The sequence below is a fragment of the Bacillus sp. C1 genome (assembly GCF_054570475.1).
The window spans coordinates 57,672-108,133 of sequence record NZ_JBTMZT010000013.1; the positions used below are offsets into that span (position 1 = coordinate 57,672).

A 50,462-nucleotide genomic window follows, 5' to 3' on the forward strand; every position below is an offset into this window, starting at 1 on the left:
TGTATGAATCCATCTTGCGTTTCTTCTTGCCCGTCTGGTGCGATGTATAAACGTGAAGAAGATGGCATTGTTCTTGTTGACCAAAATGCATGCCGTGCTTGGCGATTCTGCGTCTCTTCTTGCCCATATAAAAAAGTGTATTTTAACTGGCAAACAAATAAAGCGGAGAAATGTACAATGTGCTTCCCGCGTATTGAAGCTGGTATGCCAACGATTTGCTCTGAAACATGCGTAGGACGTATTCGCTATATCGGAGTTATGTTATATGACGCTGACAAAGTAAAAGAAGCGGCTTCAGTAGAAAACGAAAAAGATTTATATGAATCTCAGCTGACTGTCTTTTTAGATCCAAACGATCCAGAAGTAGCAGCCGAAGCAAAAAAACAAGGAATTCCTGAAGAATGGATTAAATCCGCTCAAGAGTCACCGATTTATAAAATGATTATCGATTGGAAAATCGCCCTTCCTCTTCACCCTGAGTACCGGACAATGCCGATGGTTTGGTATATCCCACCGCTTAGCCCAATTATGAATATGGTGGAAGGCAAGGGAAGCAACTGGCAAGCAGAAGAAATTTTTCCGGCTATTGATAACATGCGGATTCCAATTCAATATTTAGCCAACTTACTAACAGCAGGTGATGAATCTCACATTCGTCTCACATTGAAAAAAATGGCTGTTATGCGAACTCATATGAGAGCACTGCAAATTAATAAAGACCCAAATACATCTGTCTTAAAAGAAATTGGCTTAACGAAAGAGGATGTGGAAGATATGTATCGGCTTCTTGCCATCGCAAAATATAAAGATCGCTTTGTCATCCCTACGTCTCACCGTGAACAAGTCGCAGATTTATATAGTGAGCAAGGGAGTTGTGGCCTTTCCTTTGCAGGTGGCCCAGGTTCTTGTATGACAATCTCTTAAACGAAGGAGGAAACAATTATGAAACAGAGTTTACAAATCGCCTTTTCTTGTTCTTCCTTTCTTCTCTCCTATCCTGAACCAGGCTTAAGAGAAGCTTTACTAGAATTACAGAAAGAGATTCAAGTGATTGAACAAGAAGAAATCCGAGCATTACTTATGACATTTATAAAACAAGCGCTAGAAAAAACAAACGATCAGCTAATTGATTCTTACGTATATACATTCGACTTTGGAAAGAAGACAAATATGTATCTTACCTACATGAACACAGGTGAACAAAGAGAGCGCGGTATTGAATTATTAGAGTTAAAACAGCATTACCAAAAAGCTGGTTTTGCCGTAACAGATAAAGAACTACCTGATTACTTACCACTTCTACTTGAGTTTCTTGCAAACGCAAATGAAGAAGATATTGAACCAATTATGAGTAAATACAAGAAAAACATACAAACATTACACGGGCAGTTAAAAGAAGCAAAGTGTATGTACGAACCAATTCTTGCTGCCATTCTCCTCGCTATCGATGCCTGGGGAGTGCAAGCGAATTAGAAAGGAGTGCCTTACAAATGATGGATCAATTTTTATGGGTGCTGTTTCCCTATATCATTTTCGCAATTTTTATCGGTGGACACATTTTCAGATACAACTATGATCAATTTGGCTGGACATCAAAATCTAGCGAACTGTTAGAGAAAAAAATGCTTCGAATCGGCAGTTTGCTTTTCCACTTTGGCATTATGTTCGTAATTGGCGGACACGTAATGGGAATATTAATACCAGAATCAGTGTATACCTCTTTCGGTATTTCTGAGCATATGTATCATACCGTCGCTATTGGCTTCGGTCTTCCAGCAGGGATTGCTTCAATTGTTGGATTAGTAATTTTAATGTATCGTCGCTTTACAGTAAAACGCATTATCGCAACAAGTACAAAAGGAGACTATGTCGCCCTCATCCTCTTGTTCATCGTAATGTTAGCAGGTCTATCTTCTACATTTTTAAATATAGACGCAAAAGGATTTGATTATCGCACAACAATTGGCCCATGGTTCCGCAGTCTCTTCATTTTCCAGCCAAAAGCAGAGTACATGGCGGATATCCCTCTCTCGTTTAAAATTCATATCATTGCAGCGATGGGACTCTTTGCAACATGGCCATTTACAAGACTTGTTCATGTCTTTAGCGTTCCTGTGAAATATTTACGGCGCAGTTATGTGATTTATCGAAAAAGGCAGCCGCTTGGATCTAACAAAGTAAAAATGTAATAGGACATGGTAAGGCGATCTGCCAAAAATCTCCCGGTTTTTGTTTCCCGATAGCTTGAAATAACTCTCTGCCTCAGTAGAGAGTTATTCTCAGGATGCAGAGAAAGGAAAATGCTACAAAATTATAAAAAGAAACATGCTGGGTTGTTTGTATAAAATGGTGAATGAAATTTTATCAGCGATTTTTCCAATATATCGATCGTTTCTCATCATATATCGACGAACCAACAAAAAACGACAAAAAACAAGATCCCCCCTAGCTCCTGTTTCCCAACAAACTGGAAATAACTCTCTGCCTCAGCAGAGAGTTATTCTATAATCCAGGCGCTGAATCAAAATCATCCGTATTCGGAGCAGCTTGCATTGTATCAACTTGCCTTGCACTTGCACTTGAACTAGCATTTGCATTCGTTCTTGCTTGTGTCCCACTCGTATATGTCGTAGTTACCGTATCCCCTGGCTTTAAGCAAAGCTTCGTTGTTGTTCCTATAACTGTCACAATATCAATACAAGTTGGTCCTGTTGAACCGCTATACGTTTTAGAGGCAGTAAATGACGTATCCCTCAAATTATCTCCTGTAAATAAATTCCCATAATTATTCACAATTACAAACTCTTTAATATTAGCAGGCATTTCTCTTCAACCTTTCTATTAGGAACCTAATGTTAATTCACTTGTCTCTAACGGAGGAATAAATACGCTCCCTCTTGGCATGGCGGCTGGTGCACGTTTTCCATTTAAAAAAGTTGCAATACTTGAACCTCCAGCGCCAGCGTATATTTTGGCCACAGTTAACGGCGCGATTGTATTACAGTCGCCTACGTTAACAGCTCCCCGATTATTTATAATTTTAATTTTTCGAAGAAATGCACTCATATCCTTCCTCCTCCCTAAACAATTCTTTTGTACACTGTATGCAAAAGAAAAAAACTTGAAACAGACACGTTTCAAGTTTTCAAACAAATTATTGAATCTCCCCTTCATATTGCAGCATACCGCCGACCATATTTACCGTCTTAAATCCAAGATCATTTAAATAGTGGCATACATTCTCACTGCGCATCCCAGATCGACAAATAAAAATATATTCATTTTCTTTATCGAAAAATTCTACTTTATTAGGAATATCACCCATTTTAATATGTACAGCTTCTGGAATTTTCCCTTGTGCTACTTCCTCATCTTCACGTACATCTACTAAAAATAACGTTTCCCCATTTTCTAAACGTTCTTGTACTTCTTCTGTTGTAATTGTTTTTACTTCAGTCATATATTGTTCCTCCTTATATAAAATGAACCTTCTCATTATACATTTTTTCTTTACTCATCACTTCATAACCAATTTTAGCATGCAAAAGTACGAACGCAAACATCTCGATGCTTCTTACCTTTTTATTTTTTCTCATAACAATTGCAAATGAATCTATTTACAAATATAGTTGTTACATTGTATCCTCAATATACTTGTGTTACGAAAGGAGTCGCTTGAAATGACACTTGTTCTTTTCATTATAGGTCTCATTTTTTTTACTCTTGCAATCATTTCACTTGGTATATTTAACAAAAGAAAACCTACACGCTCTTCCCAAGAACGGTCATTCCTTTATTTATTAATTGGTATTGCCTTTTTTGGAATATGCATTGCAACATACATTTTCCGTTTGAAAATCTTCTAAAAAGGTGCAAGTCGCTTAGCGACTTGCACCTTTTCTTTTATACATTTCTAGGCACTAACCGCTTCTATCCACAACAGGATGCTCTCTCCCTCCCCTTAAAAATTCGATTTTTCATTTCACTTTACAACTCCATTTTGCTTTACCAGCACCTATATTGCGACTATAAAAATAAAAAAGACTCACACTCGTCTTCTCCTTTTGGTTTCACTCAGCATGGGGCTAAAACAGGCACTAACCGCTTCTATCCACGGCCGGATGCTCTCTTCCCCTTAAAGATTCAGTTTTTCATTCTCACTTTTCTCCTTAAAAACTCGTCCACTTTCTTTTCAAATAAATGAACATCAAATACACCAGCCATATGACCATTTATACTTTCAATCTCATATACTTCTGCATACTTTCCTTGTTTCTTAAGCATCTCTACCATTTGATAATTATAACGAGAAGGTTGTAATACATCTTGTTTACATGGGATCATAAGTACGTCTGCCTCTATTTGAGAAAGTGCCGCTTCTAAAGAAGAAAAACCATAGGCAAGATCATGTAGTAGCGTCGCTTTCGCTGTATACATCCATGAATTCGCATCAATAAAAGCGATGTTTTGAAGTGTCAATGCGTTTATATTTTGTTCAAATGACGTTAATGCTAAAGAATTTTCATAAGGCGCTGTTTCTGCACAAGTACGCGGAAATGTCGTTTCATAATAATGAGCATCAAACGCATTTATAAACATCATTTTTCCCGCTAAATGTAACCCTTTTGTCGGCTGTTCTTCCCCGTAGTTTCCACCATTCCACTTCGGATCTAATTGAATCGCTTCAATCGCATTTTGCAATACATTCACTGATGTCACAACTGGATTTTGCGGATTTGTAATGACACCAATGATTCGCTCTACCATATGCGGATAATGAACAGCCCATTGCTGCGCAATCATCCCACCAGCTGACGGTCCTATAACAGCATGTAGCCTTGTAATTCCCAGCGCCTTCATTAATTCGTGTTGGACACGTACTACATCTAAAAACGTAAATACCGGAAAATCCATTCCGTATTCAAATCCTGTTATTGGATTAATGGATTTTGGTCCTGTTGTAATGACATAAGGACTTTTCACTTGTACATTACAAAGATTATCTGTGCATATAACAAAATAGTGGTCTGTATCGATTGCTTTCCCAGTTCCAATCAACCCATCCCACCACCCCGGAAATGGATCTTCCTCCGTATATTTTCCCGCTGCATGACTTGTTGCACTAAAATAATGACAAACTAAAATCACATTTGATTTTTCATTATTTAACTTACCATACGTTTCATATCCAATTTGAACAGGAATTTTCATACCATTTTCAAATGTGAACTCTTTCAAATGAAAGCTTTCTTTTTTTACATACATCATCTATTCCCCCTTAGAAACTCATTCCTACTAACGGTTTCTAGCAATATGTAACAATTCATGAACTGAACCTATACCACTTTAAAACAAAATGTAACCGCACCAAAACAGCAAAAACCCCACTTATCAAACTCATTATACGTTTCGAAAAGAAACCCTCTTTTTACATGCAGTGGCTTTTCTTTTTCTTTCTAAACATATGCATAATATACAAAAATCACCACAAACTAACAGTATATTACATCATTAAAGAGGGACTACACATGATATGGAAATGGCTACAAAAGAAAAAAAAATCCAATACATCAGAGCAACAAACGGCTAGTTTAGAGGAAAATCAAGAAAACAATCCAGAAAATGATGCGGGGCAGACGAATAAGCAACAACTTATTCCATCTACTGAACAAAAAGATCCAGAGCAAAACAAACAGGACCATTCTGCTCCAATTACAAATCAAAAAGAACAAACACAAGAGAAACAAGACGGTAAAAAAAATAATCGTGTAAACAGCATTTATGATTTTAGTAAGCCTGAAGAAGAACATGTTCATTCTCTGCAAGATTTACTAGCAAAATTAAAAGCATCTAGCGATTTCGTCAGTTATCACACATCAGAGGATGAAACGATGCCGTACTGGATTTCTTACTATCGTCCCGCACTTGATGGAGAGAAATTACAAAAATATTTAATGCCTTCATTATTAGAAAGAACTTGCTCTTCACTTGAAGAGTTGAAAGAGCATATTCCGATGAGCGGAATTACGATTACAAATGATCTACAAAAAATTGAGGATATGGTTTTAAGAGGACACGCTATCATTCAGTTACATGAACAAGATCAAAAATGTATATTAGCGAATGTTGCGATTGATAGTTATCGGGCACCAAGCATCCCAATCAATGAGTCAATCGTTGTCGGTCCACAAGAAGGATTCGTCGAAGATATTGATACAAACATTAACCTCGTTCGAAAACGACTTCCGGTATTATCGCTACAAACAAAAGAATTTATAATTGGTACATTTTCTAAATCAAAAGTTGTCATTATGTTTTTAAACAACGTTGCCGAGGAAGAAACTGTTGATTATTTGGCAGAATTATTACGTACGATTGAATATGAGGAACTGAACGACAGTTCTCAAATACAAGAATTAATCGGAAAAAAATCTTATTTTCCATTACACATCGCTACAGAACGTGTAGATAGAGTGACAAGAGGACTTATAAATGGGAAAATTGCCCTCTTTATAGATGGCTCACCTAACGTCTCACTTGCTCCGGTGTCATATTTTGATTTCTTCATTTCACCAGAAGACTATAACGTATCTTGGCTTTATGCTACATTTTCAAGAATGTTAAGGTTACTTTCCGTTCTTTTTTCTATTTGCGCAACCCCTTTCTACGTTGCAGTTTTAAGTTATCATTACGAATTAGTTCCGAGTGATTTACTGGAAACATTAATCTTATCGAGAGCTCAAGTTCCGTTCCCGCCTTTAGTAGAAGCTCTTTTTTTAGAACTTGCTATTGATTTATTGCGGGAAGCGGGCGCCAGACTGCCAATGAAAGTTGGGCAAACGATTGGTATTGTAGGCGGTATCGTAATTGGACAAGCATCTGTACAGGCCGGGTTAACGAGTAACATTTTGTTAATTATCGTGGCATTATCCGCGTTAGCTTCTTTTATTACACCTAATTATAAAATGGGAAATACAGTTCGCTTGCTGCGCTTTCCATTTCTTATATGTGCAGAACTAGGGGGACTTTTAGGCATTTCACTTGGGTTTATCGCTTTATTTACTCATCTATTTAGACTGTCTTCCTTACGTAAACCATACGCATTATTTTACCCATATAGAAAGCAGTCCATAAAAGACTCTTGGATTCGCTTTCCATTATCAATGATTGATACGAGAGATATTCAAGCGAGACCACAACATGTAAAAAAAACAGCAAAAGGAGCATCACAAAAACATGTATCAGATTTTGACGAATAAGAAATGAGGTGCGTCAATGAGCAAAGTGAAAACAAAATATCAAGTATCCCCCATCTTTGTTTTCTTCTTAATTCATGGTGCACAATTTGGCGTTGGGGTACTTGGATTCGCACGTATAATCGCTAAAATAGCAGGTTATGATGCCTGGATTAGTATTCTGATAACGAGTCTAGTCATCCATATCCTTATTTGGATGATGTATTATATTTTACGAGAGAACCAAGGCACTATCCTTGATATACACAAAGAGGTTTTTGGGAAATGGATTGGTAACACACTTAACATCGTATTTATCCTTTACTTTTTAATCGTGAGTATTTCTGTTATTCGAACATACGTTGAAATTATTCAAGTTTGGATGTTTCCTACAGCATCTACGTGGATGCTTACCTCTGTTCTATGCTTATTGAGTTATTACATTATTTCATCTGGGTTCCGTGTACTAACTGGAATCTGTGTTATCTCCATTGCTGGGACGATCAGCTATATTGTTCTCAGCTTCTTTATTATGCGTTACGCTCATTTTGACAATTTACTGCCTATATTTTCTCATTCATTTACAGACATTTTAAAAGCATCCAAGCTTGCCGTTTACAGTATGGCCGGATTTGAAATTATTCTGATGATTTATCCATTTATAAAAAACCCAGAACAATCACATAAATATGCCCAATATGGCGCATTATTTTCTCACTTTCTCTATTTATTTAGTACCATTTTAGCATTTTCATTCTTTAGTGAACAACAGTTATCCAAAACCATTTGGTCGCAACTTTCGATGACCCAAGTTATTAAACTCCCTTTTATTGAAAGGTTAGAATACATTGCAATTTGCGGGTATGCTCTTGTTATTATTGTGAACTTTATTCTTCCTCTATGGACTGCAACGAGAGGAACATATGAAATTTTTCACATTAAGCAAAGAAAAATTTTAATCTTTTTTATGGCCGTGACGCTCATTGTTTCACAATATTTAACAAACAGGCATGATATTAACGATTTTATTGGCTACACTTCCAAAGGTAGTTTTTGGATTGTATATATGTACATCCCAATCTTATTTCTTATTGTGTGGGTGAGGAAAAAATGGAAAAATGCAAACGTAAAATAATACTTCTTTCTTTCCTTTGTGTTCTTGTTTTAACAGGTTGCTTACCAAAAAGCATTATTGATGATATAAATTTAATTCAAGGAGCTGTTTATGATACATCTGAAAACGATAAAAATAAAATAAAAGTCACTTTCGTTAGTCCAATACAGCAAAAAGGAAGCAAAGTACAAGTGTTTGAAGGCACCGGAAATGCTGTTAAGCAAGTAAAATTTGAAACTGCTTTAGAATCACCTCAACCATTCGCAAACGGACAAATACGCGTTGCTTTATTTACTACGAAACTTGCCAAAAGAGGAATATCTTCAACCTTTGATACATTAAGTCGGGATGTCAGTATCGGTAACTCCTTGTATGTTGGGTTATTAGAAGGAAGGGGATTAGAGCTAGCCCAGGGAAAATATTCAAATTCGTATACCGTTGCCATCTATATAAAAAAACTGTTAGAACATAATATGGAGACTGGTCCGTTACCGACTAATAATTTATATTTAAGTACATTTCGTTACTACCGTATAGGGCAAGATTCTTATTTGCCCATCCTAAAAAAAGATAAAGACAAAATAAAGATTACTGGTGTTGGGCTATTTAAACAAGATATATACGTTGGAAAAGTTGAACCACAAAATATGTTTGTGTTCAAAGGATTATTAGAAAAACATCGATTAGATTCACATGAGTTTAAAACAAATTCTGGATATACAGTGATTAACAACATTCGTTCTACCCCTACCTATCATGTAACAATAAAAAACGGAAAACCCTCTTTTCTTATTACAGTAAAGATCGATGCACGTATCCAAGAGTTGTCTAAAAACATTAATTTAGAAAGTAAAAAGAACACAGAAAAAATAGCAAGAAACGTTGAGAAACAGTTACATGCTAGTGCCACAAAACTCATTAAAAAATTCAAATCTTTACATGTTGATCCACTCGGACTTGGAGCTAAATATAGGCAACATTATCGACCATTCAAATTAAAAGAATGGGAAGAAATGTATAAAGATGTTCCTATTACAGTAAAGTATAACGTTAATATTACGAACTCTGGTTTAATCGAGTAAATCTACACATACTTCCTCAAAATGTAAAATAATGATTGAACTCCTCTTTTTAACGTGATACAACGGAAAGAGGAGTTTTTTGATCACATTCATATTTACGGGGGAGCTTATGTCTAAAAAGTTAATAAAGCCTATCTTAAATGGTATTTTATTTCTCGGGGTCTTTTTATTTGCTCATACATACTTAAAAAATGCTTCTTTTGCACGATATTTACTCGTTGTCGTGCCGATGCTACTTGTTGGGATATTTGGAATCGATTTTATTTTATCACTCTTAATTAAGAAAGAAGAGTAGGAAAGAACATCTTATTTCCTAATAGGATGTTCTTGTTAATAAACTATCTCCTTATGTTACAATGAAACTCGGCACAAAACGAGAAAGGATGAAACAACATGACAAACGAAAAAGGTTTAGATAAAGGTTACGAGCTTGTTGCAAAAATGCACGAGGTATTTGGACATCCCGTTACAGATGTACCAACAAAATTAACAGAAGAGCGTGCAAAAATCCGTGCAAGCTTTATGCAAGAAGAACTAGAAGAGTTTTTAGAAGCAACTACTTTAGAAGATCAATACGACGCTTTAATTGACCTTATTTATTTTGCGTTTGGAACATTTGCAGAGATGGGCGTACGACCTGATAAAGGATTCGAAATCGTAAACAATGCAAATATGGCAAAACTATTCCCTGATGGAAAACCACGCTTCCGTGAAGGTGACGGAAAAATTTTAAAACCAGAAGGCTGGCAAGCACCAGAACCACAACTGCGCGCTGAAATTGAACGTCAACGTCAAGAAGCGTTAGCGAAGTCTGGAAAGTGATCTAAATACTATTTGTAAAAAATCCCTCCCACACTTATCATTTTGTTAAGCGGGTCAGTCTGTTATAGCAACACACTGATTGATTTGAAAGAGAGCTTGTTGAGAAACAGGAGCTAGGGGGGCTCTTGTTTTTTTGTCGTTTTTTGCTGGTTAGTCGATATCCTTTGTCGAATCGCTGATATATTTTAATTTGCGTCGATATATGATGAAAAACGATCGATATATTTGAAAAATCGTCGATAAAATTTTATTCACCACTTCATACAAACATACATCGTCAAATTACCATGTTTCTTTTTTATAATTTTGTAGCCTTTCCCTTTCCACATAGCCTGTTGAAAAAGAGCTCCCTCTATGAAGGGAGCTCTCTTTCTTATTTCTTCTTCTTTTCTACCGGTTGGCTTTGTTTAGCAAAATTAGATGAGTCATCAAAATTTGGTTGTTTTTTACCCGCATTGTTACTTCTACCTTTTCCCATATGTAAGCACCTCCTCATTCTTACTATTCCCAAATAAAAAATCCCCTTGCACACAAGAGAATTTTTTATGTTTTTTATTTAATCGATTCATACCCTGCCGCTGTCCCTGTAGTACCTTCAGCGCTACTAGCTCTTCCATACAATATTTACTGTCCTTGACCGTGGTGATGTACTTGTTGCGGATGATGGCCATGCTGACCGTGGTGATGTACTTGGTGCGGATGGTGGCCATGCTGGCCGTGGTGATGTACTTGGTGCGGATGGTGGCCATGTTGACCATGGTGATGCATTTGTTGCGGATGATGGCCATGCTGACCGTGGTGATGCATTTGTTGCGGATGATGGCCATGCTGACCGTGGTGATGCATTTGTTGCGGATGATGGCCATGCTGACCGTGGTGATGCACTTGTTGCGGATGATGGCCATGCTGACCGTGGTGATGCATTTGTTGCGGATGGTGGCCATGCTGACCGTGGTGATGTACTTGGTGCGGATGGTGGCCATGCTGACCGTGGTGATGTACTTGGTGCGGATGGTGGCCATGCTGGCCGTGATGATGTACGTGATAGCCATGAACAGCTTGCGGATACACTCCTACTCCACCAGCTCCTGATATAGGAAATCCTGTTTGCACACCTCCTACAAATGCTGGAAATGGCGTTGGCGCTCCTACCGGTACTCCTCCTTGGCCTCCTCCTACAAATGCTGGAAATGGCGTTGGTCCTCCTACCGGCACTCCTCCTTGAGCTCCTCCTACAAATGCTGGAAATGTAGTTGGTGCTCCTATCGGCACTCCTCCTTGAGCTCCTCCTACAAAAGAAGGAATTCCCGTTTGCGCTCCAGCTACAGCTGTCGGAAAACCGCCATATCCTTGCTGACCAAATCCACCTGGCAACATCGCCTGGCCACTCTCTTCCCCTATCATAAAACCATGCGGGGCGTTATTATCTATACCCTTCATTTCTTTCACCTCTTCTTCACAATTTCATCTACCTTTTTATCATATTTCGTGTATAGATATAGGTGTTTGTCTATACGTGAATTCCGCTCTTTTTCAGTTGTCTCTAAAAAAAGCAGCCCCTAAAAAGGGCTGCTTCTTCATTAATTTGCAACGATATTAACAAGTTTTCCAGGAACAACAATTACTTTACGAACTGTTTTCCCTTCAATTTGTTCTTTTACTGCTTCAAGAGCAAGTTGTTCCATTTCTTCTTTTGATGCGTCTTTTTTCGTTTTCAGTTTCGCACGAACTTTACCTAGCACTTGAACAACGATTTCCACTTCATCTTCTACAAGTTTAGACTCATCAAATGTTGGCCAGCTTGCATATGTGATTGTGTCACTGTGTCCAAGCTTGTTCCAAAGTTCTTCCCCAAGGTGAGGTGCAACTGGTGCAATCATTTTCACGAAACCTTCTACATATTCTTTCGGTAATGTTTCTGCTTTATATGCATCGTTAATGAACATCATCATTTGAGAAATTGCAGTGTTAAAGCGAAGCTCTGCATAGTCTTCTGTTACTTTCTTCACTGTTTGATGGTATGCTTTTTCAAGTTCTTTATTTGGTGCATCTGTAATTTTCTCACTTAGCTCACCGTTATCTTGAACGAATAGGCGCCATACGCGATCTAAGAAGCGACGTGCTCCATCAAGTCCATTTTCAGACCAAGCGATTGAAGCATCTAATGGTCCCATGAACATTTCGTAAAGACGAAGTGTATCTGCACCGTGACTTGCTACGATATCATCAGGGTTTACAACGTTACCTTTTGATTTACTCATTTTCTCGTTGTTTTCACCTAAGATCATACCTTGGTTAAATAATTGTTGGAATGGCTCTTTCGTTGGAACCACACCGATATCATATAATACTTTATGCCAGAAACGAGCATATAGTAAGTGAAGTACAGCGTGCTCTGCTCCGCCGATATAAATATCAACTGGAAGCCATTGTTTTACTTTTTCAGGATCAACAAGTGCTTCGCTGTTGTTTGGATCCATATAGCGCAAGTAGTACCAGCAGCTACCAGCCCATTGCGGCATTGTATTTGTTTCACGACGACCTTTTTTACCAGTCTCAGGGTCTACAACGTTTACCCACTCTTCAATGTTTGCAAGTGGTGATTCCCCTGTACCAGATGGGCGAATATTTTCTGTTTTCGGAAGAACTAATGGTAATTCTTCTTGTTTCACAGCTGTCATTGTGCCATCTTCCCAATGGATAACTGGAATTGGCTCACCCCAATAACGTTGACGGCTGAATAACCAGTCACGAAGACGGTATGTTACTTTTTGATTTCCTGCACTTGTTACTTCAAGCCATTCAATCATTTTCGTAATTGCTTCTTCTTTATTTAGGCCATCAAGGAATGCTGAATTTACGTGCGCACCATCACCAGTATGCGCTTCTTTTGTAATGTCTCCGCCTTCTACAACTTCTTTCATAGGAAGATCGAAGTTGCTCGCAAACTCATAGTCACGCTCATCGTGAGCTGGAACTGCCATTACAGCACCTGTTCCGTAAGTTGCTAGTACATAATCAGCAATCCAAATTGGTAATTTCTCACCGTTTACTGGGTTAATCGCATAAGCACCAGTGAATACGCCTGTTTTTTCTTTCGCAAGTTCTGTACGCTCTAAATCACTTTTCGTTTTTACAGAATCAATGTATGCTTCCACTGCTTCTTTTTGATCAGCAGTTGTAATTTCTGCAACAAGCGCATGCTCTGGAGCAAGTACGCAGTAAGTTGCACCAAATAGTGTATCAGGACGTGTTGTAAAGATTGTGAATTTCTTATCTGTACCATCGATGTTAAAGTGTACTTCTGCACCTTCAGAACGACCGATCCAGTTACGCTGCATATCTTTTAAGCTTTCTGGCCAATCCAGCTCATCTAAATCTTCAAGCAAACGATCTGCATATGCAGTAATTTTTAACATCCATTGTTTCATTGGACGACGCTCAACAGGATGCCCGCCGCGCTCACTCTTACCGTCGATTACTTCTTCGTTCGCAAGTACTGTACCAAGTGCTGGGCACCAGTTTACCGGGATTTCATCTACGTAAGCTAATCCTTTTTCAAATAGCTGTAAGAAGATCCACTGTGTCCATTTATAGTAGTTTGGATCTGTTGTATTTACTTCACGGTCCCAGTCATAAGAGAAACCAAGTGCTTTAATTTGATTGCGGAACGTGTTAATGTTTTTCTCTGTAAATTCAGCTGGGCTGTTTCCAGTATCAAGAGCGTATTGCTCAGCTGGAAGACCGAATGCATCCCACCCCATTGGATGAAGAACATTGTAACCTTGAGCACGTTTCATACGAGATAAAATATCTGTTGCTGTATATCCTTCTGGATGTCCTACGTGTAGCCCAGCTCCTGACGGATACGGGAACATATCTAATGCATAAAATTTTGGTTTTTCTGTTTCATCTGGCGTACGGAATGTTTTATTTTCTTCCCAATACGCTTGCCACTTTTTCTCAATTTCTTGATGATTAAAGCTCATAAAATATCCTCCATTCAAGTTATATTTATTTTCACCGCCTAAAATACAAAAAACCTCTCATCCCTAGAAAGGGACGAGAGGTTATAGATTCCCGCGGTACCACCCTAAATTAATGTACTAAAGGATGTTCAAAGCATCCGATAAAGATCGCTTTTGAACAAGCACTAACATATACATTCGCTTAGATCCGTAACGTGGATAGACGGCAATTGCTACTTTGATTCACAACCGCAACTCAAAGGCGAGTTCATAACGAAATATGGATTGACTTGCACCAACCGTCAACTCTCTAAACCATTTTCTATTACTACTACTCCTTTTCACTGTTATTACACATATGAGTTAATTAAATATATTCTAAAACATGTTACATGTTCCGTCAAACTAAACTGCGATTTTTTCTTCTACTGCTTCTTCAACTTTGACTCGTTTGTCATACATACTCGTTGCTATAAGCGCTATTACAAGCATTACCATGATTGCAATAAACAATACTTCCATATTGTATAAGTCAACAATTGCCCCGCCAACAACTGGTCCAAACATTTTTCCAACAGTCGCTGCACTATTTACAACACCTTGATAAAAACCGAGCTTATCATTTGGTGCAAGGATGTTTGCAATTGTTGGAACAGCTGGCCATACGAATAGTTCACCAATTGTTAATGTCACCATTGCGACAAGAAACATCGTAAATTGCTGCGCTTGACTCAGTACGATAAATGACACCGCAAAAATACCGATTCCGATCATAATTTGTTGTTTTAAAGAACGCTTCATCGCGCGAATGATCATACTTACGAGTGGCTGCGCACAAACAATCATCGCCCCGTTTATCGTCCATAATAAACTATAATGACGAAGACTAATGTTTAATTCTTGCATATGTGTTGCAATCGCTCCTTGCCACTGTACATATGTAACCCAGCATAAAGCGTATGCTACACATACGATAAGAAGCGCCTTAAATCCTGGTGTAAGCGACCACCCTTTTTTCGTTTCGACTTCTTTTTGTAAACTTTGCTCCTTTTTGTCTTCCATACCACGGAATCCGATAAAAGCAATTAAGAAGAAAATAAAGTATAAAATAAAGTTTGCTAAGAAAATATAATCAAAACGATAAGAAGCAACTAAACCACCGCATGCTGTTCCAACTGCAATCCCGACATTTTGACCAACATACATCGCATTAAACGCTCTTCTCCCGCCTTCAGGCCAAACCGTACCAACCATCGCATACATCGATGGAAAGACCATACCAGAGCCAAATCCAATTAATGCAAGCCAAACAACATAAAGTGGCCAACCGTGGAAAAATACAAGACCTAAAATCGATACTAGTGTAATGACAATTCCTACTAAAATTGATTTATATCCGCCCCATTTATCAAATAAAACACCGCCGAGTAAATTACCAATTACACCAGTAAGCGAGTTAATCATCAACACCATTCCCGCCACAGATAGAGACTTACCTAAATGATCATGTAAATAAATCGTATTAAAAGGCCATAAAAAAGAAGCACCCGTGACATTAATAATCATCCCAGCTACTAATAACCATACTTTTCTTGGCATAGTTTCCCCTCCTATTCTGTTTTTTTCGTTCTATACTATAACAGTACGATTGTAGTCGTTTTTAAATAGGAAGGCAACTGATTAATAGTTGGTGAAATTCAGATAATAGTGTATTAAAAGAAATCCGCCTCTATGTAGAGAGACGGATTTCTTCAAGCTGTTGAGAAAGGGAACTGCTACAAAATTATAAAGTGAAACATGGTGAGCTGACGAGGTTTGTTCATATAAAATGGTAAATGAAATTTTATCAGCGATTTTCCAAATATATCAACCGTTTCTCACAATATATCAACGCAAATTTGAATATATCAGCGATTCGACAAAAGATATCGACCAACCAACAAAAAACGACAAAAAACAGGAGTCCCCTAGCTTCTGTTTCCAAATAAACTGAAGAAATCCGCCTCTACGTAGAGAGACGGATTTCTTTTTAACGTTTTTTCTTTTCTTTTTTATAATCTATATAAACCAAAACAGCTACAACAATAAAGCTTATGCTAATAATCCGGAAGATCATCTCTAAACTGATCCATTTTGCTAAAATTCCTAATACAAATGAACTAATCCCAACACCAACATCAAAACTTGAAAAGAAAGTTGCATTTGCCGCTCCGCTTTTTTCTGCACTAACTTTTTGCACCGCCCACGTTTGTAAACATGGCATAATCGTTCCGTAACCTGCACCAAATAAAATCGCTGCAATAATGAGATATACATTATTCGTCGCATACGATAGCATAACAAGCGATAAAAAACCTAATATTGCTGAGATAATAATAATCGACCAAGGCCCTTTTTTGTCATACCATTTTCCTGTATAGGGACGTAGTAAAGTTGAAACAATTGCATTAACTAGAAAGAATAAAAAGATGTGATCTAATCCTTTTTGTTTTCCAAAAAGGACTAAAAAAGTGAGAACCGCTCCAAAACCAAGTGTTGTAATAACTGCTAGTAACGCTTGAAACCATACTTCTTTTTCAAAAATCATCTCAAAAAAGCGAAATGGTTGTTTCTCACGCTTTACAGGAGTAGAAACATGAACATATAAAAGCATAATCGTTGCTAGTAAACTAAGCGTTACTGACGACCAAATTACAATCTTAAAAGAAAAAGCATTGTAGATAAAAATCCCTATACTTGACGCAATAATAGCTCCAACCGTTGTAGAAACGGAGAAATACCCCATTCCTTCTCCTAATCGCTTATTAGGAATTAAATCTACTGCTATTGTGCTATTGGCTGTTGTTGATACGCCCCATGCAGCGCCGTGAAAAATCCGCACAAATAAAAACAGCCATACAATATTAACGAACGGATATATACATGTAATGCCGAGTAAAGCTACACTTGCACCAATCGCTAGGCTTTTCCCTTTATTATCGATTAAATAGTATCCTACCAATGGTCTAATGAATACCGCACCTATTGTAAATAATGTTGTCACTAAACCTACTTGAACAGAAGATGCATCCATACTTATTAAATAAGCTGGCAAAATAGGTAGTATCATCTCAAACCCGATAAATACAAAAAAATTACTTATAAATAAACAAATAAATGATCGATTCAATATTTTTTGATTTTCCATATCGTGATTCCTCGCTTCTAAATTGTATTTAACTTAGAAGCGCCCAGATCACCGAAACGTTTTTCAATTGTCTTAGTCTTTTAGCCAATTGAATCACCCTCTCTCGTTCACATTTTAATCTATATCTAAATATCCTTTTAATTAAAAATAAGAATCCTACATTAAAAATAACACTTTTAATATAGGATTCTACTCTATATCATCATTCTTGGCAACTGCCTTTCGTATCATTTCCACAAAGTTGGAATCGTTCCCTTATAAAAGATTATCCAACTTCTTTTTTCCGTTTTGCACTTTCTTTAGAGCTCCATTTAAATATTTTGTCCAATAGAGAATATATTCTCGCAGATTCCTTCGTTAGTAAAGGACCTAACGATGCTAATAGTAAAACATATAGGGCTGAGAATGGTTTAATTGTTGCCATTAAGCCACCAGCTATCCCAATATTAGCGACAATAATGGAGAATTCTCCGCGCGATACAAGAGTTAACCCGATATTCGTAGAAGCCTTATGTGATAACCCTGCTTTACGTCCAGCAATCATTCCGGCTGTAAAGTTACCGATGATTGTTATCAAAACTGCTCCTAAAGTGAGCCACACAGCTCCACCTAATGAAAAAGGATCTATACTTAAACCGAAGCTGAAGAAGAATATAGCTCCAAAGAAATCACGAAACGGAACGACAAGATGTTCAATACGGTCACTATGCTCTGTTTCAGAAAAGACAAGTCCTAATAATAAAGCGCCAATTGCTTCAGCAACATGGATTGTTTCTGAAAATCCAGCTACAAAGAATAAAATAGCGAATATTACAATAATAAAGATTTCATTCGATGAAATATCTAACACTTTATTCAAGAACGGTGTAGCTTTTCTAGCAATCACAAAGAATAACAACATGTATCCTAATGCAATGAAAACAGATGTCAGAGCTCCTACAAACGAAGTCGCACCTCCGAGCACTAAACCTGAAACGACAGATAAATATACCGCTAAAAAGATATCATCAAACATAATGATTCCTAAAATTAGCTCTGTTTCTTTATTACCTGTTCTTCTTAAATCAACAATTACTTTCGCTACAATTGCACTTGATGAGATTGTAATAATCCCGGCGATAATTAATGTTTCTAATAGCGGAAAACCCATTACATATCCATAAAGTAAACCTAATGTGAAATTAAGTGATATGTGAATCGTGCCTCCAATGGCGATTGATTTTCCTGATTTAATTAATTTTTTCATTGAGAATTCTAACCCTAAATAAAACAGGAGGAATATGACACCAATACGACCAAGGAAAGCAATGACTTCTCCACTTTCAATGAACCTTAAGTCTATAATTCCTAAGTCTGGGGCATGTGGTCCCACTAACATACCGAGGATAATGAGAAACGGGATAATTGAGAACTTGAGCCTCGCAGCAAGGATAGCCGCAAACGCCACTAATACTAACGCAGTTCCAACTTCAAAAATTAAAGTATCCATTGACTACGAATCACCTCCTGCTGAAAGTAACTCCTTAATGATTCTTTTCACTTCATGCCGTTCTCCTGATAATACCAACATATCGCCTGCATCAATCAGAGAATCTGAACCTGGATTGAAAAATCTCTTCATATTCTTCTTCAAAATAGCAATGACCGTTACGTTATACGTTTTCCGAATCGCCAAGCTACCAATGGTTTGCTGAACCGCTGGCGCACCATTCTCCACTTTAAACCACTCAATCGATAAGCCTTCAAAAGCCATTTCAATCGTATCTAGAGCTTGCGGTCTATACACCATTCCGCCTAGTATGGCAGCGATTTGCCTCGCTTCAGAGTCACGAAGAGAAATGCTTGAAATACTTTCTTCATGATCCGTATCAAAATGATACATTTCCCTTCGCCCATCATCATGAATCACGATAACCATTTTTTCATTACCTTTTGTTATGACTTCAAATTTACATCCGATACCCGGAAGTTCGCTTTCTCTAATGTTCATATTCATGCCTCCTAAAAAATTTTTAGTTAAGGCTCTTCCCATTTACAAATCTACATCAATTTCTGTTTTGAACTTTTCATCTTTTGAGATTCCTAAATACTTTAACGTTTCTGACGGCGTCGCATGATGAAAATGTTTTTGAAGAAGCGCAATCGCTATTCCTCTTTTATACGCATGGAATCCAAATGTTTTTCGCATTGAGTTCGTTCCAATCTTACCAGGGATTCCAATCGCTTCGGCCGCACGATGAATCACACGATAAGCCTGTTGGCGCGTAATTGGATTTTTTGTTTTATTAGATTGAAATACGTAGTTCCCTTTTTCTACAACAGTCGATTGTACGTAACCCGAAAGCGCTTCTTTTACTTTTGTATTTAAATAAATATCTTGTTTAAATTTTTCATCTTTCACAGGAAGAGAGTAAAAATCTGTAACAGTTCCATCTTCATTTAATACATCTTCGAATTTCATACTTAATAGTTCTGTAATTTTCAAGCCCGTATTAATTCCAATAACAAATAAAAGATAATCTCGCTCTGAATGCTCTTTTAAATATGTTTTCATAGCCTGAATTTGATTTATATCTGTTAACGCCTCTACACATTCCATACATGTATTCTCCTCATCTTATGATCGGTAAATTTTCTAATTATCTTGTTCATTTTACCTTATCATGCTAGAAGATTTCCATGCATTATCCATTATTGAATTTTTCAAGCTACATAACTGGAGCAACATACTTTAATATCCCGAAAAATTCTGGATATTTATGATTTGGAAATTTACTATTATAAAAATAAGTTGCAACTAGAAAAATAATGAGCGATAACGATGAAAACAGTAAAACATCTTTCGATCTCAGCAGTACCCCTATTACTTCACGTAAAGATCCTTCTTCTTTATGCAAGTAGAATTTCTCCTTTCGTTTCGCTATCTTTTCAATTCCCACCTCCTTACACCATAACTTTATGTTACTTAATTATATAATATACTATAATTAAGTAACATAACAAGTGTTTTTGGTTATTTTTCTGAAAACACCTACCAGTTTCCATTAAAAACAAAATAAAAAATACCGAGCACCCTCTGCTCGGTATTTCCTATTTCTTAGTCCTCTTTTGGAAGAACGATGCCTTTATATAATTGAACTGTAATGAGGTAGTAAATCGCATAAATGACTATGAAAATTAAAATCGGAAGCCAAATACGGAAATACGGATCAATTAAAATAAATCCGAAAATATTCATACCAACTAATACGTGAACAATACCCACAATTGCTGGGAATAGGAACACTAAGAATAATTCTTTATAGATGGACTTTGTTAATAATTCACGGCGAACACCAATTTTACGAAGCATTTGGTAACGCGTAATATCGCTTGATGCACCAGAAAGAATTTTAAACATTAAACAGCTTGCCATCATTGCTAAGAACGCAATTCCTAAGAAGAAGCCCATAAATACTGTTCCACTAGCAATGCCGTAAAATCCAGTATACAGTTGGTTCTTACTTTGTAAGGAACCTTCTTTTACATCTTTATATTTACCTAACTGCAACTCGTCAATTTTTTTCCATTCTTTTTTATATGTTAAGAAATCATCTACTTTTCCAAGTAATGCAACACCCTCTTTTCCTTGCAAACCATCATACATTTTTTGATCTACAATTTTAATCGTTCGCTCAGGGTGTACATAAAATGGTTCAATCGTTTTGAATGCATCCTCCCATTCTTTTGGAATGACATGATCCGATTTTTCTTGAGCGAAGCTAGAAATGGCACCTACTGGTAGTTCGCCAGAAGCTCGTTTCACTTTACCGATATCTTTCATTCCTTTCACATTTTGTAAATCTTGTACGAAAGGACGATTTTTCTCTAAATCTTCTTTTACATAATATACATATTTATCATCTGCTTTGTAACGATATTCACTTTTCTCTTTAAATGTAATACCATCTAAAATTTTCTTTTCTTCAGCTGTTGGATTATGAATTGCAACATCATAAATTGCAAAACCATCGACAGTAAGCATCACGTTATTTTTAAATGCCATCCCGCCAGAAATCGCTCCTGCTCCAAGCGCAACTAACATCGCTACTGTAGCAAGTACTTTTGTTAAACTATTAATACGGAAGTTTAATTGTGCAAATGTAAAGGCATTAAGTCCTTTTTCAGTACGTTTTTTATTACTCTTAAGCTTTTGAATAATAAGCGGTAAGAACGTTCCAAATAACATGTAAGTACCAGACGTTACGGTAATTAATGCAATAATAATTCCCATTTGCTGCAATTTATCCATATAAACCATAGAAGCATAGCCAATTGCAAGTAGAATAATGCCAATGACTGCGAATATAACAGTCTTTATTCCGCCCCTAGAAACACGGTCTGTTTTGGAATCCGCATGTACAAGTTGCAACACTGTAATACGTGATAATTTAATACTATTCATAATTGCTGATAAAACAAATAGTACGAAGAAGAAAATACATGTAACAAGCATAGATGGAACATAAAATGCTTGGTAACCACCTGCAGTAAATTCAAGCTGCTGCATCAGTAATTTACCGATTCCTTGTGCTAACCCGACACCAACTGCAATACCAACTATAAGAGATGTCGCACCTAACACAATTGTTTCAATAAACATAAGCGTTGTAACTTTATGTTTTTTTGCTCCTAACATCATATACATACCGAACTCTTTTTGACGAAGTGATAGCAAGAAAGAGTTTGCATATAAAATATAGAAGAATGTAATGATAGCTAACAGTACCGCACCGGCATGGAAGACAAATTGAATACTGCTGATAACAGAATTTGCTTCAATAAACGCTTTATTTAATGCTAATGTTTGGAACATGTAAAAGATGGAAATTGACATGACAAGACCAACAAGTAAGACGATGTAATCTTTCAACTTACTTTTTAGTCCTGACATAGAAAGCTTAAATAACATGGTTGTCCCTCCTTTCTTATGCTTTTTGTGTACCTAAGTCTGCTAATACGTCTAAAATTTCTTTATAGAACACTTCACGCGTACCAGTGCGGTGAATTTCTTTATATAATTCACCATCTTGAATGAATAAAATACGTCGGCAGTAACTCGCACTAAACGGATCGTGTGTAACCATCATGATAGAGACGCCTTGCTCTTCATTTAAGTTTGTCATTGCGTCCAGTAAACTCGTTGCATTTTTAGAATCAAGCGCTCCTGTTGGCTCATCTCCTAAAATAATCGCTGGTTCATGAACAAGCGCACGCGCTGCTGCTGAACGCTGTTTTTGTCCACCAGATACTTCAGATGGGTACTTTTGAAGGATTTCTGAAATTCCTAACATTCCCGCTACCTTTTCCACTTTTGGCCCAATCTTTCGTGATGGAACACCTTGCAATGAAAGTGGTAATGCAATGTTTTCATAAATTGATAGGTTTTCTAATAGGTTAAAGTCTTGAAAGATGAACCCTAATTTTTGAGAGCGAAAATCGGAAAGCTCTCCTTGCTTCATTTTCGTAATATCCGTACCTGCAATTTCAACAACACCACCCGTTGCTTTATCTAATGTTGAAATTACATTTAATAATGTTGTTTTCCCTGAACCAGACGGTCCCATGATTCCAACAAATTCACCCTCTTGAATGGAGAAAGATACACCTTTTAATGCGTGTGATTGGCTTTCGCCTTTTTTACCGTATACTTTTTGAACGTTTTTTACGTCTACAACTGGTCTGCTCATATATATCCTCCTATAGTTGTTTTTCTTTCTCTATTTTGTTCCTTTTCACATTCATCTGCCATTGTTTTACATGACATTTACCTTACATTTTTGTAATATATAAATCCAATTTGATTTTCTAACAGATACATTATGGTTATGAAGAACAGACAAAGACCTTCACTCATTTTCTCCTTCTGTTTTCACATGGAATGGGGGTAAAAAAGGCACTGACCGCTTCTATCCATGGCTCGATCCTCTCATCCATCTAAAATGAATGGTTTGATGTTCGTTTTTTAATTTGTATTTATATATAAAGAAAACCAGGTCACATCGCGACCTGGCTTACTCTGATTGTTTTGATTTTTGCGGTTGCCCTTTTTTACGATTACGCTGTTTTGCTTGTGCAACCGGATCGAGCTCATTTGAAAACTCAGCGTTATGTCCATTTTGTGTTTTTTGTTCTGGATTATTTTGATCTGAACGTTTCGCCACTTTCATTCACTCCTTCTTAGTGCGGTGTAACAATCATTTGATGCTGCAATTGACGAACAGCCATACGTGCACGGTTTAACTGCTCACGCTGTTCATCATTCGCATGTTGCTGCATAATCTGTAAGTCATTATAGGCTTGTTCTAATTGTAACTGCGCATCAGAATACTCCATTGTATTGTAATGCTCTTGTCTACTTCCGATATCTAATTGCTCTTTTGCATATTCGATTGCTTGCTCTGCTTGCGTAATATATGCTTCAAGTGATTGACGCTCTGCCATTTTGTAAGCCTCCTTGCCTTTCATTCCCCTTTAGTGTGTCCCTTCCATATCGACCTTATGAGTATGTTATAATGAATTTTGTTTCATTTTAGGCTTTAGGAGGGACATAGTAATGAAGGTTCAAAACCCTTTTCCATATACAAATGACAATAAACGTTACCATACGTGGAACTATCACTTACGAAAAGAGTTCGGCGAGAAAATCTTTAAAGTTTCATTAGATGCTGGATTCGACTGTCCAAACCGTGATGGTACAGTCGCATATGGCGGTTGTACATTTTGCAGCGCTGCTGGTTCTGGTGACTTTGCTGGCGACCGCCGCGATGATGTTGTAACGCAGTATCATGAAATGAAAGAAAAAATGCATTCGAAATGGAAAGACGGAAAGTGTATCGCTTATTTTCAAGCATATACAAATACACATGCTCCAGTAGAAGTATTAAAAGAAAAATTCGAACCGCTTTTAGCTGAAAAAGACGTTGTCGGTCTTTCCATCGCAACTCGTCCAGATTGCTTACCTGACGACGTCGTCGAGTATTTAGCAGATTTAAATAAAAGAACATATCTTTGGGTGGAGCTTGGATTACAAACGGTTCATGAACGCACCGCAAACCTAATTAACCGTGCCCATGACTATCCATCATATGTAGAAGGCGTAAATAAACTTCGTAAACATGGCATTAAAGTATGTTCTCATATTATTAACGGTCTTCCGCTTGAAGATTATGACATGATGATGGAAACAGCACGTGAAGTTGCAAAACTTGATGTGCAAGGCATTAAAATCCATTTGCTTCATTTATTAAAAGGAACGCCAATGGTGAAGCAGTATGAAAAAGGACAATTACAGTTCCTTTCTCTTAAAGATTACGTCAGTCTTGTTGTTGACCAACTTGAAATGATTCCAGCAGAAATGATTGTGCACCGCATTACAGGTGACGGCCCACCAGAATTAATGATTGGTCCAATGTGGAGCTTAAATAAATGGGAAGTATTAAATTCCATCGATGCGGAATTTGTCCGCCGCGGAAGCTGGCAAGGAAAATATGCAACCGAGGTGAAACCAGTATGAAATTAGAACGTGTATTACCGTTTGCACGCACATTGCTCAAAACCGCTGTTACAGAAGGCGATTACGCTATAGATGCAACGCTCGGCAACGGTCATGATACTTGCTTTTTAGCAGAAATCGTTGGCAAGACTGGAAAAGTATTCGGCTTTGATATTCAGCAAGAAGCAATTGAAAATTCAGCGATTCGTTTAAAAGAAAAAGGATTCGAAGAACAAACGATTCTTGTTCATGACAGCCACGATACTTTATTATCTATCTTACCAGAAGAAGCAACAGGGAAAGTAACCGGTGCCATTTTCAACTTAGGTTATCTTCCTGGTGGTGACAAACATATCGTTACAAAGCCAAACTCAACAATAGCTGCCATCGAACAACTATTAGAAGTCATGGCACCAGAAGGCATCATCGTCCTTGTTATTTATCACGGACATCCAGAAGGACAAGTAGAGCGTGATGCTGTTTTAGATTTTGCTGAAAAACTTGATCAAAAACAAGCTCACGTCCTTCGTTACGGATTTATTAATCAACAAAATAATCCGCCATTTATTGTGGCAATTGAAAAGCGCTGAATATATCGGCGCTTTTTCCAATATATCGATTGTAACTCCAAATATATCAGCGATTCGACATAGGATATCGACCTATCGAAAAAATACGATAAAAAAAGACTTGTATTTTATTTCGTGCACGTCTTTTTTACTGTCCCAAAAACGAAAAATACCATATAATGGATATGAAGGGAGGAAAGTATTTTGCTGCTAGAACTAAAGAATATCCAAAAGAAATACAAGAAACAACTCATACTCGAAAACATTGATTTATCAATTCCAAAAGGACAAGCAGTTGCCATTATCGGTGGTAATGGTACTGGAAAAAGCACATTACTCAAAATCATTGCTGGATTTCTTGCACCAACGACAGGCAGGGTCCAGAAAGCTTCAAATATGAAAATCGGATATGTACCAGAGCATTTTCCTGAAGGCATTCGTTTTACACTCGAAGATTATTTATATCATCTTGGTCGCATTCACGGTCTATCGAAAAAACACTTACAAATAAAAATCCCTTCCCTTCTAGAAACTTTTCATTTAAGTCATGCCGCTCATTCCGTTATCAAAAATTTTTCAAAAGGAATGAAACAAAAAACAGGTATTATGCAGGCACTCCTTAGTGAGGTCGATCTATTAATTTTAGACGAACCACTTTCTGGTCTTGATCCAAAGTCCCAACAAGAACTTGAACATATACTCCTTACATTAAAAGAACAAGGACTTACTATTCTCTTCACCTGTCATGAAAAACAGCTATTAGAAAGCTTTGCTGACCGCATTGTAACATTAGCGAATCATACGATTACAGCGGATAAACTTTTAACATCTAATGCAATCCAAGCAGAACACATTTACATAGAAGCAACAGTCCCGCATACATTTTCCGTCTCAACATTACAGAAACAATCTGGCTACATCCAAGTTACCTATCATGAAAACTTGATTCAATTACATATTGAAAAAATGTATACAAATGACATACTTCACTATTTATTACAGCACAATGCCTTCATTACATTACTGCAACCTAAAACTATAAATCACAAGGAGAATCGTCATGATTGCGCTCATTCGTTACAACTTTCTTGATTATACAAAGTCTTACAAATATGTTCCGCCCATCGCAATGTATATCGTCAGTTTACTGTTTGTATATGCCTACAAACCAAACCCAATTGTGGCAACGTATTTAGAAACAGCTCTTACGCTCTACTTACTTTCAGCTTGGATTACGATTACATTGTTTCATACAGAAAATCCTGTCCAAGAACAAATTACCCTTTCTCATACGAAAAATAGTACAACTTTATACTTTAGTAAATATGTAACAGCACTTCTTATTTGCATTGTTTTATCTTTAATCTCTGTTACATATCCTATTGCTTTTCAAATGTTTAAAGAAAACATGACTGCTGAACGATTTATTACAGGGCTTCTTGCTCACTTTTCGTTATCTATACTAGGGATTTCCATCGCAACATTATTTACACGAAATATCATTCAAAAAGCGAGTACCTCTTGGCTTAGTCTTTCATTTATCTTACTCATTACAATCGCATCTGTTCGTCTCAAAAAAGACATGCCAGAACTATTATGGGTTTTCCCGCCTATCGACAGTTTTATGATGCTCGGGCAATATGAACATCATTTCCTTGTTCACACCCTCTTGTTTACTGTGTGGGCACTTATATATTCATTAGTATTAGTGAGCTTATTCCTTTATCTTGTGCAAAAAAGAAGGAACATGTAGACAGGAACAAGAATTTTTAAATGGAGATTACAAACTTAGGGGGATATACAACAATGATTGGAATATTAGCAGGAATGGGACCAAAATCAACCGGACCATTCGTTGATACAGTAGTTGAACAATGCCAAAACATATACGGCGCAAAGCACGATATGGATTTCCCACATATGATGATTTATTCTTGCCCAACGCCGTTTTATATGAATAGACCTGTTGACCATAACGATATGGAACAGGCTATTATACATGGTGCACAAAAACTTGAAAGTACAGGTGTCAAGTTCATTGCGATGCCTTGTAATACAGCTCATTTATATTTTGATGAGTTACAACATTCCGTTTCAATCCCTATTTTAAATATGGTAGATGAGACGCTAAAAGAAATACCAAATGGCACAAAAACAGTCGCCCTCTTCGCAACCGATGCGACTGTTCAATCTAGCATATACCAAAATGGAATTGCAGAGCGCGGTATGGACTATATACATAAAGACAACTGGCAAAGGGATACGACTCAAATGATCTCGAAAATAAAAGAAGGAAACATAAGTGAAGCAAGTGAACTATGGCGTACACTTTGCACCGAGTTAGCTGAAGTAGTCGATGCCGTTATTATAGCTTGTACAGATTTAAATGTTGTATCAGGAGCGAATCCACATAATCTTTACTTTGTGGATTCATCTACTTGTTTGGCTAAAGCTACGGTGAACAAATATTTATCCTCTCAAAAAAGATAGAAAGAGCATTTCATGAAAGTAGAAAAAGGAAATGAAGAACTGATTCACTCTACACAACGGTATATACAGCGTTGTTCCTTTTTCTTATAATATTGTTCGACCTAAAAGACGTGCAACAAACGCACGTCTTTTTTTGTATGCCTCCGAAAACTTTTTTCGCAATCCTTTCAAAATAAGCATTCGATTTATACAAGATAGGACGGGGGATTTTAAGTATGCCGCTGCTTGGTTTATCAGTTCTAATCATTTTCATCATTGAATTTACATTATATCCGTTCGCTAAAATAAAAAAACAAAAAATATAAACAATGGATTTATTTTTTCAACTTTTATAATATGCAAAAATGCATACACTTTATAGTTGAAAATAATTCTCACTGTAACTATAATAGTTACAGTGAGGTTGATAGAATTTACTATATCAACGACATTTAATTACATAAGGAATGGAGACGTTATAAATATGAAAAAACTTATTTTAGCTGGAGCATTAGGAATTGCAGCACTTGCAGGGACAAATTTGCCAGGATTAGAGGCCCAAAAAGCTAGTGCGGCTTCTATTGAATCAAATATATCTACAATCGAAGGTCGTGTAGTTGATTTTAGCGGAAATGCTATTTATATAGAATCTACACAATTTGATAGTCCACTTAGAGTCGAGGTAGATTTTAGACCAAATGTAAAATTAGGAGATCAAGTAAAAGCAACTGGTGCAATGATGAGAAGTTTTTCTGAATATATGCTTGCAACGTCTGTTGAAAAAGTACAGGATAATACAACGTTACAACCAGGGTTTTATGAGAAAGAAAATCATGCACCTGATTTTGTAATCGGACATATTACAAAAGTAGATAAAGAATATTATGAAACAGATGAACCAATAGATTATGTCATTGTCACAGCTCCTAATAAATATGGTAAGGATGATATTGTAATTGTGGATTTAACACAAGGCCAAAAATTCAATGTAGGTGATATGGTAAAAGTAGATTTTCATAGTGGATCTGAATTCCATAGACCGACGAAAACAACTTATGACCATATCGAAAAAATTAGCGATTCAAAAACTTCAGCTGCCCTTGATGATCAATGGATTTGGTCTTAATAAAAAACCTGAACTGTCCCTGATAACATGGACAGTTCAGGTTTTTTAAATATATTTTACAAAATATCACGAGTAATCCTCTTTAATATCCTATTCAATACCTGTCCACAACAATATAGCACTACGAGTATCATCATAATGGAAATAATCATTTTCAGCATTGCATATGGAATATAATCTACAATCCAAATTCGACCGTAATATATAAAAAGAAAAGCAACGAAAATTGCTACAATATAAGAAATCATAATACCTATTAATTGTGTAATCGTTAGTTTTGTATACGTCTCTTTAATCTCTTTTCTACGCCCCCACAACACATATATAAATACGATTATCGACAAAATGGAGAATATATTTCCTATACTCAACTTTCGTTTTTCTCCTCTTTTTTGTTATTCATTAGAAAGATAATATCTCCAATAATAATTATCCCTATAACAGTTTGTACTATATAATCCATTGTGACCGGGCCACCTGCTCTATTTAGCATTGTATACATGCCAAGCAGGAATGAAACAGAAAGACATACTAACAAAATAATTTCAACATGCTCATACAAATAGTTGAAGAAATGTTTCATCGTTATCCCTCCTTTGTATATATTTTACCATATATATCCACATGTTTTTGAAATCAAAAGACGCTTACAACAAAAAACAACCGGCTCCTAGTGCAGGAACCGGCTCATCATGTCCTATTCAACCGACAGAAATATTTTTATACTTCCATCCTTCGCATAATATTCAAAATCCGTTTTGTACGCTCTTTTTATATCACTGTTCCAGATCTCAATCCAGGCGTTAAACACGCCCTTTGGGTCATTATGATCTACTTCAACAATGTAATAATTACCTGCTGGAATGATCACACTACTTTCCTCAGTGAGTTGCTCTTCCGTACCGATATATAAATCATAATCACCTGTAAAATCACTTTCATAGTTCGTATACACACCATACACTGCGCCTGTTAACCTTAACTGCAGAAACTCTTCCCACAACTTAATTATTGCTTCTGTATTTTCGTTATTTGTTCTGACTTTTTTTCCATAAATATTTTTTTCATTCACCGTTATATTCATATATACTCCCCCTCACTCATTTACACGGCAAGTATAACACTCATAATATGACAACAGTCTGTCAGCTTTTATAAATAAATTCAATTTCATCCCTATATTTATTTTTAAGCCATAGTGGTTCTACTATTTTTACATGTCTTCCAAACATGAGTAGAAATGGCAATATATTTTTATTACTATCATAATCAAAGGTTACTTTTAAATTGCCATCTTCAAGCACCTCTATTTCTTCATCCGTAAAGAAATCGTATAGTTTCCCTAATTCACTTTTGGAAAATAGCAGTATAATTTGAACTAATTTTTCTTTATATTCCTCTACATGTTCAAATTCGTTATCACAAACAATCTTCGTATCGTCATCTATTACTTCCATCCTTCTTATTCTAGTCAATTTAAATACTCTTAAAGCTTTTCGTAACCCGCAGATCGCTTCTACATACCAACTACCGTTCATAAAATTTAATTTTAATGGCTGGATCACCCGCTTCGACACATTTCCTGTTTGTGATACGTAAGAAATACGAATTTTATTTTCCCCTTCAATGATCGAAAGAAGTCTTTTCACCTTTCGTTTCGTCTCTTCTTCTATCGTTTCTCGGTGTAACGTAGAAGACGATATTGTCATATTAGAAGAAGACTCCTCTTTATTTTCCTTCAATAACTCTAATTTTTTTTGTAACATTGATAGTTGGTTGTTATCAAATAATTCATTTTTTAAGGTTAATCCTTCTAGTAAAAATTTCTTTTCCTCTTCACTAAATGTAAATGTATCTAGTTGATAGTTATCAATTAACGTAAAACCACCGTTCTTTCCTAAATAAGAAATAATAGGAATACCAATTGCTGATAAAGCATCTATATCACGATAAATGGTTCTTTTACTCACCTCAAATACATTTGCTAATTCTTCAGCTGGAACGATATCTTTTTTTAATAAATAGATGAGTATTGCAAGCATTCTTTCTGTTTTCATAACATCGTTAACCTCCTTGAGAGATGTGTGCGCGATTAGCAGACCACTCTTTTCATTTTATATAAATCCAATTTGATTTTCTAACGGATACATTATGGTTATAAAGAACAAACAGAGATTTTCACTCCTCTTCTCCTTCTGTTTTCACATGGAATGGGGCTATCGCTTCTATCCATGGCCGGATGCTCTCATCCATCTGAAAAGAATGGTTTTGATGTTCGTTTTTTAATTTGGATTTATATACAAAGTATGTTTTTCATATACTTGAAACATAAAGAAGACCACTCCAAAAAGAGTGGTCTTTCTCATCACTGCGCCGTTTTCTTTCGGTACATCTTCCCGTTCCAATAGAAGAATCGTGAAGTGAATCCACCGTATTTCACAATGCGCCGTGCCATTTGCTGCATATTCTTTTGCTCTGATACTTTTTGATCTGATAAATAAATTCCAAGTAAACCGCGGCTAATAAGGCGATGAAACTTTGCATGTGGTAAATCTCCAATATTTCTTTCTGCTTCTTTCACAAAATGTTTCATTCGCTCTAATATGACTTGTTCATTTTCATAATAACTACAGAAATTTAAATCTCCACCAATGCGATCTTCTTCTTGATCAATGAAATAATCAAGTAAAATATGAAGCCCTTGTACATATGGGAAATAACCTTGCTTAATCTTCGCAATATCTTCATCATGTAACTCATCGTGAAATGCATATGCAACAAGACAAAAGATTCCGAGCGTCGACCCTGCACATGCTGAAAATTCAAACCAGCTCATCGGCGGTACATGTTCCTTATGAGCTTCAAACCATGTTTGTAAGCGCGGTTCTCGCTCTTCTAATTTCACATGCTTATGAATTTGCAAATCACAGTAGTAACACGCAAGCTCATGAAGAATTGGTGCAATCTTGTCATAATGCTTTGTTTTCCGCAAAACATCTTGGCATGTCTCAACAAGTTCATCTAAGTAGCCACCGTCATCTTGATCATCACGATAACGATAGTAATTCACCCCTTCACTTTCAGGTGTTAATGCCGTTAACATGGATTCATGCAGTGCTGCAAAATCATTCGGATCAAGAGATGTACTCCGGTCGCACAAATTATCTAAATAATCACTAATCGTCTGATACGCCACAATAAAACGAATACATTCCTCACGTTGTTCATTTGCCAGCAGCGCTAAAATACCACCGCCTTCACAATGAAACGTTTTATGTTCAATACTGGCAATTGCTTGATTATGTAGCTCATCATTTGGAATATGGTAGGCACGCTCTTTCCACATCGCTAGCTCATGGTGTACAACCGGAAACACATCACGGTATACTTTCGCCATGAGCGTTATGGGATTACTCGGTACGTTCACTTCATCCTTCATCTCCTCTATTAAATGTACAAATACTCATTTATTTGTTTCTATTATGTTATTGACATGTACTTCAGTAAATGACTTAATATAATTCAAAATTTCCTCGCGCTCATACTCATTTAATAGCTCATGGTAACAATTCGGCCATTCTTTATATGCCTTATCACTAATCTTTACACTATCAAACCATTTACGGACACGTATTTTATCTACAAGTTTATCCTTACACGCCTGCATTAGCAAGAGCGGAACGTCTGGAAACTCATCGATTTTATCGTGAGCAATTTGAATCGATTTTATCAATTCACTATACCAACGAACTGATACCTTGCGCAAGAACAAAGAATCATTCTCCATCGCATCGCGAACTTCTTTATTTCTCGTTGACATTTCTACCGTAAGATTGGTGGAAAATTGCAATTTAGGTGCGAGAATATTTAACACTTTTGAGACAGCTCGAAGCGGTGCGGCAGGTACCGCTAATACCCCTAAACATGGCGAACTTAATATAATTCCATCTATATCTTCTCTCTTCGTTTCTTCCATCATTCGAATCACAATCAGTCCACCCATACTATGTCCAAATAAAAAAATAGGCAACCGATATTTCCTTGCTTCTTTCACCCATAGTTTTATTTCTTCTATGTATTCATCAAATGATTCAATATGTCCTCTATTTCTTGAAGTTGTTCCATGAGCCGGAAGATCTCCCATTACAACATGATACCCAAAATGAGTCCACATTTCGGCAAGCGCCTCATAGCGTCCATGATATTCCATCGCGCCGTGCACAATCACGATTACCGCTTTGGCTACTTCCGCTTCATAATTCCACATACGAAACTCCTCCATTTCACTCTTTTCCGTAATTTGATACACTAAAACTAGCTTCTAGGAAAGGAAGGCTTTACATGATATATCCTTATAAAGATAAAAATCCGAAAATTTCGAGTAGTGCTTTTATCGCTGACTACGTTACGATTACAGGTGATGTAACAATTGGCGAAGAATCAAGTATTTGGTTTAATACTGTTATTCGCGGCGATGTTTCTCAGACAGTCATTGGAAATCGAGTCAATGTACAAGATCAATGTACACTTCATCAAAGTCCACAGTATCCCCTTATTTTAGAAGATGATGTGACAGTTGGGCATCAAGTCATTTTACATAGTTGTACGATAAAAAAAGATGCTTTAATTGGGATGGGCTCTATCATTTTAGACGGTGCTGAAATTGGCGAAGGCGCATTCATCGGTGCTGGTAGCTTAGTTTCACAAGGAAAGAAAATCCCTCCTAATACGCTTGCTTTCGGGCGCCCTGCAAAAGTCATTCGTGAACTAACAGATGAAGATCGAAAAGATATGGAGCGTATTCGTAAACAATATGTTGAAAAAGGGCAGTACTATAAGTCACTGCAAAAATAGCTCTCTCCGCTGCCATTCAATTGGCAGCTTTTTTTCGTTAAAATTCTAATATTTTCTTTACAAAATCTTATTATTCCCTCAATAAAATCTTATTAAAATAGAAGATATCATCTCAATATATATGTAAATGAGAGGAAGATGTTTCATGAAAGCTAAATCCATCAGCTCCTTATATAAAATAGAATGTTACATTTTCAAAGGAATTAACCGCTACTTTGATCAAAAAACATTAAATATCTTTTTCCGTACGATTACACATCTCGGTGGTGCTACCTTTTCTATCTCGCTTGTCGCTTGCTTTCTTATCTTTTCAAAAGGAATTCTCCATACTACCGCAATCATAGCAGCGCTTTCCTTAACAATCAGTCACATTCCCGTGCAAATATTAAAAAGGTGGTACCCACGCAAACGGCCTTATTTAACGATTGCAGATGCAAAGTATCCATTACAGCCACTAACAGATCATTCTTTTCCGTCCGGCCATACAACAGCTATTTTTTCAGTCGTTGTTCCCTTTATTTGTTATGATCCAAATCTATTAGTCTTTTTACTTCCATTAGCAATGATTGTGGGAATTTCTCGCATTTACCTTGGTCTTCATTATCCATCAGATGTATTTGTAGGTATGTGCCTTGGCACATGTTCTGGCATCATCTCGTTTTATCAATTCATTCCATTTGTTATGTAAAGGGGAGATTAGATGAGAGTCGCCATATTTACTGATACATTTACACCGCAAGTAAACGGTGTAGCGAAAACATTAGATCGTTTAACCTGTTATTTTCAAAAGCAAAATATCGCTTACTCCGTATTTGCACCGCAGCATACAGCAGAAGATGACTTCGTAGCCAATGTAAATAAAATGAGAAGTATCCCGCTAAAAATATTATATCCAGAATGTCGCTTTGCTTTTCCAACTCCGCGTATTAAGCGGGAGCTTCTTCGCTTTCGGCCTGATATCATTCATATTGCTACACCTTTTAACATGGGACTTTCTGGTTTGTATTACGCGAAAAAATTAAATATCCCTCTTGTCGGTTCTTATCACACTGACTTTGATGCCTACTTGCAATATTATAAAATTGAATTTTTCTCCAATATGCTATGGAATTATATAAAGTGGTTTCATAGCCATATGCAAAAAAACTTTGTCCCTTCCCTGGAAACATTACAACAATTAACACAAAAGGAATTTCAAAATTTGTATATATGGGGGCGTGGCGTCGATTGCGCTCTCTTCCATCCAGCTTACAATAAAGACGTATTCCGAAAAAAATATAATATTACTGCTCCGCACATTCTTTCGTACGCAGGACGCATTGCCCCTGAAAAAGATATTGAAACACTTCGTACACTTATTCAGACAACGATAAACGAACGAAAAGATGATATTCATTGGCTGATCGCTGGAGACGGCCCGCTTGCAAAAGAATTACGTAAAACTGTCCCAACCAATAACGTAACCTTTACCGGATATTTGCAAAGAGAAAACTTAGCAGAAGCTTATGCCTGCTCTGACCTTATGGTATTTCCATCAGCTACCGAAACATTTGGCAATGTTGTACTCGAATCGCTCGCATGCGGAACACCAGTAATTGGTGCAAATAGCGGCGGGGTTAAAAATATTATTACGGATGGAAAAACAGGTTTCTTATGTGAACCGAAACAATCGGATTCATTTTTATCATCTATTTATCAATTATTGAATAACGAAGACATGCGAAAACAAATGAGCATAGCCGCTTATTCCTATGCTAGTACACAAAGCTGGGATGAAATTTTTCATGGTTTATTACAACAATATGAAGAGGTTCTTCATCAAAGTCATACAAAGGAATTGCTCGCATGAAAAAAGGAGCTACTCAGCTCCTTTTCCCATTATATAAACGGAAATACTCTTCCTTCGTATTCACATTCTCAAACCATTCTTTTTGTACATTCAATTCTTCTCCTATCACATACTTTACGTTGCACTGTGATAAAAGTTGTCCCATACTCCGTTTTCCTTCCTCTAACAAAGTATATATTTTCTCTTTCATATTCCTGTGATACGCTGCTAATAACGGCTGCTTTCTTCCATCAATCACTGGAACAATTGCCTCATATTCATCACTGATTTGTTCTATTAAAGTTGTAATCCAATCACTTGAAACGTTTGGTGTGTCACAAGGCGAAACAATGTACCACTCCGCCTCAATATGCTCCATTCCCGATACAATTCCAGCAAGCGGGCCGTTCCCGCGGTAAGCAGGGATATCTTCTATAACAGGAACAGTTACTAAATGCGCTATTCTTTCTTTTATATTTTGGTGACTGACTAACGCTACCTCTTGTAACACATGTTGCATCATACTCGAGACATGCTCGATAAAAGTATGCCCTTGCCAATTTGCCAATGCTTTCGGTTCACCAAAGCGCCTCGACATCCCACCTGCTAACACAATTCCAGCTACTTTTTTCATTGGCGATTTAGCTCAAATGTAATGTGTCCTAACTCTGGTAAAATCAATTTATTCATCGCCAGAAGCACTGCCCCGCTAGAACCTGGCATCGAAAAGATAACTTTTCTTCCAATCGTTCCGCCAATCGCCCTACTCAGCATCGCCGCGCTTCCGATATCTTCTAAATAACTAATCATGCGAAACAATTCGCCAAAGCCAACAATTTCTTTATCTAATAATGCCGAAACAGCTTCAATTGTCACATCACGCTTTGTAATGCCTGTTCCTCCATTTGTTAAAATAACATCAACATCTTCTTGATGATATCCACTTAATACAGCCTGCCTAATACTTTCTTTATCGTCTTTCACAATTTCATAAGCCGTTACGATGTGTCCTGTTTCTAATAATAATTGTTGCAATAACTTACCGCTCTTATCAGTTTCTTCAGTACGTGTATCAGAAACCGTAATAATTTTACAACGCACTTCTTTCGGCGCTTGTTTTTTATGTTCTGTAACGCTCATCTTCATCTTCATCCTCTCCCTCTTATGAACTACTCACAATTTTATCATATCGTATCGACATTCTTTCAAATATGAAATACATCACATTTACATAATTATCTAGTGAACAACTAAAATACCATGATACAATATTGGTATATAAATACAAATTTAAAAACTGACACACCCTTTGTTTTTTAGTTGGAAGAGAGCATCCGGCCGAGTGTAGTAGCGGTCAGTTCTCTTTTTATCCCCATGCCATGTAAAAACAAAAAAAGAAATAAGTGGGAATTTCCTTTTGTTTTCATAACCGCAATTTAGATGTTGGAAAATCAAAATGGATATATATAACCATAAAAGGTAGATTTCAATACATACTAAATAAATTTTCATAATTAGGAGGTTTATCTATGGAACTGTATCAAAAACTCACAACAGTATTCATCCTTCTATTTGTTGCATCCATCAGCGCTGGGATGGCGCTAAAGGAGGCCGTACCTTACTCCGCAATCAGTGGCTGGGGATTTGCGACGGTCTTTTTACTATGCAGTGCATTTTGTGCTGGAAAAGCACGCCAGAAGAAAGGATGATGAACATTGTTCCGCAAAAAACCTATACTTTGCAAGTCATGTGGGAAGGAAATTCAAACATATGAGAAAGCGTGGGTTCATATGCCGTTTCCTCCAAGCGGGATGACGAATATGAAAAAATATATTGAACTCGATGGGGTAGTATATTGTAATTCTTGTGCTGGAGTATGTAAGAACCAAAGTGCTGAGGTGAAATAAAGGAGGTTTTCTACTTGTTCGAGACAAATCGGATTCGTTTACGAAAGTTTTCAGAAAATGATATTCCAACCTATTACCATTGGCGAAATGATATAGAAGTTATGAGCACTACCAGTCTCACCCTTGATACATACTCTTTCCCGGAAACAGAGCAGTTTTGTGAACAAATCATTCACTCTTCTACCTCTAAAAGTTATATTATTGAACAAAAAGAGGATAACCTTCCAATCGGAATCACATCTTTAATTAACATTGACCCACATAATCGAAATGCAGAATGTATTATCGATATCGGAAAGAAAGATTATTGGGGACAAGGGTATGGAAAAGAAGCACTGACTTTATTATTAGAGTATGCCTTTTTAGAATTAAACTTACATCGTATATCCTTACGTGTATTTTCATTTAACGATAAGGCGATACATCTTTATAAAAAACTTGGCTTTCAACATGAAGGCAGTTGTAAAGAAGCTGTATTTCGAAATGGGAATTGGCATGATATTGAGCTTTTTGCATTACTACAGTCTAATTACAAATAAAAAAGCTTTGCGCTCCCGCGCAAAGCTTTTTTCCTATATTATAGACCAGCTTGCTCTTTTAAAGCTGCTGCTTTGTCTGTACGTTCCCATGAAAGATCTACATCAGTACGTCCGAAGTGGCCGTAAGCTGCTGTTTGTTTGTAAATTGGGCGACGTAAGTCTAACATTTTGATGATACCAGCTGGGCGAAGATCGAAGTTGTTACGAACTAGTTCTACTAGTACTTCTTCAGATACTTTACCAGTGCCGAATGTATCAACTGAAATTGATACTGGCTGTGCTACGCCGATTGCATATGCAAGTTGTACTTCTGCTTTGTCAGCAAGACCAGCTGCTACGATGTTTTTCGCGACATAACGAGCTGCATATGCTGCAGAACGGTCAACTTTTGTTGCATCTTTACCAGAGAATGCACCGCCGCCGTGACGAGCGTATCCACCATAAGTATCAACAATAATTTTACGTCCTGTTAAACCAGCATCACCTTGTGGTCCACCAATTACGAAGCGACCTGTTGGGTTAATAAAGAATTTTGTTTCTTCATTAATTAACTCAGCTGGTACAACGTGTTTAATAACGTGTTCTTTTAAATCACGATCGATTTGTTCCCATGTAACATCAGGGTGATGTTGCGTAGAAATTACAATTGTATCGACGCGTACTGGTTTACCATTTTCATCATACTCAACTGTAACTTGCGTTTTACCGTCTGGACGTAAATATTCTAAAGTTTCATCTTTACGAACTTCCGTTAAACGACGAGCTAATTTGTGAGCAAGTGAGATTGGAAGTGGCATTAATTCTTTTGTTTCATTACATGCGAAACCAAACATTAAACCTTGGTCCCCTGCACCAATTGCCTCAATCTCAGCATCAGTCATTTGACCTTCACGTGCTTCTAGCGCTTGGTCAACACCCATAGCGATGTCAGCAGATTGCTCATCGATAGATGTTAAAACTGCACAAGTTTCTGCATCGAATCCGTATTTTGCACGAGTATAGCCGATACCTTGAATTGTTTCACGAACGATTTTTGGAATATCTACATAAGTAGAAGTCGTAATTTCCCCCGCTACCAATACTAAACCAGTTGTTACTGTTGTTTCACAAGCTACACGTGCATTTGCGTCTTTTGCTAAGATCGCGTCTAAAATTGAATCAGAAATTTGGTCACAAATTTTATCTGGATGTCCTTCAGTTACAGACTCAGATGTGAACAGATGACGTTGTTTTGTCATTTGGTAAACCTCCCTACAGTAATTGTATATATTGTACGGAACTCATCCTTAATTTGCCACAAACTGCGACATTCATTTATTCTCCCACACAAGTATAAAGAAAAACCTTTCCCTATTATATAGAGGAAAGGTTTAATTTGCTACTTGCATACTGCTTTTTGCCCTTCGCTCTTATCGTTCGAGACCTTTCGCCTCGCACAGGTTTTAGCACCTATTCACTTGTTTATTACCGTTACAAGTGAGGTTGCTGGGCTTCATCGGGCCTGTCCCTCCGCCAGCTCGGGATAAGAGAGTATCCGTCCCAACCTATACTAAAGAAATGATATTCATTTGTCAATTCATATTCACATATTCCTAATAAGTTTTTCATAGAATCCCTCCCCGTTAACCATAAAATAAAATATCACACCTTCAAAATGTAAAAAAAGACAAGTAAAATGCCCCATTGACGAGAGTATTCTAGTCATGAAAAGATCCCAATGAGAGTCTCAATTTATGTCGAAAGAAATATAAATAAGAAAGATAATACATTCACACAAACAAAAGTAAATAAATAGTATACATTATTTATATGATTGTGTTATACTCTTGGTGGGGATTACGAGAAATATTTCATTAAAATGAAAAGGATGGTATATAAATATGAGTACTGTGAATGTCCAAATTGGATTACATGAATTACTGAACGGAAGCAATGCACAGATTCAACTAAGCGTTCCACAATTAGTGGAAAAAGTACTAATGAGAAACGAAGGAAAATTGACTTCTACTGGTGCCGTTTCTGCTTCTACAGGAAAATATACAGGACGTTCTCCTAAAGATAAATTTATTGTGAAAGAAGCGTCGATTGCAGATAAGATCGCTTGGGGTTCTGTCAATCAACCGATTTCTGAAGAACATTTTAATAAATTATATACAAAAGTATTAGAATACTTAAAAGAAAAAGAAGAATTGTTCGTATTTAAAGGCTTCGCTGGTGCGGATCGTAACTATCGTCTTCCGTTACAAGTTATTAACGAATATGCATGGCACAATTTATTTGTACATCAATTATTTATTCGTCCAACTGAAGAAGAATTAACAAATCATGAATCTGAATTTACAATTGTTTCTGCACCAAGTTTTAAAGCAGATCCAGCGATTGACGGCACAAATTCTGAAGCATTTATTATGGTTTCATTTGAAAAACGCATCGTATTAATCGGTGGTACGGAATACGCTGGAGAAATGAAAAAATCAATCTTCTCTATTATGAACTTCTTACTTCCAGAACAAGATATTTTATCGATGCACTGTTCTGCAAACGTAGGTGAAGAAGGCGATGTTGCTTTATTCTTCGGTTTATCTGGAACTGGTAAAACAACATTATCTGCTGACCCACACCGTAAATTAATTGGTGATGATGAGCATGGTTGGTCTGATAACGGCGTATTTAATATTGAAGGCGGTTGCTACGCAAAATGTATTAACCTTTCTCATGAGAAAGAGCCACAAATCTTTGATGCAATTACATTCGGATCAGTTCTTGAGAACGTTGTAATTGATAATCAAACACGCGTTGCAGATTATAATGACACTGCATTAACAGAAAATACACGTGCTGCATACCCAATACATGCGATCGATAATATCGTAATGCCAAGTGTTGCAGGACATCCAAATACAATTATTTTCTTAACTGCTGATGCATCTGGCGTATTACCTCCAATCAGTAAATTAAATAAAGAGCAAGCTATGTACCATTTCTTAAGCGGTTACACTAGTAAACTAGCAGGAACGGAGCGCGGCGTAACATCTCCGCAAGCGACATTCTCAACTTGCTTCGGTTCTCCATTCTTACCACTTGACGCATCTCGCTATGCTGAAATGCTTGGTGAAAAGATCGAGAAACATCATGCAAAAGTATTCCTAGTAAACACTGGCTGGACTGGTGGCGAATACGGCGTTGGGAAACGTATGAACTTAGGTTACACTCGTGCAATGGTGCAAGCAGCATTAAACGGCGAGCTTGATAACGCTGAAACAGCAAAACATGACGTCTTCGGTCTTGAAGTACCACTTCACGTGCCTGGTGTACCGGATGAAGTATTAATGCCTGAACAAACATGGGCCGATAAAGCAGCTTACAAAGCAAAAGCAACCGAACTTGCAAATCAGTTCAAAGAAAACTTCAAGAAGTTCGATAACGTTTCTGAAAGCATTATTAAATTAGGCGGCCCAATCGCTTAATTTAACCTTTACTGTTGGAATACCCCTTTACTCATATGAATAAGTATGTTGTAACCAAAAAGTTTCGCGTACTCACCGACAAAACCCAAGCGGAGCTTTACAGGTTACACTTACTTACAAATAAAAAAGAAGCTTACGATAAAAACGTAAGCTTCTTTCTATGTATAACTTTTCACCATACCAATCATAGCTTCGAGCACAAAAGCGGATCCCACACTCACGCTTTAGCCCGGCATGAGGCAAATACAGGCATTGACCGATTCTACGCATGAACGGATCACCTAAAAAAGGATTTTGTACTTATGTCAGGCCGTGTAGAAAGGGAAATGCTACAAAATTATAAAAAGAAACATGTTGATCTGATGAGGTTTGTTCGTATAAAATGGTGAATGAAATTTTATCAGCAATTTTTCAAATATATCAACCGTTTCTCACAATATATCGACGCAAATTTGAATATATTAACGATTCGACAAAGGATATCGACTAATCAACAAAAAACAGAAGCCCCCTAGCTCCTGTTTCCCAACAAACTGACTTAAGTACTTATCTATTCCTCCGCATCTTTCATACTATAATACGCCAAATTCACAACGATTAAAAAATAACCGCCCATAATCCCAACCGCAAACGCCCACATAACCATATGGTGTTCAATCTCATACATAATAATCGCGCCGAGTATCGCTGCTGCGAAGCGATTAACCATACCGAGTGTTGGTGCTTTACTCTTTTTTACAATACTATCTCCGAGCTTTTCAATCCGTCTTCCTAAAATCCACACGCAATACATACTAACAAGTAGACCAATCCCTGCCCCTAAAAAGTGTGCAGAAAAAGGTGTCATCGCCCAGCCTACTAGCATCGCGCCTAGCAAATAATACATTTGGATTTTAAATGACTTTAACGACATACTAATCATGCAATTCTCCTTTACCATTATCATCTTATTGCCATATCATCAGATTTTATCTGTTACATTCCAAGAAAAAATAACATAACTACTATGATTATGTTATTAAAATATTTTTCAGAAATAATATTATACAAGATTTCTAGTTTGGAAAGAGACACAATTTGTGACATTTTTACAAACATTTTTCATAGATTTACAAAAAAGTGATATCAATCTACAAAAATACGGATATGATGTATATATAAATCCATTTTGGATTTTTCAACACATAACCCGTTGCTATAAAGGACAAAAAGTGAACTACACTCATTCTCTCTCTTTGTTTTCACTTGGCATGGGACAGGAAGAGGGGCTGACCGCTTCTACGCATGGCCGGATGCTCTCTCCCTCCTAAAAAGAATGGTTTTATGTCATTTTTTTAATTTGTATTTATATACATTACAGCCTTGGAAATATAAAGAAACCTCCACTCATTCTCTCTTTCTGTTCTCACATTGTATGGGGCGAAAATAGACTCTGTCCCGCCGAATCCCTTCTCCTATCTAATGGCTTATATCGGTTTTCAATTTGTAAGTGTAAATACACATATAAAGGGGGCATCTAATGATTTATTTTTTAATGGCTCTCATCCACCTCACTATCCCTGCACTTATAGGACTCTCATTATATTGGTACACAAACAAACATAGTATCTTCTACGCTGTCCTTGGTACCCTTCTCTCTGGAATTATTCTCACTACACTATTTCGCATACCTATTCTTAACTTCATTCCACTTATTATCGCGATTTTGTTCCTTATATTTTTACCAAAAATAAAAAAATAGGAAAGCAGATCACGATTGATCTGTTTTCCTATTTTGATATATGCTCTGACACGACAGATTGCGCCTCAAGTTTTTCAGACTTCACAAACCATAAACCGAGAAAAATAATACCTCCGCCAATCATTTGCTGCAGCGAAATATGTTCCTGTGCCCATACTGCCGCAAATACAACCGCAACAAGCGGTGTAATATACATATATACCATCGTATGAGAAGCCCCAATTCTTTGCACTCCAATATACCACATCACTAAACCGAATACGGTTACAAAGAAAATGGAATATAATAGCGCAAACCACGTCATTCCTCGTTCAATTTGAAATGGCAGCGAAAAAGTATACGAGCCGCTTAGTATAACAAGTGGAATTGCGCCAACAACTGCTGACCATGCCGTTACACGAAGGGCTGAATATTTTTTAATAAGTGGTCCTGCTAACACTGGATATAGCCCCCAGCACAGCGATGTAACAATTCCAATTCCATTTCCGTAAAAAGACCCCGCGAGTGAATGCCCCGCCAATAAAACGAGCCCAGCTCCCCCACAAGCTATAATAGAACCAATTAATTTTCGGGAAGAAAACTTCTCTTGTTTTAAAAAAATCGCAAACATCGTTGTAAAAATAGGTGAAATAGAAATAAGTAAAGAAGCATTCGTAGCGGATGTATATTTAATCGTCTCCATAAACAACGTTTGATACAATACGATACCGACAATACTCACAACGATGAGCCTCGGTATGTCTCTTCTCTCCATATACAATGATTTTTCCATATAGAATGTCAATAATAATAATAGAGGTGCTGCTGCAAACATACGAAGCGCAGTAAATTCAACTGCCGTAAACTCCGCAAGTCCATATTTACCGATTGTATAATTTACACCCCAAATGATTACAACACTTAAAAGCAATAATTCAATTCCCCATCTCCTCATGCATATCCCCTCCGCAAAGAATATTATACAGAAATTTCAATCAAATGTATATTTCAGGAACTGAACGATCTCATAAGAAAAAGGAGCGTATAATTCGCTCCCTTTTCATCAGTTATACTCGAATGTGAAGTTTCATATTCGGATTATAAAATTGGCTTGGGCTTTTTAATTGAAAATGCCCGCCTGATTCGTGTAAATCGACAGTTAACTTGTCATCCATAAAAACAAGCTTTGTACGATCCGCAATGAATTGCAACGTATTTGAATCAATATCTACATCACGTTCATCTTTCTCTGATACAGCTACTAAATCAATAATCCCGCTCATCACACAGCCGCATCCTTCATTATCATAAAATAGTTTTATAAATTTCGCTTCACTTGGAATCGTATCCATAATCTTTTTATATGCTGCATCTGTTACAGTTACGTACATATACTGATCCTCCCTACTTCTATACATCATTCTTATATTGTACCATTCTTTTATTAAACTCTATCCGTTTATTGCATATAAAAAATTAAGACCAGCATGCAATGTATGTGATTAAGGAGGATGTATGATGCTAGCCTTGGTCTACGAGATTAATAAAAAAGTTTACGTAAAAAGGGATATACAGCTAAACCTACATATCCCTTTTTACTACACTCAAAATCTCATGAGGAATTTCAAAAACATAATCAGCCTCTTCAAATCCAGTCGTTGTTTTCGCTCCCCATAACGCTAATCCAAATTTTGTTCCCGCTTGTTTTGCACATTGTAAATCATATACCGAATCCCCTATATAGATGGCTTCTTCTGCATGAATATTAAGGCGCTTTAAGCATTCTAATAAGGGCTCTGGATGCGGCTTATGCTTACTCGTGTCTTCCACACAAATAGAATGTTCAATATGAACGCGTAAGCCAAATGGTTCAAAACTGTCAATAAACTCCTGTCTCGTTTTCGAAGTAACAATCCCTGTTTGAAAACGAGATGTGGCCACTTCGCTAATCACTTCTTCTATTCCTTCAAAGACTACAACTTCATTCTGAAATCCTATCATATTCTGTATCCACTTTTGATGAGCGTCGCCTATATTCTTTACTCCTAACTTTTGTAACGTTATAATTCCAGGAATTCCTAACGCAAATCGCAACTCTTCTAAAGAGTACTGCATTCCTTCTTCCTGCAATGTTTTTTGCAATGAATATAAAACCGCCTTCTCTGTATCTAGAATGGTTCCATCAATATCAAAAATAATCCCCTTCATCTTTACATCCCCCTTTTTCTTCCTTACTCTCCTAGCATTACTTCAATACCGTAATTTTTCACTGCATCCCCTAAACGATTTGGCATTCTCTCATTTGTAATCATCGTATCTATTGATTCTAACTGTAATGCTTTAAAGTTTTGACGCTGATTAAACTTCGTCGCATCAATCAGTAAAAACACTTGATTCGTCCGTTTAATTACTTCGCGCTTAAAATAAATATCCTCCTCAAACGCATAATACACACCCTCTTCTGTAATCCCAGGTGCCCCAAGAAATACTTTATCAAAATGATAATCCTTTAATTTTTCCATCGCTGCGAATCCCGTTACGTGACGAGATTGTTTATTCAGTTGTCCACCTAAAATATGAATATTTACGTTTGTAGTTTCAGCTAAACGATTCACTGTATCAATTGAATTTGTCACGACCGTCACATTATTTGCTTCTAAAAATGATGCCATACAATTCACAGTGGTAGAAACATCTAAATAAATAATTTCATTGTCTTGCACGAAAGAAGCTGCTTTTTTCCCAATGGCTTGCTTATACTCAGATTCTTTCTGTTCACGATTCACGTAATCCGAAATTTTATGATGAAAAGAAGGTATAGCCACTCCTCCATGCGTCCGGACAATTGCCGTCTCATCTGTAAGTTTCACAATATCTCTTCGTGCCGTATCCCTTGAAACACGAAACAATTCACACATCATTTTCAAGCTCATTGTTTTATGATCATTCAAGTATTCGGTTATTCGTATTAACCTTTCATCTTGATTCATTTTATCACCCAATTCCATTTACTTTTAAGTCATTTTAAGTTATTTTAAGTATAACATATAAAATAACTTAAAATGACTTATTTCTACTTAAAGGAGTGGGAACATGGTACGTACAATTATTTTTGATTTTGATGGGACATTAGCTGACACATTACCTTTATGTTATTATTCGTTTCAGAACGTTTTTCAAGAATTTGATAATAAAGCTTTAACAGACTCTGATATTCGTTCCATGTTTGGCCCAAGTGAAGTTGGGATTATTCATTCCAATTTGATTTCATCGGATAAAGAAGCTGCTGTTGAAAAATATTATAAGTGGTATAAAGAAAAACATCATGAGTACGTAGACACCAATATTGAAATAAGCAATCTTTTATTAGATTTAAAGAAAAAAGGATTCCAGTTAGCTATCGTAACAGGAAAAGCTCGTAAAAGTTTAGATATTTCTTTGGAAGCACTAAAATTGAACTCCTTATTTGACTGTATTATAACTGGTGATGATGTAATCAAACCAAAACCTGACCCTGAAGGAATTTTTCATATTTTAAATGCATTAAACATAACAAAAGAACAAGCATTATTCATAGGAGATAGTGACGCAGATATACTTACTGGGAAAAATGTGGGTGTGTTTACAGTTGGAGTTCAATGGTTACCAAACTATCAATCTCCCGTGTTCTCTGTGCAACCGGATTATTTTATCAACAATATACACGATTTTATTCCTTTACTTGCTAGCAAATTAACCATGGCATAAAAAAGAAAGTACATCACTCTCAGTTAAGTGATGTACTTTCTTTTTTATCTTCTTCTGTCAATTCTAAAACATCCCACAAATCTCCCCACGCCCTCATCGCATCAAAAATCGGCCGCAGTGTTTGTCCTTTTTCTGATAGAGAATATTCCACATGAGGCGGCATTGTCGAATAAACCGTTCTATCTATGATGTTTTCGTTTTCTAATTCTTTTAAGCGTAATGAAAGTGTTCTTGGGCTAATACCTGTTAATGATTTTTCTAATTCTGCAAACCGTTTCGGTCCATAAAATAAGTCGCGCAAAATAAGAAATGTCCACTTCCCCCCGATTACACGCATCGTTTTTTCAATGGAGCACCTTGATACGTTTTGCTCTTCCTTTCCGCACATTGTATCCATCCCCCTTAACTATACTAAAGTAAAGTATCTATATAAAAATTCCGTACTTCCATAAGTAAAGCACTTTATTTATTATAGTGTTTAGGAAAATATTAGTAAATATATATTAGGAGGATTCAATATGGTAACAAACACAGCAACACCTTTAGACACAAAGCAAGTAAAATCTTCTAGCATCCTAACTCTACTGGCACTCGCAATGGGATTTATTATGGCCACTCTTGACGTAACCGTCGTAAACGTTGCGATTGCTGACATTCAAACTAGTTTTCACATCGGACTTTCTAGTGCAACTTGGATTGTCGACGGCTACATTTTATCATTCGCATCTTTTCTTCTCATCGGTGGGTCACTTGCAAACCGTTTTGGGGCGAAACATATGTATATCATTGGACTCGTTTGTTTCGTTCTCGCTTCACTTTTCTGTTCTATCGCATCATCTGGAAATAGTCTTGTCATTGCACGAATTCTGCAAGGTGTCGGGGCTGCACTCTTCATGCCGAGCTCCCTTAGCCTTCTTGCCGCTTCTTATCACAATGAAAGACAACGGGCAAAAATGTTCGGAATATGGTCCGCCATCGTTTCGGTTGCTTCAGGTATTGGGCCTTTCATTGGGGGCGTTCTTGTAAACTCATTTGGATGGCGGAGTATTTTCATCATCAATCTCCCAATCGGAATCATCGGTATCTTCATGGCTTACTATATTATTTCTACTCCACCTCGCCAGCAAATTAAACTGAATCTTCTCGGCCATGGATTAGGTGTGGTTACTTTGGCTAGCTTAGCTTTCAGTTTAATTGAAGGGCCTTCCTCCGGCTGGTCTTCACCGCAAATACTAGGGGGATTTCTTTTTACAATTGTAACCGCTATTTTGTTTATTATCGCTGAACGTAATGCAAAGCAACCAATTATTCCATTCTCATTATTTCATAATCAACAATTTTCTTCGGCAAATGTCGTCGGCTTTTTAATTAACTTTTCATTGTTTGGCGGGATTTTTATGTTCAGTTTATTTCTTCAATACGCTCGGGGAGCTAGCCCTTTTCTAGCCGGACTCGAATTATTGCCAATGATGGCTGTCTTTGTGATTGGAAATCTCTTATTCGCTAAGCTGACATCTCGTTTCGGTTCCAAATTACCGCTTCTTATTTCCTTACTCGTTGCCAGTTTTGGTTCATTTTTCTTACTTCTTATTTCACCCAATATGCCCTATTCACTGCTCGCCATTATTTATGCCACCGTAAATCTTTGTATAGGTGTTGCAGTTCCAGCAATGACTACAACTGTAATGCAAGCCGCTGGTCGTGAAAATGGAAATATAGCTGGAGCGACTTTAAACGTAAATCGTCAAGTTGGTGCATTAGTTGGTGTCGCCATTATGGGGGGCATTCTAAGTGAAGCTTCTTCTTGGTATAACGGTGCAATATACAGTTTCTTAACGATGGGACTTTCCTATCTCACCGCATCTTTTCTCGTATGGCGCTTTATTAAACATAATTCTTAACAAAAAAAAGAGAGGGCTGTCTTCCCTCTCTCATTCATCAACGAATTGGCAATGTAATATCGACTGTCGTCCCTACACCAACTTCACTCTCAAACGTTATCTTTCCTTGATGTTCTTCAATAATTTTATAGGTAACCATTAATCCTAAACCAGTTCCATCATCTTTCGTTGTGTAAAAAGCTTCACTCAGTTTAGAAATTTTTTCTTTCGGTATGCCGCATCCTTCATCCTTAATTCGAACAGTCATTGTCTCTTTTACATCTACTTGAATTGTAATCTTTCCGCCACCTGGCATAGCTTCAATCGCATTTTTGATTATATTTAAAAATACTTGTTTTAGCTGTAAACTATCACATTTAATAAGCGGCATTTTTTCATTATAATTCGTATAAATTGTAATGCGTTGTTTGTTCGCTGTTCCACCAATAACACGCTCAACATAGGAAATGATCTCTTGTATATCATGAAATTCATATGCCTTTAATTTAGAATTTCCTAATATCATCAAATCATTTGCAATAATTTCAATTCGTCCTATTTCTTGCTCCATGATATCACAATATACTTTATCCTCAGGATGCTTTTCTTGTTGTCCTCTAATAAAACTTTTCAACAGCATTAATGGATTCCGCATTTTAAATCCGATAACTGTTGCCATCCTTCCAATGACAGCCATCTTCTCTGACTTTTGTAATTCTTTATGTGTCATTTCAATTGTACGTATATAAGATTGAAATCTCACTAAAATAATCCACCCTATACTTGAGAACAAACTACACATAACGATTGGAATTAAGACAACAACAGACTTTGCAATTATCCCCATTAAGGCATATTTTATAATTGACCCCACCGATACTAACCAAAAATAGCGTCTATTCACAAAGAATGGTGCAAACAAAAAGAAAAATCCTTCTACTATATTACCTGCATCAAACTGTAAATCCGTTCCATAATAAATGATAAAATTATGGATGAAATCTAATAGACTATATCCTATGAAAATAATATATTTCACAGCATACGGATTCTTCCGCTTCATAACATATATTCCTATAAACGCTAATATAGTCACAAGAATATATAGCCATATCCCTAAACCTCTTTCTAAGATTGGAGCACCGTTCCCACCTTCTAGCTTAGGCATAATATAATAATATGAAACATCATAAATAAAAAAAATCGCAAGAAATAAACTTAAAAATAACTTTAACGTTCGAACCTCTTCTTTTGTTAATGTGTAAACACTGCCCATGTAATAACTCCTCTATTCACAATGAATACTCCCCCACTTAGCAAAGCTTGAAGTGGAGGTTTCTAACGTTTCGACCTAACGGACGATTAACGTCAGCGGGGTTAACACACTAGCGAGCTGTTTCACGCCTAACCCCTC

The 50,462-nt window shown here is 36.8% G+C and carries 58 protein-coding genes, 1 riboswitch and 1 other annotated feature (1 of these 60 only partly in view); of the genes, 26 read left to right on the top strand and 32 right to left on the bottom strand.

Going from position 1 to position 50,462, the window contains the following annotated elements; translation table 11 throughout:
* The 3 genes in view from narH to narI are tightly spaced (at most 18 nt apart) and all read left to right on the top strand, a layout consistent with a single transcriptional unit that may run on beyond the window.
* A protein-coding gene (gene narH / locus ACX5JI_RS22645; protein WP_459503271.1) for a nitrate reductase subunit beta crosses the window boundary here: on the top strand, positions 1-924 show its 3' portion. The gene continues 552 nt to the left of window position 1, outside the view; the window shows 924 of its 1,476 coding nt (coding positions 553-1,476); its start codon lies beyond the left edge, outside the window; it ends in the stop codon at positions 922-924.
* A gap of 18 nt (positions 925-942) precedes the next feature.
* Positions 943-1,473, top strand: a complete 531-nt coding sequence (narJ, locus tag ACX5JI_RS22650; protein ID WP_459503272.1) for a nitrate reductase molybdenum cofactor assembly chaperone — start codon at positions 943-945, stop codon at positions 1,471-1,473.
* A gap of 17 nt (positions 1,474-1,490) precedes the next feature.
* Positions 1,491-2,189 (top strand): respiratory nitrate reductase subunit gamma, encoded by a 699-nt coding sequence (narI, locus tag ACX5JI_RS22655; protein ID WP_459503273.1) that lies wholly within the window; start codon positions 1,491-1,493, stop codon positions 2,187-2,189.
* Between the two features lie 313 nt (positions 2,190-2,502).
* On the opposite strand, the gene ACX5JI_RS22660 is transcribed toward narI, so the two are convergent.
* The 3 genes from ACX5JI_RS22660 to ACX5JI_RS22670 all read right to left on the bottom strand — a co-directional run bounded on the left by ACX5JI_RS22660 (position 2,503) and on the right by ACX5JI_RS22670 (position 3,460).
* Positions 2,503-2,823, bottom strand: coding sequence for a hypothetical protein (locus tag ACX5JI_RS22660; protein ID WP_459503274.1), 321 nt, complete (start codon positions 2,821-2,823; stop codon positions 2,503-2,505).
* Positions 2,824-2,841: 18 nt separating this feature from the next.
* Complete coding sequence (locus ACX5JI_RS22665; RefSeq protein ID WP_459503275.1) at positions 2,842-3,066, bottom strand: spore germination protein; 225 nt, start codon at positions 3,064-3,066, stop codon at positions 2,842-2,844.
* Positions 3,067-3,154: 88 nt separating this feature from the next.
* Positions 3,155-3,460 (bottom strand): rhodanese-like domain-containing protein, encoded by a 306-nt coding sequence (locus ACX5JI_RS22670; protein ID WP_459503276.1) that lies wholly within the window; start codon positions 3,458-3,460, stop codon positions 3,155-3,157.
* 220 nt (positions 3,461-3,680) lie between these two features.
* Here ACX5JI_RS22670 and ACX5JI_RS22675 point away from each other — a divergent pair, with 220 nt between their 5' ends.
* Entirely contained in the window at positions 3,681-3,866 is a 186-nt protein-coding gene (locus ACX5JI_RS22675; protein WP_459503277.1) for a hypothetical protein, read from the top strand.
* 277 nt (positions 3,867-4,143) lie between these two features.
* Here the strand turns inward: ACX5JI_RS22675 and ACX5JI_RS22680 are convergent, their stop codons facing one another.
* On the bottom strand, positions 4,144-5,268 hold the full coding sequence (locus ACX5JI_RS22680) for a homoserine O-acetyltransferase family protein (protein ID WP_459503278.1): 1,125 nt from the start codon (positions 5,266-5,268) through the stop codon (positions 4,144-4,146).
* 260 nt (positions 5,269-5,528) lie between these two features.
* Between ACX5JI_RS22680 and ACX5JI_RS22685 the strand changes: the two genes are divergently transcribed.
* From ACX5JI_RS22685 to ACX5JI_RS22705, 5 genes are all read left to right on the top strand, one after another.
* Entirely contained in the window at positions 5,529-7,259 is a 1,731-nt protein-coding gene (locus ACX5JI_RS22685; protein ID WP_459503279.1) for a spore germination protein, read from the top strand.
* A 16-nt stretch (positions 7,260-7,275) separates the two neighbouring features.
* The gene (locus ACX5JI_RS22690; RefSeq protein ID WP_459503280.1) at positions 7,276-8,370 is read left to right on the top strand and encodes a spore germination protein; all 1,095 of its coding nucleotides are present in this window, start codon (positions 7,276-7,278) and stop codon (positions 8,368-8,370) included.
* Entirely contained in the window at positions 8,346-9,431 is a 1,086-nt protein-coding gene (locus ACX5JI_RS22695) for a Ger(x)C family spore germination protein (protein WP_459503281.1), read from the top strand. The genes ACX5JI_RS22690 and ACX5JI_RS22695 overlap by 25 nt, the downstream gene beginning before the upstream one ends.
* A gap of 109 nt (positions 9,432-9,540) precedes the next feature.
* Positions 9,541-9,726, top strand: a complete 186-nt coding sequence (locus tag ACX5JI_RS22700) for a hypothetical protein (protein WP_459503282.1) — start codon at positions 9,541-9,543, stop codon at positions 9,724-9,726.
* A gap of 98 nt (positions 9,727-9,824) precedes the next feature.
* Complete coding sequence (locus ACX5JI_RS22705; RefSeq protein ID WP_459503283.1) at positions 9,825-10,253, top strand: pyrophosphohydrolase domain-containing protein; 429 nt, start codon at positions 9,825-9,827, stop codon at positions 10,251-10,253.
* 624 nt (positions 10,254-10,877) lie between these two features.
* On the opposite strand, the gene ACX5JI_RS22710 is transcribed toward ACX5JI_RS22705, so the two are convergent.
* The 12 genes from ACX5JI_RS22710 to ACX5JI_RS22765 all read right to left on the bottom strand — a co-directional run bounded on the left by ACX5JI_RS22710 (position 10,878) and on the right by ACX5JI_RS22765 (position 23,891).
* On the bottom strand, positions 10,878-11,693 hold the full coding sequence (locus tag ACX5JI_RS22710; protein WP_459503284.1) for a hypothetical protein: 816 nt from the start codon (positions 11,691-11,693) through the stop codon (positions 10,878-10,880).
* A gap of 140 nt (positions 11,694-11,833) precedes the next feature.
* Positions 11,834-14,242 (bottom strand): leucine--tRNA ligase, encoded by a 2,409-nt coding sequence (gene leuS, locus ACX5JI_RS22715; protein WP_459503285.1) that lies wholly within the window; start codon positions 14,240-14,242, stop codon positions 11,834-11,836.
* Between the two features lie 66 nt (positions 14,243-14,308).
* Positions 14,309-14,575: a binding site (T-box leader), on the bottom strand.
* A gap of 51 nt (positions 14,576-14,626) precedes the next feature.
* Positions 14,627-15,820, bottom strand: coding sequence for an MDR family MFS transporter (locus tag ACX5JI_RS22720; RefSeq protein WP_459503286.1), 1,194 nt, complete (start codon positions 15,818-15,820; stop codon positions 14,627-14,629).
* 430 nt (positions 15,821-16,250) lie between these two features.
* Positions 16,251-17,408 carry an MFS transporter gene (locus ACX5JI_RS22725; protein ID WP_459503287.1) on the bottom strand — a complete coding sequence of 386 codons (1,158 nt, stop codon included), beginning with the start codon at positions 17,406-17,408 and terminating at the stop codon, positions 16,251-16,253.
* Between the two features lie 265 nt (positions 17,409-17,673).
* Positions 17,674-18,897 carry a cation:proton antiporter gene (locus ACX5JI_RS22730; protein ID WP_459503288.1) on the bottom strand — a complete coding sequence of 408 codons (1,224 nt, stop codon included), beginning with the start codon at positions 18,895-18,897 and terminating at the stop codon, positions 17,674-17,676.
* 3 nt (positions 18,898-18,900) lie between these two features.
* Entirely contained in the window at positions 18,901-19,398 is a 498-nt protein-coding gene (locus ACX5JI_RS22735; protein WP_459503289.1) for a cation:proton antiporter regulatory subunit, read from the bottom strand.
* A 42-nt stretch (positions 19,399-19,440) separates the two neighbouring features.
* A complete protein-coding gene (locus ACX5JI_RS22740) occupies positions 19,441-20,007 on the bottom strand; it encodes a tyrosine-type recombinase/integrase (protein ID WP_459503290.1) in 567 nt (188 codons plus the stop codon).
* Positions 20,008-20,116: 109 nt separating this feature from the next.
* Positions 20,117-20,305 carry a hypothetical protein gene (locus ACX5JI_RS22745; protein ID WP_459503291.1) on the bottom strand — a complete coding sequence of 63 codons (189 nt, stop codon included), beginning with the start codon at positions 20,303-20,305 and terminating at the stop codon, positions 20,117-20,119.
* A gap of 200 nt (positions 20,306-20,505) precedes the next feature.
* Positions 20,506-22,359 (bottom strand): FtsX-like permease family protein, encoded by a 1,854-nt coding sequence (locus ACX5JI_RS22750; protein ID WP_459503292.1) that lies wholly within the window; start codon positions 22,357-22,359, stop codon positions 20,506-20,508.
* A 16-nt stretch (positions 22,360-22,375) separates the two neighbouring features.
* On the bottom strand, positions 22,376-23,137 hold the full coding sequence (locus ACX5JI_RS22755; protein ID WP_459503293.1) for an ABC transporter ATP-binding protein: 762 nt from the start codon (positions 23,135-23,137) through the stop codon (positions 22,376-22,378).
* A gap of 324 nt (positions 23,138-23,461) precedes the next feature.
* Complete coding sequence (locus ACX5JI_RS22760; protein WP_459503294.1) at positions 23,462-23,611, bottom strand: glycogen biosynthesis protein GlgD; 150 nt, start codon at positions 23,609-23,611, stop codon at positions 23,462-23,464.
* A 16-nt stretch (positions 23,612-23,627) separates the two neighbouring features.
* Positions 23,628-23,891 carry a YtzC family protein gene (locus ACX5JI_RS22765; RefSeq protein WP_033674322.1) on the bottom strand — a complete coding sequence of 88 codons (264 nt, stop codon included), beginning with the start codon at positions 23,889-23,891 and terminating at the stop codon, positions 23,628-23,630.
* A 112-nt stretch (positions 23,892-24,003) separates the two neighbouring features.
* Here ACX5JI_RS22765 and mnmL point away from each other — a divergent pair, with 112 nt between their 5' ends.
* From mnmL to ACX5JI_RS22795, 6 genes are all read left to right on the top strand, one after another.
* On the top strand, positions 24,004-24,963 hold the full coding sequence (gene mnmL / locus ACX5JI_RS22770; RefSeq protein WP_459503295.1) for a tRNA modification radical SAM protein MnmL/YtqA: 960 nt from the start codon (positions 24,004-24,006) through the stop codon (positions 24,961-24,963).
* Positions 24,960-25,532: a tRNA 5-(aminomethyl)-2-thiouridylate-methyltransferase MnmM gene (mnmM, locus tag ACX5JI_RS22775; RefSeq protein WP_459503296.1), complete on the top strand. Its 573-nt coding sequence runs from the start codon at positions 24,960-24,962 to the stop codon at positions 25,530-25,532. The genes mnmL and mnmM overlap by 4 nt, the downstream gene beginning before the upstream one ends.
* Positions 25,533-25,715: 183 nt before the next feature.
* The gene (locus tag ACX5JI_RS22780) at positions 25,716-26,603 is read left to right on the top strand and encodes an ABC transporter ATP-binding protein (protein ID WP_459503297.1); all 888 of its coding nucleotides are present in this window, start codon (positions 25,716-25,718) and stop codon (positions 26,601-26,603) included.
* Positions 26,572-27,264 carry an ABC transporter permease gene (locus tag ACX5JI_RS22785; RefSeq protein ID WP_459503298.1) on the top strand — a complete coding sequence of 231 codons (693 nt, stop codon included), beginning with the start codon at positions 26,572-26,574 and terminating at the stop codon, positions 27,262-27,264. The genes ACX5JI_RS22780 and ACX5JI_RS22785 overlap by 32 nt, the downstream gene beginning before the upstream one ends.
* A 53-nt stretch (positions 27,265-27,317) precedes the next feature.
* Complete coding sequence (locus ACX5JI_RS22790; RefSeq protein WP_459503299.1) at positions 27,318-28,001, top strand: aspartate/glutamate racemase family protein; 684 nt, start codon at positions 27,318-27,320, stop codon at positions 27,999-28,001.
* A 457-nt stretch (positions 28,002-28,458) separates the two neighbouring features.
* Entirely contained in the window at positions 28,459-29,106 is a 648-nt protein-coding gene (locus ACX5JI_RS22795) for a hypothetical protein (protein ID WP_459503327.1), read from the top strand.
* Between the two features lie 56 nt (positions 29,107-29,162).
* Here ACX5JI_RS22795 and ACX5JI_RS22800 read toward each other — a convergent pair whose 3' ends face one another.
* The 6 genes from ACX5JI_RS22800 to ACX5JI_RS22825 all read right to left on the bottom strand — a co-directional run bounded on the left by ACX5JI_RS22800 (position 29,163) and on the right by ACX5JI_RS22825 (position 33,373).
* The gene (locus ACX5JI_RS22800) at positions 29,163-29,477 is read right to left on the bottom strand and encodes a hypothetical protein (protein WP_459503300.1); all 315 of its coding nucleotides are present in this window, start codon (positions 29,475-29,477) and stop codon (positions 29,163-29,165) included.
* Complete coding sequence (locus ACX5JI_RS22805) at positions 29,474-29,689, bottom strand: hypothetical protein (protein ID WP_459503301.1); 216 nt, start codon at positions 29,687-29,689, stop codon at positions 29,474-29,476. The genes ACX5JI_RS22800 and ACX5JI_RS22805 overlap by 4 nt, the downstream gene beginning before the upstream one ends.
* A 114-nt stretch (positions 29,690-29,803) precedes the next feature.
* On the bottom strand, positions 29,804-30,190 hold the full coding sequence (locus ACX5JI_RS22810; RefSeq protein ID WP_459503302.1) for a GyrI-like domain-containing protein: 387 nt from the start codon (positions 30,188-30,190) through the stop codon (positions 29,804-29,806).
* A gap of 61 nt (positions 30,191-30,251) precedes the next feature.
* The gene (locus ACX5JI_RS22815; RefSeq protein WP_459503303.1) at positions 30,252-31,163 is read right to left on the bottom strand and encodes a helix-turn-helix transcriptional regulator; all 912 of its coding nucleotides are present in this window, start codon (positions 31,161-31,163) and stop codon (positions 30,252-30,254) included.
* 308 nt (positions 31,164-31,471) lie between these two features.
* Positions 31,472-32,533, bottom strand: coding sequence for a tetraprenyl-beta-curcumene synthase (gene tbcS, locus ACX5JI_RS22820; protein ID WP_459503304.1), 1,062 nt, complete (start codon positions 32,531-32,533; stop codon positions 31,472-31,474).
* A gap of 36 nt (positions 32,534-32,569) precedes the next feature.
* Positions 32,570-33,373 carry an alpha/beta hydrolase gene (locus tag ACX5JI_RS22825; protein ID WP_459503305.1) on the bottom strand — a complete coding sequence of 268 codons (804 nt, stop codon included), beginning with the start codon at positions 33,371-33,373 and terminating at the stop codon, positions 32,570-32,572.
* A gap of 74 nt (positions 33,374-33,447) precedes the next feature.
* On the opposite strand from ACX5JI_RS22825, the gene ACX5JI_RS22830 reads away from it, so the two are divergent.
* The 3 genes from ACX5JI_RS22830 (at position 33,448) to ACX5JI_RS22840 (ending at position 35,809) form a co-directional block, all read left to right on the top strand.
* Positions 33,448-33,960 (top strand): gamma carbonic anhydrase, encoded by a 513-nt coding sequence (locus ACX5JI_RS22830; protein ID WP_459503306.1) that lies wholly within the window; start codon positions 33,448-33,450, stop codon positions 33,958-33,960.
* Positions 33,961-34,105: 145 nt separating this feature from the next.
* Positions 34,106-34,648 (top strand): phosphatase PAP2 family protein, encoded by a 543-nt coding sequence (locus tag ACX5JI_RS22835; protein WP_459503307.1) that lies wholly within the window; start codon positions 34,106-34,108, stop codon positions 34,646-34,648.
* A gap of 12 nt (positions 34,649-34,660) precedes the next feature.
* A complete protein-coding gene (locus ACX5JI_RS22840) occupies positions 34,661-35,809 on the top strand; it encodes a glycosyltransferase family 4 protein (RefSeq protein WP_459503308.1) in 1,149 nt (382 codons plus the stop codon).
* 13 nt (positions 35,810-35,822) lie between these two features.
* Here ACX5JI_RS22840 and mobA read toward each other — a convergent pair whose 3' ends face one another.
* Both mobA and ACX5JI_RS22850 read right to left on the bottom strand, forming a co-directional pair.
* A complete protein-coding gene (gene mobA / locus ACX5JI_RS22845) occupies positions 35,823-36,422 on the bottom strand; it encodes a molybdenum cofactor guanylyltransferase (protein WP_459503309.1) in 600 nt (199 codons plus the stop codon).
* Positions 36,419-36,928 (bottom strand): MogA/MoaB family molybdenum cofactor biosynthesis protein, encoded by a 510-nt coding sequence (locus ACX5JI_RS22850; RefSeq protein WP_459503328.1) that lies wholly within the window; start codon positions 36,926-36,928, stop codon positions 36,419-36,421. The genes mobA and ACX5JI_RS22850 overlap by 4 nt, the downstream gene beginning before the upstream one ends.
* A 389-nt stretch (positions 36,929-37,317) precedes the next feature.
* Between ACX5JI_RS22850 and ACX5JI_RS22855 the strand changes: the two genes are divergently transcribed.
* From ACX5JI_RS22855 to ACX5JI_RS22865, 3 genes are read left to right on the top strand one after another with little or no spacing between them, the layout of a single operon-like run.
* A complete protein-coding gene (locus ACX5JI_RS22855; RefSeq protein WP_459503310.1) occupies positions 37,318-37,497 on the top strand; it encodes a hypothetical protein in 180 nt (59 codons plus the stop codon).
* Between the two features lie 6 nt (positions 37,498-37,503).
* Positions 37,504-37,695, top strand: coding sequence for a hypothetical protein (locus ACX5JI_RS22860; RefSeq protein ID WP_459503311.1), 192 nt, complete (start codon positions 37,504-37,506; stop codon positions 37,693-37,695).
* A 14-nt stretch (positions 37,696-37,709) separates the two neighbouring features.
* Positions 37,710-38,234 (top strand): GNAT family N-acetyltransferase, encoded by a 525-nt coding sequence (locus tag ACX5JI_RS22865; protein ID WP_459503312.1) that lies wholly within the window; start codon positions 37,710-37,712, stop codon positions 38,232-38,234.
* A 38-nt stretch (positions 38,235-38,272) separates the two neighbouring features.
* Here the strand turns inward: ACX5JI_RS22865 and metK are convergent, their stop codons facing one another.
* A complete protein-coding gene (gene metK, locus ACX5JI_RS22870) occupies positions 38,273-39,472 on the bottom strand; it encodes a methionine adenosyltransferase (protein WP_459503313.1) in 1,200 nt (399 codons plus the stop codon).
* 168 nt (positions 39,473-39,640) lie between these two features.
* A riboswitch (SAM riboswitch) is annotated at positions 39,641-39,763 on the bottom strand.
* A 351-nt stretch (positions 39,764-40,114) separates the two neighbouring features.
* Between metK and pckA the strand changes: the two genes are divergently transcribed.
* On the top strand, positions 40,115-41,701 hold the full coding sequence (gene pckA, locus ACX5JI_RS22875; RefSeq protein WP_459503314.1) for a phosphoenolpyruvate carboxykinase (ATP): 1,587 nt from the start codon (positions 40,115-40,117) through the stop codon (positions 41,699-41,701).
* Positions 41,702-42,251: 550 nt separating this feature from the next.
* Here the strand turns inward: pckA and ACX5JI_RS22880 are convergent.
* Positions 42,252-42,623 (bottom strand): ATP synthase subunit I, encoded by a 372-nt coding sequence (locus ACX5JI_RS22880; protein WP_459503315.1) that lies wholly within the window; start codon positions 42,621-42,623, stop codon positions 42,252-42,254.
* A 157-nt stretch (positions 42,624-42,780) separates the two neighbouring features.
* Here ACX5JI_RS22880 and ACX5JI_RS22885 point away from each other — a divergent pair, with 157 nt between their 5' ends.
* Both ACX5JI_RS22885 and ACX5JI_RS22890 read left to right on the top strand, forming a co-directional pair.
* On the top strand, positions 42,781-43,011 hold the full coding sequence (locus ACX5JI_RS22885) for a hypothetical protein (RefSeq protein WP_459503316.1): 231 nt from the start codon (positions 42,781-42,783) through the stop codon (positions 43,009-43,011).
* A gap of 209 nt (positions 43,012-43,220) precedes the next feature.
* Complete coding sequence (locus ACX5JI_RS22890; protein ID WP_459503317.1) at positions 43,221-43,442, top strand: hypothetical protein; 222 nt, start codon at positions 43,221-43,223, stop codon at positions 43,440-43,442.
* 28 nt (positions 43,443-43,470) lie between these two features.
* Here ACX5JI_RS22890 and ACX5JI_RS22895 read toward each other — a convergent pair whose 3' ends face one another.
* The 4 genes from ACX5JI_RS22895 to ACX5JI_RS22910 form a co-directional block, all read right to left on the bottom strand.
* Positions 43,471-44,376 carry a DMT family transporter gene (locus ACX5JI_RS22895; RefSeq protein WP_459503318.1) on the bottom strand — a complete coding sequence of 302 codons (906 nt, stop codon included), beginning with the start codon at positions 44,374-44,376 and terminating at the stop codon, positions 43,471-43,473.
* A gap of 112 nt (positions 44,377-44,488) precedes the next feature.
* Positions 44,489-44,812 carry an iron-sulfur cluster biosynthesis family protein gene (locus tag ACX5JI_RS22900; RefSeq protein WP_459503319.1) on the bottom strand — a complete coding sequence of 108 codons (324 nt, stop codon included), beginning with the start codon at positions 44,810-44,812 and terminating at the stop codon, positions 44,489-44,491.
* A gap of 190 nt (positions 44,813-45,002) precedes the next feature.
* Positions 45,003-45,629, bottom strand: coding sequence for an HAD family hydrolase (locus ACX5JI_RS22905; RefSeq protein WP_459503320.1), 627 nt, complete (start codon positions 45,627-45,629; stop codon positions 45,003-45,005).
* A 23-nt stretch (positions 45,630-45,652) separates the two neighbouring features.
* Positions 45,653-46,411 carry a DeoR/GlpR family DNA-binding transcription regulator gene (locus ACX5JI_RS22910; RefSeq protein ID WP_459503321.1) on the bottom strand — a complete coding sequence of 253 codons (759 nt, stop codon included), beginning with the start codon at positions 46,409-46,411 and terminating at the stop codon, positions 45,653-45,655.
* 103 nt (positions 46,412-46,514) lie between these two features.
* On the opposite strand from ACX5JI_RS22910, the gene ACX5JI_RS22915 reads away from it, so the two are divergent.
* Positions 46,515-47,168, top strand: a complete 654-nt coding sequence (locus tag ACX5JI_RS22915) for an HAD family hydrolase (protein WP_459503322.1) — start codon at positions 46,515-46,517, stop codon at positions 47,166-47,168.
* 19 nt (positions 47,169-47,187) lie between these two features.
* On the opposite strand, the gene ACX5JI_RS22920 is transcribed toward ACX5JI_RS22915, so the two are convergent.
* Positions 47,188-47,556, bottom strand: coding sequence for a winged helix-turn-helix transcriptional regulator (locus ACX5JI_RS22920; RefSeq protein ID WP_459503323.1), 369 nt, complete (start codon positions 47,554-47,556; stop codon positions 47,188-47,190).
* Between the two features lie 130 nt (positions 47,557-47,686).
* Here ACX5JI_RS22920 and ACX5JI_RS22925 point away from each other — a divergent pair, with 130 nt between their 5' ends.
* Complete coding sequence (locus ACX5JI_RS22925) at positions 47,687-49,069, top strand: MFS transporter (RefSeq protein ID WP_459503324.1); 1,383 nt, start codon at positions 47,687-47,689, stop codon at positions 49,067-49,069.
* 37 nt (positions 49,070-49,106) lie between these two features.
* Here the strand turns inward: ACX5JI_RS22925 and ACX5JI_RS22930 are convergent, their stop codons facing one another.
* On the bottom strand, positions 49,107-50,324 hold the full coding sequence (locus ACX5JI_RS22930) for an ATP-binding protein (RefSeq protein ID WP_459503325.1): 1,218 nt from the start codon (positions 50,322-50,324) through the stop codon (positions 49,107-49,109).
* Positions 50,325-50,462 lie beyond the last annotated feature (138 nt).

Excerpts from the sequence above, each read along its gene's own strand:
- ACX5JI_RS22675 (WP_459503277.1), top strand. The coding sequence starts at position 3,681 with ATGACACTTGTTCTTTTCATTATAGGTCTCATTTTTTTTACTCTTGCA.
- ACX5JI_RS22830 (WP_459503306.1), top strand. The coding sequence starts at position 33,448 with ATGATATATCCTTATAAAGATAAAAATCCGAAAATTTCGAGTAGTGCT.
- ACX5JI_RS22670 (WP_459503276.1), bottom strand. The coding sequence starts at position 3,460 with ATGACTGAAGTAAAAACAATTACAACAGAAGAAGTACAAGAACGTTTA.
- ACX5JI_RS22705 (WP_459503283.1), top strand. The coding sequence starts at position 9,825 with ATGACAAACGAAAAAGGTTTAGATAAAGGTTACGAGCTTGTTGCAAAA.
- ACX5JI_RS22850 (WP_459503328.1), bottom strand. The coding sequence starts at position 36,928 with ATGAGCGTTACAGAACATAAAAAACAAGCGCCGAAAGAAGTGCGTTGT.
- ACX5JI_RS22815 (WP_459503303.1), bottom strand. The coding sequence starts at position 31,163 with ATGAAAACAGAAAGAATGCTTGCAATACTCATCTATTTATTAAAAAAA.
- narI (WP_459503273.1), top strand. The coding sequence starts at position 1,491 with ATGATGGATCAATTTTTATGGGTGCTGTTTCCCTATATCATTTTCGCA.
- ACX5JI_RS22880 (WP_459503315.1), bottom strand. The coding sequence starts at position 42,623 with ATGATTAGTATGTCGTTAAAGTCATTTAAAATCCAAATGTATTATTTG.
- pckA (WP_459503314.1), top strand. The coding sequence starts at position 40,115 with ATGAGTACTGTGAATGTCCAAATTGGATTACATGAATTACTGAACGGA.
- ACX5JI_RS22695 (WP_459503281.1), top strand. The coding sequence starts at position 8,346 with ATGGAAAAATGCAAACGTAAAATAATACTTCTTTCTTTCCTTTGTGTT.
- narJ (WP_459503272.1), top strand. The coding sequence starts at position 943 with ATGAAACAGAGTTTACAAATCGCCTTTTCTTGTTCTTCCTTTCTTCTC.
- ACX5JI_RS22660 (WP_459503274.1), bottom strand. The coding sequence starts at position 2,823 with ATGCCTGCTAATATTAAAGAGTTTGTAATTGTGAATAATTATGGGAAT.
- ACX5JI_RS22905 (WP_459503320.1), bottom strand. The coding sequence starts at position 45,629 with ATGAAGGGGATTATTTTTGATATTGATGGAACCATTCTAGATACAGAG.
- ACX5JI_RS22930 (WP_459503325.1), bottom strand. The coding sequence starts at position 50,324 with ATGGGCAGTGTTTACACATTAACAAAAGAAGAGGTTCGAACGTTAAAG.
- ACX5JI_RS22900 (WP_459503319.1), bottom strand. The coding sequence starts at position 44,812 with ATGTACGTAACTGTAACAGATGCAGCATATAAAAAGATTATGGATACG.
- ACX5JI_RS22890 (WP_459503317.1), top strand. The coding sequence starts at position 43,221 with ATGATTTATTTTTTAATGGCTCTCATCCACCTCACTATCCCTGCACTT.
- ACX5JI_RS22765 (WP_033674322.1), bottom strand. The coding sequence starts at position 23,891 with ATGGCAGAGCGTCAATCACTTGAAGCATATATTACGCAAGCAGAGCAA.
- ACX5JI_RS22725 (WP_459503287.1), bottom strand. The coding sequence starts at position 17,408 with ATGGAAAATCAAAAAATATTGAATCGATCATTTATTTGTTTATTTATA.
- ACX5JI_RS22755 (WP_459503293.1), bottom strand. The coding sequence starts at position 23,137 with ATGAGCAGACCAGTTGTAGACGTAAAAAACGTTCAAAAAGTATACGGT.
- ACX5JI_RS22730 (WP_459503288.1), bottom strand. The coding sequence starts at position 18,897 with ATGGATACTTTAATTTTTGAAGTTGGAACTGCGTTAGTATTAGTGGCG.
- leuS (WP_459503285.1), bottom strand. The coding sequence starts at position 14,242 with ATGAGCTTTAATCATCAAGAAATTGAGAAAAAGTGGCAAGCGTATTGG.
- ACX5JI_RS22740 (WP_459503290.1), bottom strand. The coding sequence starts at position 20,007 with ATGGAATGTGTAGAGGCGTTAACAGATATAAATCAAATTCAGGCTATG.
- ACX5JI_RS22665 (WP_459503275.1), bottom strand. The coding sequence starts at position 3,066 with ATGAGTGCATTTCTTCGAAAAATTAAAATTATAAATAATCGGGGAGCT.
- ACX5JI_RS22710 (WP_459503284.1), bottom strand. The coding sequence starts at position 11,693 with ATGAAGGGTATAGATAATAACGCCCCGCATGGTTTTATGATAGGGGAA.
- ACX5JI_RS22855 (WP_459503310.1), top strand. The coding sequence starts at position 37,318 with ATGGAACTGTATCAAAAACTCACAACAGTATTCATCCTTCTATTTGTT.
- ACX5JI_RS22790 (WP_459503299.1), top strand. The coding sequence starts at position 27,318 with ATGATTGGAATATTAGCAGGAATGGGACCAAAATCAACCGGACCATTC.
- ACX5JI_RS22685 (WP_459503279.1), top strand. The coding sequence starts at position 5,529 with ATGATATGGAAATGGCTACAAAAGAAAAAAAAATCCAATACATCAGAG.
- ACX5JI_RS22805 (WP_459503301.1), bottom strand. The coding sequence starts at position 29,689 with ATGAAACATTTCTTCAACTATTTGTATGAGCATGTTGAAATTATTTTG.
- ACX5JI_RS22825 (WP_459503305.1), bottom strand. The coding sequence starts at position 33,373 with ATGTGGAATTATGAAGCGGAAGTAGCCAAAGCGGTAATCGTGATTGTG.
- ACX5JI_RS22895 (WP_459503318.1), bottom strand. The coding sequence starts at position 44,376 with ATGAGGAGATGGGGAATTGAATTATTGCTTTTAAGTGTTGTAATCATT.
- ACX5JI_RS22835 (WP_459503307.1), top strand. The coding sequence starts at position 34,106 with ATGAAAGCTAAATCCATCAGCTCCTTATATAAAATAGAATGTTACATT.
- ACX5JI_RS22925 (WP_459503324.1), top strand. The coding sequence starts at position 47,687 with ATGGTAACAAACACAGCAACACCTTTAGACACAAAGCAAGTAAAATCT.
- metK (WP_459503313.1), bottom strand. The coding sequence starts at position 39,472 with ATGACAAAACAACGTCATCTGTTCACATCTGAGTCTGTAACTGAAGGA.
- ACX5JI_RS22690 (WP_459503280.1), top strand. The coding sequence starts at position 7,276 with ATGAGCAAAGTGAAAACAAAATATCAAGTATCCCCCATCTTTGTTTTC.
- ACX5JI_RS22735 (WP_459503289.1), bottom strand. The coding sequence starts at position 19,398 with ATGAACATTAGAGAAAGCGAACTTCCGGGTATCGGATGTAAATTTGAA.
- ACX5JI_RS22720 (WP_459503286.1), bottom strand. The coding sequence starts at position 15,820 with ATGCCAAGAAAAGTATGGTTATTAGTAGCTGGGATGATTATTAATGTC.
- ACX5JI_RS22920 (WP_459503323.1), bottom strand. The coding sequence starts at position 47,556 with ATGTGCGGAAAGGAAGAGCAAAACGTATCAAGGTGCTCCATTGAAAAA.
- ACX5JI_RS22750 (WP_459503292.1), bottom strand. The coding sequence starts at position 22,359 with ATGTTATTTAAGCTTTCTATGTCAGGACTAAAAAGTAAGTTGAAAGAT.
- ACX5JI_RS22840 (WP_459503308.1), top strand. The coding sequence starts at position 34,661 with ATGAGAGTCGCCATATTTACTGATACATTTACACCGCAAGTAAACGGT.
- ACX5JI_RS22910 (WP_459503321.1), bottom strand. The coding sequence starts at position 46,411 with ATGAATCAAGATGAAAGGTTAATACGAATAACCGAATACTTGAATGAT.
- mnmM (WP_459503296.1), top strand. The coding sequence starts at position 24,960 with ATGAAATTAGAACGTGTATTACCGTTTGCACGCACATTGCTCAAAACC.
- mobA (WP_459503309.1), bottom strand. The coding sequence starts at position 36,422 with ATGAAAAAAGTAGCTGGAATTGTGTTAGCAGGTGGGATGTCGAGGCGC.
- ACX5JI_RS22810 (WP_459503302.1), bottom strand. The coding sequence starts at position 30,190 with ATGAATATAACGGTGAATGAAAAAAATATTTATGGAAAAAAAGTCAGA.
- ACX5JI_RS22700 (WP_459503282.1), top strand. The coding sequence starts at position 9,541 with ATGTCTAAAAAGTTAATAAAGCCTATCTTAAATGGTATTTTATTTCTC.
- ACX5JI_RS22785 (WP_459503298.1), top strand. The coding sequence starts at position 26,572 with ATGATTGCGCTCATTCGTTACAACTTTCTTGATTATACAAAGTCTTAC.
- ACX5JI_RS22915 (WP_459503322.1), top strand. The coding sequence starts at position 46,515 with ATGGTACGTACAATTATTTTTGATTTTGATGGGACATTAGCTGACACA.
- mnmL (WP_459503295.1), top strand. The coding sequence starts at position 24,004 with ATGAAGGTTCAAAACCCTTTTCCATATACAAATGACAATAAACGTTAC.
- ACX5JI_RS22680 (WP_459503278.1), bottom strand. The coding sequence starts at position 5,268 with ATGATGTATGTAAAAAAAGAAAGCTTTCATTTGAAAGAGTTCACATTT.